The organism is Dysgonomonas sp. UBA7630, from assembly GCF_002483985.1.
In the GTDB taxonomy this organism is placed as follows: Bacteria; Bacteroidota; Bacteroidia; order Bacteroidales; family Dysgonomonadaceae; genus Dysgonomonas.
The window spans coordinates 57,672-115,342 of sequence record NZ_DLIY01000012.1 but is presented as its reverse complement, the minus strand read 5'-3'; the positions used below and the strand labels follow the sequence as shown (position 1 = coordinate 115,342).

The 57,671-nt window shown below is 34.4% G+C and carries 49 protein-coding genes and 3 pseudogenes (2 of these 52 cut by a window edge); 28 read left to right on the top strand and 24 right to left on the bottom strand.

Annotated elements, in window-relative coordinates:
* The 17 genes and pseudogenes from B3P17_RS04475 to B3P17_RS04395 form a co-directional block, all read right to left on the bottom strand.
* Window positions 1-574: the 5' portion of a hypothetical protein gene (locus B3P17_RS04475; protein WP_291103787.1), read on the bottom strand. Its footprint begins 380 nt before the window's first position; only the first 574 of its 954 coding nucleotides appear in the window; the start codon lies at window positions 572-574; its stop codon lies beyond the left edge, outside the window.
* Window positions 575-640: 66 nt separating this feature from the next.
* Window positions 641-1,336 carry a WbqC family protein gene (locus tag B3P17_RS04470; protein ID WP_291103784.1) on the bottom strand — a complete coding sequence of 232 codons (696 nt, stop codon included), beginning with the start codon at window positions 1,334-1,336 and terminating at the stop codon, window positions 641-643.
* Window positions 1,333-2,454, bottom strand: a complete 1,122-nt coding sequence (locus B3P17_RS04465; protein WP_291103781.1) for a DegT/DnrJ/EryC1/StrS family aminotransferase — start codon at window positions 2,452-2,454, stop codon at window positions 1,333-1,335. Before B3P17_RS04465 ends, B3P17_RS04470 begins: the two co-directional genes overlap by 4 nt.
* Before the next feature lie 6 nt (window positions 2,455-2,460).
* Window positions 2,461-3,315, bottom strand: coding sequence for a glycosyltransferase (locus B3P17_RS04460; RefSeq protein WP_291103778.1), 855 nt, complete (start codon window positions 3,313-3,315; stop codon window positions 2,461-2,463).
* Window positions 3,316-3,380: 65 nt separating this feature from the next.
* A complete protein-coding gene (locus B3P17_RS04455; protein ID WP_291103775.1) occupies window positions 3,381-4,226 on the bottom strand; it encodes a glycosyltransferase family 2 protein in 846 nt (281 codons plus the stop codon).
* A 10-nt stretch (window positions 4,227-4,236) separates the two neighbouring features.
* A complete protein-coding gene (locus B3P17_RS04450; RefSeq protein ID WP_291103772.1) occupies window positions 4,237-5,025 on the bottom strand; it encodes a glycosyltransferase family 2 protein in 789 nt (262 codons plus the stop codon).
* Entirely contained in the window at window positions 5,022-5,927 is a 906-nt protein-coding gene (locus tag B3P17_RS04445) for a glycosyltransferase family 2 protein (protein WP_291103769.1), read from the bottom strand. The genes B3P17_RS04450 and B3P17_RS04445 overlap by 4 nt, the downstream gene beginning before the upstream one ends.
* A 2-nt stretch (window positions 5,928-5,929) precedes the next feature.
* Window positions 5,930-6,820 carry a glycosyltransferase gene (locus B3P17_RS04440; protein ID WP_291103766.1) on the bottom strand — a complete coding sequence of 297 codons (891 nt, stop codon included), beginning with the start codon at window positions 6,818-6,820 and terminating at the stop codon, window positions 5,930-5,932.
* Between the two features lie 16 nt (window positions 6,821-6,836).
* Window positions 6,837-7,685, bottom strand: a complete 849-nt coding sequence (locus B3P17_RS04435) for a glycosyltransferase family 2 protein (protein WP_291103764.1) — start codon at window positions 7,683-7,685, stop codon at window positions 6,837-6,839.
* Complete coding sequence (locus B3P17_RS04430) at window positions 7,682-8,629, bottom strand: glycosyltransferase family 2 protein (RefSeq protein WP_291103762.1); 948 nt, start codon at window positions 8,627-8,629, stop codon at window positions 7,682-7,684. The genes B3P17_RS04435 and B3P17_RS04430 overlap by 4 nt, the downstream gene beginning before the upstream one ends.
* Window positions 8,626-9,504 (bottom strand): alpha-1,2-fucosyltransferase, encoded by an 879-nt coding sequence (locus tag B3P17_RS04425; protein WP_291103760.1) that lies wholly within the window; start codon window positions 9,502-9,504, stop codon window positions 8,626-8,628. The genes B3P17_RS04430 and B3P17_RS04425 overlap by 4 nt, the downstream gene beginning before the upstream one ends.
* Before the next feature lie 31 nt (window positions 9,505-9,535).
* Window positions 9,536-10,801, bottom strand: coding sequence for an ABC transporter ATP-binding protein (locus B3P17_RS04420; protein ID WP_291103757.1), 1,266 nt, complete (start codon window positions 10,799-10,801; stop codon window positions 9,536-9,538).
* Window positions 10,802-10,813: 12 nt separating this feature from the next.
* Entirely contained in the window at window positions 10,814-11,608 is a 795-nt protein-coding gene (locus B3P17_RS04415) for a glycosyltransferase (protein WP_291103754.1), read from the bottom strand.
* A gap of 13 nt (window positions 11,609-11,621) precedes the next feature.
* Window positions 11,622-12,425, bottom strand: a complete 804-nt coding sequence (locus B3P17_RS04410; RefSeq protein ID WP_291103752.1) for a hypothetical protein — start codon at window positions 12,423-12,425, stop codon at window positions 11,622-11,624.
* A gap of 13 nt (window positions 12,426-12,438) precedes the next feature.
* On the bottom strand, window positions 12,439-13,299 hold the full coding sequence (locus tag B3P17_RS04405; RefSeq protein ID WP_291103749.1) for an ABC transporter permease: 861 nt from the start codon (window positions 13,297-13,299) through the stop codon (window positions 12,439-12,441).
* Between the two features lie 161 nt (window positions 13,300-13,460).
* Window positions 13,461-13,682, bottom strand: coding sequence for a hypothetical protein (locus B3P17_RS04400; protein WP_006843518.1), 222 nt, complete (start codon window positions 13,680-13,682; stop codon window positions 13,461-13,463).
* A 178-nt stretch (window positions 13,683-13,860) separates the two neighbouring features.
* Window positions 13,861-15,529, bottom strand: a pseudogene (locus B3P17_RS04395) (AMP-binding protein).
* A 190-nt stretch (window positions 15,530-15,719) separates the two neighbouring features.
* Here B3P17_RS04395 and mtaB point away from each other — a divergent pair.
* The 4 genes and pseudogenes from mtaB (at window position 15,720) to B3P17_RS04375 (ending at window position 19,689) form a co-directional block, all read left to right on the top strand.
* Window positions 15,720-17,035 (top strand): annotated as a pseudogene (gene mtaB, locus B3P17_RS04390) (tRNA (N(6)-L-threonylcarbamoyladenosine(37)-C(2))-methylthiotransferase MtaB).
* Between the two features lie 2 nt (window positions 17,036-17,037).
* The gene (locus B3P17_RS04385; protein ID WP_291103746.1) at window positions 17,038-17,952 is read left to right on the top strand and encodes a lysophospholipid acyltransferase family protein; all 915 of its coding nucleotides are present in this window, start codon (window positions 17,038-17,040) and stop codon (window positions 17,950-17,952) included.
* Window positions 17,949-18,977, top strand: coding sequence for a glycosyltransferase family 2 protein (locus B3P17_RS04380; RefSeq protein ID WP_291103743.1), 1,029 nt, complete (start codon window positions 17,949-17,951; stop codon window positions 18,975-18,977). Before B3P17_RS04385 ends, B3P17_RS04380 begins: the two co-directional genes overlap by 4 nt.
* 88 nt (window positions 18,978-19,065) lie before the next feature.
* The gene (locus B3P17_RS04375; protein ID WP_291103740.1) at window positions 19,066-19,689 is read left to right on the top strand and encodes a DUF4294 domain-containing protein; all 624 of its coding nucleotides are present in this window, start codon (window positions 19,066-19,068) and stop codon (window positions 19,687-19,689) included.
* A gap of 85 nt (window positions 19,690-19,774) precedes the next feature.
* Here the strand turns inward: B3P17_RS04375 and B3P17_RS04370 are convergent, their stop codons facing one another.
* On the bottom strand, window positions 19,775-21,424 hold the full coding sequence (locus B3P17_RS04370) for an alkaline phosphatase (protein ID WP_291103737.1): 1,650 nt from the start codon (window positions 21,422-21,424) through the stop codon (window positions 19,775-19,777).
* Between the two features lie 519 nt (window positions 21,425-21,943).
* Here B3P17_RS04370 and surE point away from each other — a divergent pair.
* A complete protein-coding gene (gene surE, locus B3P17_RS04365) occupies window positions 21,944-22,717 on the top strand; it encodes a 5'/3'-nucleotidase SurE (protein ID WP_291103734.1) in 774 nt (257 codons plus the stop codon).
* A 26-nt stretch (window positions 22,718-22,743) separates the two neighbouring features.
* Complete coding sequence (gene lpxB / locus B3P17_RS04360; protein WP_291103731.1) at window positions 22,744-23,886, top strand: lipid-A-disaccharide synthase; 1,143 nt, start codon at window positions 22,744-22,746, stop codon at window positions 23,884-23,886.
* A gap of 17 nt (window positions 23,887-23,903) precedes the next feature.
* Here the strand turns inward: lpxB and B3P17_RS04355 are convergent, their stop codons facing one another.
* The 3 genes from B3P17_RS04355 to B3P17_RS04345 form a co-directional block, all read right to left on the bottom strand.
* The gene (locus B3P17_RS04355) at window positions 23,904-24,866 is read right to left on the bottom strand and encodes an alpha/beta hydrolase (protein ID WP_291103729.1); all 963 of its coding nucleotides are present in this window, start codon (window positions 24,864-24,866) and stop codon (window positions 23,904-23,906) included.
* A gap of 12 nt (window positions 24,867-24,878) precedes the next feature.
* Window positions 24,879-25,349, bottom strand: coding sequence for a hypothetical protein (locus B3P17_RS04350; protein ID WP_291103726.1), 471 nt, complete (start codon window positions 25,347-25,349; stop codon window positions 24,879-24,881).
* Window positions 25,350-25,493: 144 nt separating this feature from the next.
* Window positions 25,494-25,757, bottom strand: coding sequence for a DUF2089 family protein (locus tag B3P17_RS04345; protein ID WP_006843507.1), 264 nt, complete (start codon window positions 25,755-25,757; stop codon window positions 25,494-25,496).
* A gap of 182 nt (window positions 25,758-25,939) precedes the next feature.
* Here B3P17_RS04345 and B3P17_RS04340 point away from each other — a divergent pair, with 182 nt between their 5' ends.
* From B3P17_RS04340 to B3P17_RS04250, 19 genes are all read left to right on the top strand, one after another.
* Window positions 25,940-27,013 (top strand): glycosyltransferase family 4 protein, encoded by a 1,074-nt coding sequence (locus B3P17_RS04340; RefSeq protein WP_291103721.1) that lies wholly within the window; start codon window positions 25,940-25,942, stop codon window positions 27,011-27,013.
* Window positions 27,014-27,405: 392 nt separating this feature from the next.
* Window positions 27,406-28,236: a polysaccharide biosynthesis/export family protein gene (locus B3P17_RS04335; protein ID WP_336622844.1), complete on the top strand. Its 831-nt coding sequence runs from the start codon at window positions 27,406-27,408 to the stop codon at window positions 28,234-28,236.
* 5 nt (window positions 28,237-28,241) lie between these two features.
* Complete coding sequence (locus tag B3P17_RS04330; protein ID WP_291103716.1) at window positions 28,242-28,826, top strand: Wzz/FepE/Etk N-terminal domain-containing protein; 585 nt, start codon at window positions 28,242-28,244, stop codon at window positions 28,824-28,826.
* Window positions 28,768-30,582 carry a GumC family protein gene (locus B3P17_RS04325; RefSeq protein ID WP_422653388.1) on the top strand — a complete coding sequence of 605 codons (1,815 nt, stop codon included), beginning with the start codon at window positions 28,768-28,770 and terminating at the stop codon, window positions 30,580-30,582. Before B3P17_RS04330 ends, B3P17_RS04325 begins: the two co-directional genes overlap by 59 nt.
* Entirely contained in the window at window positions 30,539-31,549 is a 1,011-nt protein-coding gene (locus B3P17_RS04320; RefSeq protein ID WP_291103710.1) for an SDR family oxidoreductase, read from the top strand. The genes B3P17_RS04325 and B3P17_RS04320 overlap by 44 nt, the downstream gene beginning before the upstream one ends.
* 5 nt (window positions 31,550-31,554) lie before the next feature.
* Window positions 31,555-32,820 carry a nucleotide sugar dehydrogenase gene (locus B3P17_RS04315; protein WP_291103707.1) on the top strand — a complete coding sequence of 422 codons (1,266 nt, stop codon included), beginning with the start codon at window positions 31,555-31,557 and terminating at the stop codon, window positions 32,818-32,820.
* Window positions 32,817-33,869: an ATP-grasp domain-containing protein gene (locus B3P17_RS04310; protein ID WP_291103704.1), complete on the top strand. Its 1,053-nt coding sequence runs from the start codon at window positions 32,817-32,819 to the stop codon at window positions 33,867-33,869. The genes B3P17_RS04315 and B3P17_RS04310 overlap by 4 nt, the downstream gene beginning before the upstream one ends.
* A gap of 1 nt (window position 33,870) precedes the next feature.
* Window positions 33,871-34,947: a CapA family protein gene (locus B3P17_RS04305; RefSeq protein WP_291103701.1), complete on the top strand. Its 1,077-nt coding sequence runs from the start codon at window positions 33,871-33,873 to the stop codon at window positions 34,945-34,947.
* Window positions 34,948-34,952: 5 nt separating this feature from the next.
* A complete protein-coding gene (locus B3P17_RS04300) occupies window positions 34,953-36,176 on the top strand; it encodes a glycosyltransferase (RefSeq protein ID WP_291103698.1) in 1,224 nt (407 codons plus the stop codon).
* A gap of 24 nt (window positions 36,177-36,200) precedes the next feature.
* Window positions 36,201-37,553 carry a lipopolysaccharide biosynthesis protein gene (locus B3P17_RS04295; protein WP_291103695.1) on the top strand — a complete coding sequence of 451 codons (1,353 nt, stop codon included), beginning with the start codon at window positions 36,201-36,203 and terminating at the stop codon, window positions 37,551-37,553.
* 1,177 nt (window positions 37,554-38,730) lie between these two features.
* The gene (locus B3P17_RS04290; protein ID WP_291103692.1) at window positions 38,731-39,927 is read left to right on the top strand and encodes a glycosyltransferase; all 1,197 of its coding nucleotides are present in this window, start codon (window positions 38,731-38,733) and stop codon (window positions 39,925-39,927) included.
* Between the two features lie 6 nt (window positions 39,928-39,933).
* Complete coding sequence (locus B3P17_RS04285) at window positions 39,934-40,950, top strand: nucleoside-diphosphate sugar epimerase/dehydratase (protein ID WP_006843495.1); 1,017 nt, start codon at window positions 39,934-39,936, stop codon at window positions 40,948-40,950.
* A complete protein-coding gene (locus B3P17_RS04280; RefSeq protein ID WP_291103688.1) occupies window positions 40,947-42,065 on the top strand; it encodes a capsular polysaccharide biosynthesis protein CapF in 1,119 nt (372 codons plus the stop codon). The genes B3P17_RS04285 and B3P17_RS04280 overlap by 4 nt, the downstream gene beginning before the upstream one ends.
* 24 nt (window positions 42,066-42,089) lie before the next feature.
* Window positions 42,090-43,223 (top strand): non-hydrolyzing UDP-N-acetylglucosamine 2-epimerase, encoded by a 1,134-nt coding sequence (wecB, locus tag B3P17_RS04275; RefSeq protein ID WP_006843493.1) that lies wholly within the window; start codon window positions 42,090-42,092, stop codon window positions 43,221-43,223.
* Window positions 43,224-43,374: 151 nt separating this feature from the next.
* Complete coding sequence (locus B3P17_RS04270) at window positions 43,375-44,499, top strand: glycosyltransferase family 4 protein (protein WP_291103685.1); 1,125 nt, start codon at window positions 43,375-43,377, stop codon at window positions 44,497-44,499.
* Window positions 44,496-45,446, top strand: a complete 951-nt coding sequence (locus B3P17_RS04265) for an NAD-dependent epimerase/dehydratase family protein (RefSeq protein WP_291103683.1) — start codon at window positions 44,496-44,498, stop codon at window positions 45,444-45,446. Before B3P17_RS04270 ends, B3P17_RS04265 begins: the two co-directional genes overlap by 4 nt.
* Before the next feature lie 3 nt (window positions 45,447-45,449).
* On the top strand, window positions 45,450-46,367 hold the full coding sequence (locus B3P17_RS04260; RefSeq protein WP_349681153.1) for a glycosyltransferase family 4 protein: 918 nt from the start codon (window positions 45,450-45,452) through the stop codon (window positions 46,365-46,367).
* Window positions 46,352-46,774: a hypothetical protein gene (locus B3P17_RS04255; RefSeq protein ID WP_006843489.1), complete on the top strand. Its 423-nt coding sequence runs from the start codon at window positions 46,352-46,354 to the stop codon at window positions 46,772-46,774. Before B3P17_RS04260 ends, B3P17_RS04255 begins: the two co-directional genes overlap by 16 nt.
* Window positions 46,775-46,789: 15 nt before the next feature.
* Complete coding sequence (locus B3P17_RS04250; protein WP_291103678.1) at window positions 46,790-48,745, top strand: polysaccharide biosynthesis protein; 1,956 nt, start codon at window positions 46,790-46,792, stop codon at window positions 48,743-48,745.
* A 62-nt stretch (window positions 48,746-48,807) separates the two neighbouring features.
* On the opposite strand, the gene B3P17_RS04245 is transcribed toward B3P17_RS04250, so the two are convergent.
* From B3P17_RS04245 to B3P17_RS04235, 3 genes are all read right to left on the bottom strand, one after another.
* Complete coding sequence (locus B3P17_RS04245; RefSeq protein ID WP_291104017.1) at window positions 48,808-50,127, bottom strand: TolC family protein; 1,320 nt, start codon at window positions 50,125-50,127, stop codon at window positions 48,808-48,810.
* A 114-nt stretch (window positions 50,128-50,241) separates the two neighbouring features.
* Window positions 50,242-53,277: an efflux RND transporter permease subunit gene (locus B3P17_RS04240; RefSeq protein WP_291103675.1), complete on the bottom strand. Its 3,036-nt coding sequence runs from the start codon at window positions 53,275-53,277 to the stop codon at window positions 50,242-50,244.
* Between the two features lie 67 nt (window positions 53,278-53,344).
* Entirely contained in the window at window positions 53,345-54,445 is a 1,101-nt protein-coding gene (locus B3P17_RS04235; protein WP_252638743.1) for an efflux RND transporter periplasmic adaptor subunit, read from the bottom strand.
* 386 nt (window positions 54,446-54,831) lie between these two features.
* Here B3P17_RS04235 and B3P17_RS04230 point away from each other — a divergent pair, with 386 nt between their 5' ends.
* The 3 genes and pseudogenes from B3P17_RS04230 to B3P17_RS04220 all read left to right on the top strand — a co-directional run.
* Window positions 54,832-56,040, top strand: coding sequence for a hexokinase (locus B3P17_RS04230; protein WP_252638749.1), 1,209 nt, complete (start codon window positions 54,832-54,834; stop codon window positions 56,038-56,040).
* Between the two features lie 141 nt (window positions 56,041-56,181).
* Window positions 56,182-57,186 (top strand): quinolinate synthase NadA, encoded by a 1,005-nt coding sequence (nadA, locus tag B3P17_RS04225; protein ID WP_252638755.1) that lies wholly within the window; start codon window positions 56,182-56,184, stop codon window positions 57,184-57,186.
* Between the two features lie 86 nt (window positions 57,187-57,272).
* Window positions 57,273-57,671: pseudogene (locus tag B3P17_RS04220) on the top strand (L-aspartate oxidase) (it continues 1,256 nt past the right edge of the window).

Here is a 57,671-nt window from a genome sequence, read left to right as displayed (position 1 = left end):
CGAGGCTTGCGCAGTAGTCAAGATAATCTTGATAGGCTGCACTGGCATTACCGTATTCGATCCGCTTCATCAAATGTGTCATATGTGGAATAGAGAAGTCTTGCTCAAGCTCTTCATGCAAAAAAGTATCTGTATAGAGATAAGCACCATCGGGGAGACCAAAAAATTTACGTGGAGAATATATTGTGTCGATACCTTCGTAAGGTTTCGAAAAGAAAGCATGCGTATTATCAACTATCAATTGTTTTCCAAACTTTTTAACAAGCTGCAAAACAGTGCAACACTTTATGCCATAAGTGTCGGAATAAAAAAACACCTCATCTTCTCTTAATTCTTTATCGAAAATAGGATTAAGCCGGAAATCTACAGAATAGAATTCAGATTCGATCCCTAGTTTTTTTATAGGTTCCCAGATAACTTCAGAGTTCAAGTAAGGAATATATATCTTTTTATATTTTTTTGCTCTTAGTATATATTCAAGGCAGTTTCGAGCGGTATTTAGCTGTAATGCTCCTTTATGATAATGTTCCCCTTTACGAAGTTGAAGTTCGAAGTATCCTCCTATTTCTTGCATATCTTTAATATTTTCTATGAAGAGTATTATTTGCGATTAAAAAGCCTTTTGCTTCTTTCAAAAATGTTAGATTAATTTGTACTCATTTAGCATATCTCGTATTTCTGCCAAGCTATTGAACATCATGACGTCTATAATTGACAGCCAAGGGATAAAATCATTGTTGAATTGTTTATAAGCAACAAGATTGGACGATAAGAAACGGAGGCTTACTCCCTCTTTCTCGAAGTCCTTTGGATGGTACAGTTCTTGTCCGCCAATTGCATTATAATAATCTTTTGCTCCTAGAGTCTTACATATAGCTATAACTCTATCTTGTCCCGCAAGAGTTTGATCTACATCAATTGTTGATGAAATAATAATTTCAGTATGAATATTCAGATATTTACAAACCTCTTTGATTGAATTATAAATATATAAGAAAAGATTTTTCTCTTCGTAGTTGATAATATCCTCCACAATTGGTATCACCTGCTCAAAATAAGGAGCCTTGCGATATGGTTCTCTTATCTGATTTATTAATTTTTTCTTATCGAAAGAATCGGCTACAGAGCGATCTTTTATATCCAGATAATCGGAATCTTTTTCTACCGATATTGAAATTAGCGTATCCTTGTTGTTTTGTAGGATGCGATTACGGTTGATCCATCCTTTTTTTGTATATTTTGCATTATCGTATATTACATACTTATCTACGGCATTCAGTAGCTGAAAATAGCCAATGTATGGCATAAAATAAGGCTGCATTATTCCTAAAATCATTTTTCCCAAGGTTTATTTTTAATTAGCTCGCATATTTTTTTTACTTCTTCAAACTCCAAATCTGCATACATCGGTAAGCATACAATTTCTTTAGACACTTGTGCTGCAACGGGGAGGTTGCTCACGCTGGCAGAAGGAAGTCCTCTATATGTCGGGAAATCACTTATAAGAGGATAGAAATAACGGCGTCCGAATATATCATACTCCTGTAACTTGAAGTACAGATCATCACGATTCATGCCATACCCAGCTGTATTTACTCGTATTGGATAATAAGGGTAAGTATGCTCTACTCCTTCGCCAACAGTCATATAAGTGATACCTTTTACATCTTTCAGCAGGTTGTCGTATAGTTTAGCCAGTTCCAAGCGTTTAGCAATATAATTGTCTACATGTTTTAATTGAAGAGAGCCATAAGCTGCTTGCAATTCATTCATCTTCGCATTGATACCCGGTTCAATAACAGTCGTTTCGTTCCTGAATCCGAAATTTTTTAATAAATCGATACGCTGTTTAGTCTTTTCATCCTGACAAACAATTGCTCCTCCTTCTATTGTATTGTACACCTTTGTTGCATGGAAACTGAGAATAGATAAATCCCCCCAATTCATTACCGACTGTCCATCCTTTTTAACGGCAAAAGCATGAGCTGCATCATATATTACACGTAGCCCGTAGGTGTCTGCTATGCGTTGTATTTCTTCTACATTGCACGGATTGCCATAGACATGCACCGGCATGATGGCGGTTGTCTTTGGTGTAATAGCAGCTTCTATCTTTTCGGGATCTATGTTATAGTTCTTGCTATCTATGTCTACAAATGCAGGCTTGATGTTGTTCCACCACAATGAGTGTGTTGTTGCAACAAAGCTGAATGGAGTGGTTATAACCTCACCAGTGATACGTAAAGCCTGCAATGCTGTTATTAATGCCAGTGTTCCGTTGGCGAATACAGAGATATGCTTAACGCCAAGATAGTCTGCCAATTCTTTTTCGAACTGTTCATGAAACGGACCGTTGTTTGTCAACCATTTATTATCCCATATTTTTTGAAGATAGGGAATAAATTCATCCAAAGGTGGAATCGCCGGTTGGGTAACCATTATTTTTTTGTTCATAATCTTTTACCTAATAAGTTTATTGTATAAGTTTTTAATCCATAAAGGAGTAAAGTTCTTTAGTCTGCCTCTGAAAGATTTATCTCCGTAAAGCAAAATTTCGAGTCTCCGTTTATGTTTTGTGAAGGTTTCTGTATAGTTATAGTTCAAATACTTATCGTATTCATTAATCAGCTCGATAACCTTAGCGCACTGGTCTTTTTCGTCCATTCGCGACCATTGTCCGTTATCATGTATCCTATATGCCGAAGTTACTTCTTTGAGATATACCAAGGGAGCAAATTGTCCCATATACATCCCTAGCATCCAATCGGCTATTTCCATATCAAACAGTTTTGGGTCTAATTGCTGTATATATTTTCCTCTGAATACGCAACAAGACAGGTTTCCTATGCGGTTGCCCAATGCCAACAGATCGGTAGTGATCAGCTCATAGTCTGTATCAAGAGTCCAGTCAAATATCTCTTCTCTGTCTTGATCTTCAAACAGGCGTATGTGCCTGTTGTAACTCATCGAGGTGTTTGGTATCTTCTCCAGATGGTTTATATGATTCTCTAGATGAGATGCCTTCACCCAATAATCGTCACCTTCCATGATGGCAACATAGTCTCCTGTACATGCCGCAAAAGCTTGTTGGTAATTGCGTATATATCCTAGATTTTGCGTTTTATGTAAATATTGGAAGGCAAATTTCGTTTTCGACTCATACTCTTTTATAATCTCTACTGTATTGTCGGTAGAGCAATCGTCGGCAACAATAATCTCCACATCGTGAGATGTTTCCTGCATCAGAATACTCTCCAATGCCGGACGGATATAATTGCTGTGATTGTATGTGATGAGTATGATATTTATCTTCATATTTTGTAAAACTCTGTTCTTACATTCGAATATTGTCCAATGGTCTTTTCTCTGTAAAAATACAGTTATGAAAAGAGTTTTCTGAATACTTTTTGTACAAAACGGAATGGTTTGTATATCATTCTACCCAATTTGTATTCTGGGGTATGATAATGCCAGTAAAGTTCTTTATTGTATGTTTCTGCTTTAATCCGATCTCTTACAGGATTCAAATACTCAAGAAACAAAGGTATATGATTCTTAAACATTTGTAAAAGCATTGCATCATTTTTCTCTGTTTCACGGAATATACGCATCGATCGTGAAACTTCTTTTATCCTATAATAATAGTGAAAGTCATTAAGTTTTATAACCCTATCATTCGGTTTGATCAACGAAAGGTAAAAATCCCAGTCCTCTATACCGTCAAACATATTCGGATTGTAGCCTCCGGCTTCAAGAAAGTCAGATTTTCGGAATATTGCTGAATTGTAGATTTGATTCTCCGTTAGCATTTTTTCAAATACAAAATCAGGATTTATCTTTTTTTCATTTACATCTCCAAACAATATTGTATCACTATATATTAGTTTTATCTCAGGGTCTTTTGTAAATGCCTTTATTGCCTCGCTAAAATAATGAGGGCCTAACTTATCGTCTCCATCCAAAGGAACTATATATTCTCCAATAGCTTGAACAACTCCATAGTTTCTGGTATCACAAACCCCGCTGTTTTCTTTCCAAAAATATTTGAACCGCTTGTCTTTTTCTATCCATTGCTTTGCAACATCTTCCGTATTGTCAGGAGAGCCATCATTTATCATAATACACTCCCAATGAGGATAATCCTGATCGAGAAGTGATTGTAGTGCTTCAGGCATATATTTAGCCTGATTATAGCACGGCATGATAACGGATATGATAGGGTTCATAATATAAAGTTTATAGTTTAAGCCATTTTAGTAAATCTAGCTTCTTTAAGTACCTTACACTTATTGATGTTTTTAATTTATATAGCTCTTGTCTTTTATCCATCCAGTCTTTATATAAGGTATTATAGATAGGATAAGAGTGAGCTATATGGTCGTTGCGTTCATTGAAAAGCAATTGCTTGTTTGAAGCATTTGAACTGATACCATCGATATAGAAAGTAGAAAAACAACCATTAATATGTCTGTATGTACAATTCAGTAGACATACTGCGTCCATAAAGAAAGCCCAGTCTGAAGTTATCTTTTTTTCTTCCGAATAATATCCATATTTTACCAAAAGTTCTTTTTTTATAAAAGAAGCTGTGTGAGGTAGCGTGTCTTCTGCAAAATATTTAAAATCAGGATTGCTGGGATATTGTTTTATATAGCTTGTCTTTGATAAACTATCAGCAATTTCCATATCAAAATATACGATATCTTCCCCTGTGATTTGGGATATAATCGATTGTAAATCACAATCCTCTTTTATTACATCTCCACTGTTTACGAACAATATATATTGCCCTGTTGCTTGCCTGATCCCTTTATTCATACCACTATATATGCCAGAGTCAGATTCGCTGATCCAAAAGTTTATTTTGCTTTCGTATTTTTTTATAACATCAACACTTCCGTCGGTAGAGTTCCCATCAATAACAATATATTCAATATCATACAGATCATTAGAGATAACGCTGTTAATCGTTTTCTCTAACCCTGCGGCATTGTTATAGTTAATTGTTACAATAGATACTTTCATCTTGTTATAAGTCTCGATATTAATCTTTTGAGTTCGTAATAAGCAACCATCGGGCGTTCCTTTATAAACATTGATAAAATAGCTTTGTTTACAGAATTCGAGTATGAAAACTTTAATTTATATGATTGCCATTTGTAATACCAGTTCTTGCTATATTCTTTCCCTAACTTCAAATGTAGTCTTTTTGCTATAATTTCGGAAACTTTATAACCCTCTAATATTCCCAGTCCTCTGTCTTCGGATTTGTTTGATACATTTACCGAATGTGTTCTAAAATAATTTAGATACTCTTTTACTTCAGACACCGTAACTTCTCCCTCACCCAAGAAGCTGCTCCATAATAACCAGTCACCACAGTATTTGAAATTTATAATATTATTCCACCGATTTGCGGCGATAGCATCTTTCTTGAAAACCACCATACTGGCATTACAAATAGGATTGCTATATAACAAATAGTTCTCAGTGAACTGATTGATATCCATCGAGTAATCGGGTAGGATAGCGAGTTGCTCCATTACTCTATTGCCACCTTTGTCAACGATTGTTGTGAGAGAAAAACAGAGTGCTGAATTATATTTAGAAATAGAATCCATCGTTTTTTCAAGAAACGTAAGCTCTGCATAATCGTCACTTTCCGCAATCCAGATATATTCACCCTTGGCTAAGTCGATTCCTTTCTTCCACTGTTTGAATGTAGAACCCGAATTAGTCTCGTTATATACAATATGCGATATATGAGAATTATTCCTATATTCTTCAATTACATCTTTACTATTGTCCGGTGAACAATCATCCAAGATTATCAGCTCAAAGTCCTGGTATGTCTGATTTAGTATTGATTCAATACGTTGTTTCAGATATGGAGCATGATTGTAATTGGGAAGAATAACTGATACCATTTTTAATCGTTTTTATTTATAACTCTTCTGAGTACAGCAGACCAAGTGTATGTGTGTAATTTTATCCATTTTCTTAATCCTATAAGCTGCAATAATTTAAAGGAATATAATAAATCCAATATTTTCCATAAGTGAGTTCTACTTTTAACTGCTTCGGACAAAATATAACAAAATGCGTGAAATTCATTGTTCGCTATTTCCTCCTTTGATATTGAATTATATGATAAAGGCAGAAGGCTCTTCCATTTCTTATGAAACTTGAATGTCTCGGCGATCCAATCTTTAGAATAGCTCCCATATGAGAAATGCTCAATATCAATTTTGTATGAAATTAAAACTTGATACTTTTGGCTTACTTGTAACGAAAAATCTATATCATAGCAATGGTATCCTTTGAAGATACTCTCATCAAAATGAAATTCCTCTGCTATTTTTTTTGTGGTACAAAACCAGCAACCATCTACTACAAGTGCATTGTCTGATGTTTTTTTTTGAGGGTTATAATATACTTTATTTACATTCTTGTCTGTAGAAACTTGGGTTATATTTATCCTTCTGGATATGCTCTCGAATGAAAAAAACCATCCTGTCGGCACCCACGGCTTATAACCTTCTCCTGCGATGCCTATTATCCCGGTATCTGTGTTTTCTGTAAACTGATCAACGATGATTTTACCCCAATTCGGAGTGTTTATTTTTATATCATCATGGCTAAAACATAGATATGGGTATTTTGCTTTTGATATTCCTTTGTTATACGCTTCACATAGTCCCATGATGCCCGTATTTTCGATGGCAATTACTTCATAATCAACTCCGATTGTTTGTTTTATATTTTCGGAGAAGGTTTTAAAGTTATTCGGTTTATATGTAGAAACTATAATGGAAATCATCTGCTTGTATATCTTCTTACTTTAGCTTTTTATAAAAACTATAGAGTTTATTTATCATCTTTATGAGGTAATTATTTTCATATCGGGTCAGCCTGTTTTTTAGACCTTCATTTGCTCTTCGAAGATTATCGTTAGAATCTAGAACAGACTGAAATGTTCCAAAATTCTCTATGTATTTATCTATATGCTTTTTGAAGACATATACAGTTGTTTCTTTTATTATATCCTGATTTTTCATAAAAGATTCAATCATAGATATGTTTTTAATTCGGTAGTAAAACCCTGTATAATTGAGTCTATGTACACTTTTCTTTGTAGTACCCAACAAATTGATCCAAAGCTCCCAATCTTCCCATCCATGCTTCATATTGATATCATACCCTCCGCATTTTATCCAATCTTCTTTTTTATAAAAAGCAGAGCAGTATATAATGTTGCTTCTTAGCAGAGTCTTATAATCATAGGGCATAAGATCCCAATTACCATTCTTATCTCCAAAGAAAACAGCATTAGCATAAATGAGCCCTACATCTGGCTCAGCAATCATTTTATTGTATGCTAGTTCTAAATATCTATTACCGATTTTATCGTCAGCATCAAGCGGTAAGATCCATTCACCCTCAGCTTTACTGATTCCTGCATTGCGAGCAGAGCATAACCCTCCATTCGCTTTCTTTAGATATTTTATGCGGTTATCTTTAGCTGCCCATTCCAGGGCGACCTCTTCTGTATTGTCGGGAGAACCGTCATCAACGATGATACATTCCCAGTCGGAGTATGTTTGCTCAACAATAGACTGTAAGCAGTCGGGAAGATACTGCGCCTGATTGTAGCAAGGTACTATAATAGATATCTTCGTCATCATTGTTGATAATTATTTAAAAGCATGCCTAACAGTCTTTTCGAAAGATTGAAAGGTAGCAGATTTTGTATATAATACCAAAAATAAATACGATTACAGTTTATATTTAGACTATTCAAAACCTCTTTGTTAAATACTTGAGAAAGTTCATTTTTATTCGTCGCCAGGTTCAATATTTTAGATAACCAATACACTATTTGTTTTTTATATTTACTCTTTAAATTAGGATATTCGGTAAAAAAGCGTGAAAACATTTTTATTACGTTAATATCCATATTATTGGTAGCAGTTGTAGAGTTGCTGTGTATTCTGTATAAAGATAGTTTTAAATCAGTTCCTCTGATTATATGATTATTCGCCAGAAGATTTAGCCATAATTCATAATCTTCTGTTCCTCCTTTGTTTTCTTCTCTAAAACAATTTACATTCAATATGCTTTCTCTTGTTACTATAGCCGTTAGGATTGGAATTCTGTTTTCATATAAGAAAGCATTTAGTCCTTCATCTCCGTGATATGTTTTAGCCACGATATTTATATTGGGTAAATTCTCGTAGTCTGATAGCTGAGTAGAATTGTTAAAAATATAAGCATCGGTAAATAACACATCTTGTTCTCCATTGTAGAATTCCTTTAATGATAGCTCTAACTTTTGGGGAAGCCAAAGGTCATCGGCATCCAGAAATGCAATAATATCTCCTTTGCTATTTTTTATACCTGTATTTCGGGCTTTAGCTTGTCGCGCATTTTCCTGAAAAAAATAGTGTATTCTGGAGTCTTGATTTATATAACTATGAACAACGTTTCTAGTATTATCCGTCGAACCATCATCAACGATAATTAGCTCCCAATTGGCATATGTTTGTCCAATAACAGATTCTATCGATTCTGAAATAAAGTTCTCGGCATTATACGCCGGCATTATAATAGAAACTAACGTATTGATCATATTATAACCCAATCAGAGGGTATTATATTATTTATATTATATTTGGATTCGTTATTAAACCACTTTGCCGGAGCATATGTTATTCCGTTCCTTTCAGATAGCCATGCTCCCCACCAGCTAAAACTGCTATTAGCAATAATATGATGTTTACAGGCTTGCATCAATGCCATATCTTTCCAGCTGTTTTTGCCTATATTCCAATCTACAATTTGCATATTGGGCAAGAAAGACAAACTCTTACTTGCATATTCAGGATCGTCCGAAAATATAAAGAATGATAACTGCTCATTTGCTTCTTCTTCTATTCTTTTTATAGCGTTTTGATAATATTCTAAACTTAAAACACCATGATATGTATTTGCATTTTTCAAATGAACATAGTCTCCTCGCCTTATATGAATGCTTACCGAATTATTATTTATTATCGTCTTTTTGAGGGCTTCATTTTTTGTATCTAATTCAGGAAATTCAAAATCTTTAATTAAATCGAATCGGATATGTTTAAAATAGCTTTCGGACTGAAAAAAACCATCGAGATATACATTTTTTATCCCGAATGGAATTTCTACTATTTCATTCTCAAGCTGGGATGTTTTGTGAAAGTTTATATTTGCTATTTTTCTAATAGATTTATACTTCACTCTATTTGAAAACAAAAATTTTTCTTGCAAACTGTTTAGTTTTTTTCCTCTCAAATGAGGAAAGATTGATAATTCAAAGTCACGAGCTGTAAAACAATCTGTAGAAACATTATTCATCCTTAAAAAGGAAAGATCAAGATAAATATCTTTCTTTTTATTAATTTCCAACATGCGTGCTACCGCATACTGAAACATCTGATTACCTAATCCTCCTTGTAATTTTACAATTTTCATATTCTCTTTGAACCAAAAATAATCACAGCTATTATCTTTTCTGGATATTAATATTAAATTGATTTATTAATAATCCGGTTGTTCCATCTACCTTTATCAGATTTTCATTAATGTTCTTCGGGATAAGCATAACATCGAATTGTAAAGAAGAATCATCATAAAATAAGCTCTCATTTCCTCTTGATATGCCGATTACAATTTTGTATGTGCCTCTTTGTAAGAAAAGTTGATCACACAAAAACTCTATTTCGTATTCACCTTTGCTTTGACTCTGAGGAGCAGACCAAGTGGTATTAATGGGGATATCTAAAGCTGTACAGAGTCCGCAAGCAAAAACGATATTTCTAATTCCATCATCTTTTACTTTATATTTTAGACGTACTTTCCATTTTTCTCCCGTTAGTATTTCATTGGCTACTTCATTCTTCTCATTTGTTATATATGCCGACTCTATAATCAGGTTTTCCTCAATTTGTTTATTGAAGTTAACCTCACTTACATTTTTACCCTCAGTTATATATGTATCTAAAATAGTATTAACACTTCCGGATTTATACAGAGTTCCATCTCTTAGGAGAATTGCTTTTGTACATAGCTTTTTTACTGTATCCAGGTTATGACTCACAAACAGCACTGTGCGTCCCTCTCCTTTCGACACATCTTGCATCTTGCCGATTGCTTTTTTTTGAAATTCGGCATCACCGACCGCCAAAACTTCATCCACAACGAGTATTTCGGGTTCCAAATGTGCTGCAATTGCAAAGCCAAGTCGAACTGTCATACCCGAAGAGTAACGTTTAACGGGAGTATCTATATATTTTTCTACGCCCGCAAAATCTACAATTTCGTCCAGTTTTCTCTTTATTTCGGCTTTGGTCATTCCCATAATTGAGCCGTTCATGAAGATGTTTTCACGACCGGTCATCTCCGGATGGAATCCTGTACCTACTTCCAGCAATGAGGCTATTCGTCCTTTGGCTCTAATCGTACCGGTAGAAGGAGATGTTACTCTCGATAATATCTTAAGCAAGGTTGATTTTCCTGCACCGTTTTTACCGATTATGCCTAACACTTCTCCTTGTTTTACATCAAAAGTTATATCTTTAAGTGCCCAGATATATTTGCTGCTAGCCTTTGATGAACGGTCATTTACTTCTCCTATTTTCAGATAGGGGTCATCCTTGCCCCTTACAACATGCCACCAGCGGTTTAGATCGTGTGCTATAGTTCCTGTACCCACTAATCCTAAACGATATTGCTTAGATATATTTTCAAATTTTATTGCAATGTCTGACATATTCAGATTTGTTTATTTCTGTTGTTTTTGATATTTATATAATCTTATCTCCGCACATGTATCGTACCATGCCCAGAAAAAAGATAATAATAATCCATAAAGTCCGTCTTTATACCCCTTCATTTTGAAATAACAAGAGTAGAAAGCTCTAAATGGACGTTTTAAGATGCCTTTTCTTGAAGCAACAAATCCCATGAGATTTCTTGATTCAGCTTCCATTTTCAAGTATCTTAAATGTTTTTCCCGTAATTGAGAAAAGCTGATCATCCAATAATGATGATCTATATTTTTTCCATTGTATGCAATCCAAAATGGTTCATAAGGTGGAAGTACTGTTCTGCCCGCATGTACTACTCCTGTCATTTTACATCTGTCTTTGTGAAACAATAGCATACGGGAATGAATACCTCCCCAGCGAGTTCCTTTCAATAGATGCTTTTTGTAATAATATATACAAGGAACGAGTATAGCTCCAATATTATCAGGGATTCCTTTTTCAAAAAGTGCTATTATATCTTTATATAGCTCAAAGCTAATTCGTTCATCGGGATCTATTATAAGTATCCAATCATTTTTTTCCGATTTGTAATACTCTGCAACAATAGCTTCGCCTAGCGGTACCCTCTCGTGCTCTATGATTTCATTACTATATTGCTTCGCTATTTCTATCGAATTATCATTAGAGCCTTGATCTACATATTTAATATTCTCGCAAAAAGAAATTGATTTCAGGCAATCCTCCAGAATGTATCCTTCATTGTATCCTGTAACAATAGCACTGACTGATATTTTTCTTCTATTTTGCATCTTATTAGCCTTATTATCTATATAATAGTTTCCACAATCTCCGATATATACCACCTAATTCTCTTTTGTGTTTCAAATGAATCTTACTTTGATATACTATATCTCGTTTTGCCAGTAGCGGAAATTTAGTCATTATAGTCCAATCTATGGAATATGTTTCGTCTGTAGATAAGGTAGTTATATTATATTTTTTTCCTAAAATGGAAAATAAACTTTGGTCATGTCTATTATCTACAAAATTGTCGAAATTTTTACTTCTCGAAGGCTCATCTGTAACTAAACTAAAATCGATATTATATGCCTCTTGCCACTTTTTGACAAAAGAGAGCGATATATCGTTCTTTTTTATAAAAATATGTCCACCTTCTATTTGGGTAGTATCTGTGTAAAATTTATCACTAGCAACACCAAAGTAGTTGAAGATATCCATTTTCGTTAATTTGCTTTCCAAGTGTTCAGGACTTCTAAAAGCCAATATACCGGTCGGAGCTTTATCTACTATATCAACATACTCTAATAAACGTTCTTTTCCTCTTACATTTAAGTGAGAGCCTGCATCCATATAGAGTAATATGTCTCCTACATCCATCTTTTCTAATGTTTGGGAAATAATTTGCGGTTTCCAACACCAAAAACCGAATCCTCTTGAATATGGAATTAATTGTTTCTTAAATTGCTTCTTGAAATCTTTACTTAAGTCCGATTCTGTATAGAAGTATATCTCATCAAACATATTCATTTCCTCAGCCTGTTTTCGCAACCTGAGAAAACTCTTGGATATTGCTTTATTTGCGAAAGAACATAGGTATATTCTCATAGGTTATAATATATCACACTACATCAATAAAACTGCGTTCTACTTTGTTAAATACCCATGAACCGAGAATGATGACTATTATTGTAACAACAAAACTATAGCTGAGCCAAAACCAATCAACTGTACCTGCTCCCATAATACCGTACCTTAATGCTTCTACGATAGATGTTAATGGGTTCAGCTGTATGATCCACATATATTCTTCATATTTTTCTTTCATTACCGAGAGCGGATATATTATTGGTGTTGCATACATCCACAATCCGGTTACAAAACCAAACAGAATAGCCATGTCTCTGTATTTTGTTGTAACAGAAGATATTAATATGCCAAAACCTAGCCCTAATCCGGCCAGCATTAAAACCAATAACGGAAAGAATAATATATATATATTAGGTTTGATATCTGTGCCATTATATACAAAATAAAAGTATACGGCAAGGAATAGCCCTAGTTGGATTATTAATCGTACTAAATTGGAAATAACACTTGATATCGGAACTACTAATCGAGGAAAGTATACTTTGCTGAACACTCCGGCGTTACCGATGAAGGTTCCTGAGGCTTTTCCCATACAGTCAGAAAAGTATCCCGCACATAATATTCCAGATAGGTAGAACAATGGCTGAGGTAGTCCATCCGTTGGTATTTGGGCTATATTTCCAAATACAAACATATACATTATTGTAGTAAATAGTGGTTGAATGATGAACCATAGAGGGCCGAGTACAGTTTGTTTGTATATAGTTACAACATCGCGGCGAACGTACATTTGTAATAAGTCACGATATTGCCAGACTTCTTTTATATTAAGGGAAAAATTGCTTCCGCGCGGTTTGATTTCTATATCCCAATGTTCTTTTTCAGTTTCCATTTAGATATTATATTGTTTCTATATTTGTTTGTGCGATTTTGAGTGTGCAAAGATAGTTATTTTTAATATTAAAGATCGTTAAATAAAAAATAACTATAATAAAAAAACCCGTATGAGTGTATTACCTCATACAGGTTTCATAAATCTTAACTGTCGCTGGATTATTTTTTTACAGCAGTAGCTACAGAGTCAGCAGCAGCTTGAGCAGCAGCAGCGATTGAGTCAGCTTGAGCTTTAGCAGCAGCTTCAGCAGCTACTTGAGCTTCAACAGCAGCTAAAGAGTCAGCTTTAGCCTTAGCAGCAGCTTCTTCAGCAGCTTTGTTATTACATGATGCGAAAGAGATTGCGATAGCAGCAACAGCAAATAAAACTAATTTTTTCATTTTCTTTTCTATTAAAACTTAAACGGTAAATGTATTTGAGTTATAATTTCTGATAACACGATGCAAATATATACATATTTCTTTACATGTTGTACAGCACAATTATATTTTTTTTAGTGTTTTTTTTATTTTTTTTCTGAGGGGGGGCCTTTTTTATTATTAAATATGCTATAACTGTTTAGTTATCATATAGATATCTTTTTATGCTTTTTTTAGGAGTTTTTTCAAATTCACTCGGATAAATTTGTAGCGCCGATATATTTTCGTATGCTGCAAGCATCTTATTCAGGTTTTGCCTGTTTTGTTCCATTATTGCCGGCAACATTTCGTGATCTACATGGGCGGCATCCATAGTTTCATAATCAGGATGAGCTAATGCAACCAATTTACCATTTCGCTCTACGACGAGGCTTTCCAATACGAACGGCATATTGTTAAGCTTAGATTCTATTTCTTCCGGGAATATATTCTGTCCATTAGGGCCTAGCAACATCGTTTTGCTGCGTCCTCTTATGAAAATGGTGTTATTTCTATCTATAGTTCCCAAATCTCCTGTTTTCAACCAGCCATCTTCAGTAAAGGCTGCTTTTGTCGCTTCTTCATTTTTGTAATAACCCTTCATTACATTTTCTCCCCTTACCTGTATCTCTCCTACAATATTATAAGGGTCTTGCGAGTCTATACGGACTTCCATAATATTGTCTAATATTCGACCGCAAGATGTGGGTATAAAATCGTAATGATGTTCGTATGAAATTAAAGGAGCACATTCAGTCATACCATAACCAACCGTAAATGGAAATTTGATTTTGTGAAGAAAGGCTTCCACTTCTCCATTTAGAGCTGCACCACCAATGATCACTTCATGAAAATTACCTCCTAAAGCATCTATCAAGCCTTTTCTTATTTTTGCATAGATTTGATCCTTTACAATCGGAATTTTCAAGGCCATTTTTATTGCAGGCTTCTCTATTTTAGGTAAAATTGCTTTTTTGTATATTTTTTCAATAACAAGAGGTACTGTTATGATAAGGTGTGGTTTTATTTCGGCAAAGGCCTCTGTCAATATTTTGGGCGAAGGAGCTCTTCCTAGTAGTGTCGTGTGCGAGCCTTCGGTCAAGGAATACAAAAATTCAAACGCACAGCCGTAAGCATGCGCCAGTGGAAGAAAAGAAACGATATCTTGTCCTCTGAATAGTAATTTCAGATATTGAGCATGAGTTATATTTCCGGCAAGGTTATTGGCTGTAAGCATAACCCCTTTGCTAAAGCCTGTTGTTCCCGAAGTATAATTAATGAGTACTACTTCCGAGTTGTCTACTTTGGCATAATTGATGTCATCACGAGTGTAACCATTGGGGTACTTCTCNNTTCATTTTTTTGTATAATTCTTCTACCGCCAGGGAAAGTTTTTCTCCTTTTCCTTCGTGCAAGCAAGTAAGCTTGAAATCATTAATAGAGAATACTCCTCTTACTCCCGGTATATGATCTTCATCCAGAGAGTCCCATATATTATTGGCTGTGAATAATAATTTTGATTCAGAGTGATTGATTATATGCTGTATATTGTCTGCATGGAAATCCTGTAGAATAGGTACAATGGTAGCACCATAAGTGATAACGGCAAGGTAAGTAACACACCAAGGAATATTATTTTTGCCAATAAGAGCAACTTTATCTCCTTTTGCTATTTGAGCATCATCCAGTAATATGTGTATTCTAGCTATTTCACGAGCCAGATCTTTATAATACAATGTTTTTTTTTCAGAATAGTCAGACAAGCCCTTCAAGTCCCAATTGTTTCTAAAACTGTCTTCATATAAGGTTATTAGATTCTTGTCAATCATGATTTGTTGCTCATTTTTATAAATTTTGTGCAAAAATAGAGACTATCATCATAATCTACAACTATTTTATATGTAAAGTTTCACGTAATTGTGTAATTTTGTACTCTTTTTGTATGACAATAATTAATAAATTGCTTGTAGAACAAAGTTATTTATTTCAATATTATTAAATTAGGTTCTGTAATATACAATGATAGATAATTCAATTTTTGAGAATAAAAAAGCAGCCTATCTTACATTGGGCTGTAAATTAAACTTTGCAGAGACATCAGCTATCGGGCGACAACTATCCCAAGTTGGTGTTCGTCGATCCAGAGATGGGGAAGTTGCAGATATATGTGTTATAAATACCTGCTCCGTAACCGAATTTGCAGATAAGAAATGTCGTCAGGCAGTACGTAAGATGATCAAAGAAAACCCCGGTGCTTATGTTATAGTAACAGGATGCTACGCTCAGCTTAAACCCGAAGATATTGCGGGTATAAAAGGTGTGGATATTGTACTGGGATCGGAGCAGAAGCTCGATGTAGTAGCTTATCTTGATGAACTAAAGAAAAAAGATAAAGGAGTAGTACATACTTCTAAAACGAATAAAATAAAGTCATTTGTTCCATCGTGTTCACAGGATGATCGTACTCGCTATTTTCTGAAAGTGCAGGATGGCTGTGATTATTTTTGTTCTTTTTGTACAATACCTTTTGCCAGAGGACGCAGCCGCAATGGTTCGATAGAAAGTATGGTAAAGCAGGCAAAAGAGGTTGCTGAAAAAGGAGGAAAGGAGATTGTTCTAACAGGTGTAAATATCGGAGACTTTGGTAGAACCACCGGCGAAACTTTTTTTGACTTAGTCAAAGCTTTAGATGAAGTGGAGGGTATTGAGCGTTATCGGATTTCATCCATAGAGCCGAATTTGCTTACCGATGAGATTATACAATTTGTAGCTCAATCAAAACGTTTTGCGCCTCATTTTCATATTCCTTTACAGTCGGGCTCCGATGCTGTGCTTAAATTGATGCGTCGCCGCTACGATACTGCATTATTCAGACATAAAGTAGAAAAGATTAAATCCGTAATGCCTGATGCATTTATCGGAGTTGATGTTATTGTTGGTACAAGAGGCGAGACCGATGAATATTTTGAAGATGCAAAAGCTTTCTTAGAAAGTCTTGATTTTTCACAATTGCATGTTTTTACATATTCGGAACGTCCGAATACGCAGGCCTTGAAAATAGATCACGAAGTAGATCCTAAGACTAAGCATGCACGTTGTAAGGCTCTACTTGATCTATCAGACGAAAAATTGCACGCATTCTATCGGTCGCAGCAAGGTACAAAGCGAAAAGTGTTATTTGAGCNNAGCATACTCAACATGATAGCGTTATGTATGGTTTTACTGAGAATTATATAAAAGTAGAAACTCAGTATCATGCACATAAAGCGAATGAAATAAAAATGATAACTTTGGGTGATTTTAATTCCGTAAAAACAGCTCTTACCGAGATCTGAAGATGAATAAGATACTATATTATATATTGTATATCTGGATGTATTTGCATGCGCTGTTACCATTCAGAGCATTATATATTTTATCTGATTTCCTCTATTTTCTAGTGTATAAACTTATTGGTTACAGGTTGAAAGTTGTGCGCGTCAACCTAAAGAATAGTTTCCCCGACAAAACCGATAAGGAGTTACGTATTATTGAGGAAGAGTTTTACCATCATTTCTGCGATTACTTTGTAGAAACACTAAAACTATTGCATATCTCAGACGAAGAGATGCAAAAGCGAATGGTTTTTGAGAAGGTGGATATAGTGAAAGATTTGATGAAAGATGGAAATTCTGTATTAATGTTCTTAGGGCATTATGGCAATTGGGAGTGGGTACCATCAATCACGATGTCGTTTCGCAATAAAGAGGATCAAAATAAGCTTTTAGGACAAATCTATAGGCCTTTGAAAAATAAAGCTGTCGATGATTTGTTTCTCAAGATACGTAGCCGATTTGGTTCTTTGGGAATAGCTAAGAATGAAACATTGCGTGTTATTGTAAAGCTTCGTAAGGCAAAACAACAAATATTGATAGGCTTCATGGCCGATCAGACGCCGTCTTTTCATAACATACATTATTGGTCAACTTTTATGAATCAAGAATCTGCTGTTTTTACAGGAGTTGAACGTATTGCAAAACAAACCGGATTTGCTGTTGTTTACCTTGATATGGAGAAGGTGAAAAGAGGACATTATAAGGCAACTGTAAAGTTGATTTCGGATAAACCCCTGACTGAACCAGAATTCTATATAACAGAAACTTATATACGAGAGATGGAAAAAACCATTTTGCGTAATCCTGCTTATTGGTTATGGACTCACAAGCGATGGAAAATGACTCGGAAGGAAGTTGAATTAGCACAACATAAATGAAAAAAATAGCAATTGTTATTCTTAACTGGAACGGGAAAAAGTTACTAGAAGAGTTTCTTCCTACAGTTGTACGGTATTCATCTTTTCCTGATGTCGAAATTGTTGTGGCTGATAATGGTTCCACAGATGATTCTTTATCTTTCTTAGAGACAGCATATCCTCAAATATCATTAATAAGATTACCTGAAAACTATGGTTTTGCAGGGGGATATAACACTGCATTGAAAGATGTAAGTGCCGAATATTTTGTTATTCTCAATTCTGATGTTGAAGTAACCGAAAACTGGTTAAAGACAACTATATCCTATCTGGATCAAAATACAGATGTTGCTGCCGTCCAGCCTAAAATATTGGCTCAACGAAACAAAGCTAGTTTTGAATATGCAGGAGCTGCGGGTGGATTCTTAGACAAGTATGGTTATCCATTTTGCAGGGGGCGTATTTTTCAGAAAATAGAAGAAGATCAGCATCAGTATGACACGCCGATAGATATCTTATGGGCTACGGGAGCTTGTCTCATTATACGTTCTACAGACTTCTTTGAGGTAGGAGGGTTCGACTCTTCTTTTTTTGCACACATGGAAGAGATTGATCTCTGTTGGAGGTTGAACTCAAGAGGCAGGCGTATTGTTTGCTTACCTTCTTCCGTTGTGTATCATGTGGGAGCTGCTACCTTGAAAAAGGAAAATCCCAGAAAAACATTTCTCAATTTCAGGAATAACCTTATAATGCTTTATAAAAATCTGCCTCAGGATAACTTGAAGAAAGTGATGACTATACGGCTTATATTGGATTATATCGCGGCGTTCCAATTTGCTGTCACAGGAAAGTATGCTAACGCAAAAGAGGTTGTTAGAGCCCATAAAGACTTTTATAATAACAGGAAGATGTATCGGTCTGCAAGAAACGAAAACCTTGAAAAAATGATTGTTGAATACCCTGCAACTATCTACCCGAGAAGTATCCTTGCTGCTTATTATCTCAGGGGAATAAAGTTATTCTCAAATTTGAAGTTTGGACGTTAAGCTCTTCAACTGCAATTAAGTTTGATATTTCTTATCTGAATTTTCTTTTTTCTTGTATATTTGGACTGTATTTATACTGCGTAACCCAATGAGAAAGATTGTATTTTCTTTTGTCTTGCTATTATTGGTTTCTGTGGCTCTCAAGTCACAGGAAAAGCAAGATACGTATATAGATATGGCAGTTATCTATCATGGGGATACGATTGCTATTATGAACCTCAAGCCGGTTTATATATATGCTCCATTAAAATTTAAGAATAACAAGCAAAGACAGGAATACTCAAAACTAGTAAGGGATGTCCGTATTGCATACCCTTATGCAAGGATGATTACAGCTGCTATTGTTGAAACTTATGAATATATGCAATCCTTGCCCAATGATAAAGCAAGAGATAAGTATATGAACGATGTGCAGAAATATATGATGGAGGAATACAAACCCAAGATGAAGAAAATGACCAAGAATCAGGGTAAGGTTTTAGTGAAGCTTATCGATCGTCAATGTAATACCTCGTCATATAATATTGTAAAAGCCTTGGTTGGTAGTTTCAAAGCCGGTGTATATAATGCTTTTGCCGGATTGTTTGGCAATAGTCTGAAAACAGAATATGATCCTGAAGGTAGAGATGCCGAAATAGAAGCCATCGTTACTCAGTTGGAACAAGGTACATTGGATTATTATTATTCCATCAATTATCATGGATATAAATAATTGATAACTATTAGATTACATAAATAAAACAGCGACAAGCCATTCTGAGTTTGTCGCTGTTTTGTATATAGGGAAAACTATCTTCTTATAGCTTGTTAACTAGGCTCTTAGGAACATAAAATGTGTCGTTCTTGTCTATGTATACAGTCACTGTACTCAACGAGATTGGCTGATTGTTGAGATAAACTACCGACTTGAACGCAGGTATAGTCAAGGTCATATTCCCTTTCTTTACTTTTAATACAGGGAAATCAGTAGACTTATCGATGCTATACTCTAATCCTTTGAAAACTTCTGTGTGCTTAGCAAACACTTCTTCTGTCATATCTTTCAAAGATGTTTTGAGCCCTATAGCGTCAGATAGATATTGGTTTATTTCTACATTCGTATTCATACCTATAGGCAGATCACCATCAGGATGATAGGCTGCGAGAAATACTTCTTCGCCGGTATGTCCTCCCGTTGTGAAACCGAAATATGTATGTTGATTCATTATGTTGATAATACTCGAACCCATATTCACGCTGTTGCTTACTTTCATATAGTCAGCTTCTTGATAGTTTTTAGAGCTGAGAAGTAAGTTCAACTCATCATCGTTCAAATCTATATTCGTATATTCTTTAAAAATGCTTTTAAAGTCTTCCGGTTTTGATTTCAATAAGATACGCTCCAAACCTTCTCCTGTTTTTTTGTATTGCGATACATTTTTGAATAGTTGATCGATGGTTGCTTTATCATAGCTTTTCAGGTCTCTACGACCAATTGTGAATCCGCTATTTCCATGATCGGGAAGAACTATTACAGTTGTTTCTCCATTCTTGCGGGCAAAATCCATAACAGTAGCAACTGCTTTGTCGAATGCTAAATATTCTGTAATACAGCCTACTGCATCATTTCCGTGAGCAGACCAGTCTACTTTACTGCCTTCTACCATCAGGAAAAATCCGTTTTCGTTCTGAGAAAGCCTGTCGAGCGCTTTTTTAGTCATTTCATTCAGTGACGGAACTAAAGTAGAGTCTCTGTCGATGTCGTAAGGTAGCTCTCTTTCTCCGAATAATGCCCATACTTTATCTTTTCCATTAAAGTTACGGAAAGCTTTTAAATCATCCTGAATAAGTCTGGTTCCCGTGTTTTTGAAATGTTGTTTAATGTCGTCAGTAAGTATAGAATTACCACCTCCAAACATGACATCTAAATTTTGATACGCCATTTGTGATGCGATATATTCATATTTGCCTCTGGCATAATAGTGTGCAGAGCAGTCTGCAGGTGTTGCATGCGGGAATTCCACCGTAACAACCAATCCTGTAGCTTTGTTTTGTTGATGTTTAGCCGCTTCCAATATTGTAGCTAATGGTTGGTAAGCTTTTGCCGGATCTACAGGTACTAAGTCATTTTGAGGATCGGCAACAGGATAGATCGATACATTACCTGTCTGTTGAGGCATACCCGTCATGTAACAAGATGTTGTAGGGGCTGAGTCTCCAATAGGTGCATTTGAAGAAAATGTTTTTACGGTGCCGCATAGATAAGGGTCGATAGCTAAATTGTTGCTTCCAAGCTTGTTGTAAATCTGATACCAACGTGCGGCAGAAACTACACCAATCGATGTCCCGTCAGGTATCATCACAATAACATTTTTGGTAGGTCTGACATGCTTGCGGTACTGCTGTTGGGCATATATCGCGGTCGAAAAAATCAGCAGAAGCAATAAGACCGTACTTGTTTTTCTCATGTTGGGAATATTTTGAATGATTAATAAATTGAAAAAGTATACCAAAGTTACAAAATATGTTTGCATCGCAAAGATGCTGGATAATAATTTAAAGCCATTTCAAACCTTTTGTAAATAACACAAAAAAGAGTTTGTTTTTTAATGGCTATAATTCATTTAAGTCACGCTTTTTATCGTACATGGGTGTTACTTTTTTATGGTTTTGTATATTGTTGTACATCATGTGTTTAGATGTTTAGTGTTGTTAAAAAGTAACAAAAGTAACAGTCGCTATGCTCTTTTTTAATGTCACTTTTACTTCTTTCAGATCACTATAATGTCTTATATAAGATAAATCTGCAATATAAGATTACAAACAGTTATTTGTTGATAAATGTGACTGTTCGGAGTCGTTCCTTTCGTCGATTTCTTTTTACAAAGGAAATAAATACGCTCTAAAAATATTGATGTATCTTTGTTTCTTAACTGAAATTTAATTTTTAGTTCTTAGTTTTGTTTTTTAATGATAAATAAAGATAGATGGAGAATAAGAAGCCTCTGATACTGATTACGAATGACGATGGTTATCAGGCTAAAGGTATAGAAGCATTGATAGATAGCGTAAAAGATTTAGGAGATATTATAGTTGTAGCACCCGATGGACCTCGTTCGGGAATGTCGAGTGCAATAACATCATTACAGCCATTACGGGTATATTTGATAAGTGAAAGCCAGAATATTAAAGTCTATGCCACAACAGGAACACCTGTGGACTGTGTAAAGTGCGGCATAAGTGAACTGGCTGAACGCAGACCTGATATTGTTCTTTCGGGTGTAAATCATGGCTCGAATGCAGCGGTAGCTGTCCTTTATTCGGGAACAATGGGAGCAGCAATAGAAGGAGCGGTATTTAAAATACCATCTATTGGATTTTCGTTGCTTGATCATAGTCACAATGCTGATTTTACTTACTCAAAAAAATATATTCACTCTATTACCAAGCAAGTATTGGAAGATGGGCTGCCTAGTGGAACATGTTTGAATGTGAATATTCCGAAAGGAGACGATATAAAAGGAATCCGTGTTTGTCGTCAGACATCCGGACAATGGGTGAATGAATTTATGCAGTCGAAAGATGGTGCAGATAAAGATATATATTGGTTGACAGGAAACTTTGAGAATGATGAGCCTAGTGATGAAATGACAGATGAATGGGCTTTGGCTAACAGGTATGTATCGGTTGTACCCGTGAAGGTGGATATGACAAATCATGATCTTATTGCCTCAATAAAGTCTTGGGAAGCCATTCTTTAATTTTCTATCGATAAAATTACAACACAATGAAATATTTTTTGGTGGCAGGAGAGGCTTCGGGAGATTTGCATGGGTCTAACTTGATGGCAGCACTCAAAGCGCAGGATGCAGAAGCTGAATTTTGCTTTCTGGGGGGCGATCTTATGTTGGCTCAGGGAGGGCGACTCGTAAAGCATTATCGCGAAATGGCTTTTATGGGATTTATTCCTGTACTTCTCAATCTGAGGACTATTCTTCGTAATATGAAGATGTGTCAAAAGGAGATTATGGAGTTTAAGCCCGATGTGTTGATATTGATCGATTATCCCGGATTTAATCTGAAAGTTGCCAAATACATTAAAACGCATACCAACATTCCTGTATATTATTATATCTCCCCAAAAGTATGGGCTTGGAAAGAATATAGGGTGAAATCGTTTAAGAAATATGTTGACGAAATGCTTTCTATCCTTCCTTTTGAAGTCGATTTCTATAAGAAGCATGACTATCGTATCGATTATGTGGGGAATCCTGTGGTAGATGCTGTAGCCAATTTTAGAGAAGAGAATAAGAATGACGTTAAAGATAAATTTATAGCGGAAAACAACTTAGATAATAAACCTATTATAGCTTTACTTGCCGGAAGCCGCCAACAAGAGATAAAAGATAATCTGCCCGCTATGCTCGAAGCCATCAAGGGCTTTAGGGGTTATCAAGCTGTGATAGCCGGAGCACCCGGTATAGATCCTGATTATTACAAAGAATATATAGGTAGTAATTCTTGTAAAATTGTATTTGGTCAAACTTACAGACTTTTGCAGTATGCCGATGTGGCATTGGTGACGTCCGGCACGGCGACATTAGAAACAGCTTTATTCAAAGTTCCGCAGGTTGTCTGTTACAAAACGCCTATTCCTCATATAGTTTATTGGGCATTCAAGAATATACTTTATACAAAATATATTTCGTTGGTGAATCTGATAGCCGATAGGGTAGTGGTACAAGAGCTTTTTGCCAAATTTTTCTCTGTAGATACAATTAGGGAGGAAGTTAATAAACTTTTGAATGACAACACCTATCGTGAAACGATGTTAGCCGACTATGATGAAGTCATAAGAATATTGGGTGAGTCTGGAGCGTCGCAAAGAGCTGCAGATATTATTATAAAAAAACTGAAGAGAGGAAAGTGATTCCTCTCTTTCGCTTTCTAATTTTTTATAAAGTTTATTATAACTTTTCCTATTTCTTTGTTTAGCGGAATACTTTTGTTGCTGTATGTTGGCGTTTGTTCTGTCATGTCGCTACTTTTGCAGTCTTTCAATACATGGTTCATATTCTCTATAACAACCTTTTTGGCTTTAGGATTGGCTACTGACAAGAGATTTGCCTGTTCTGTGGGTACTTGTATATCTGTTGTTCCTTGTATAATTAAAGTTGGAATGGTAAGTTTTGCGATCTCTTCCTGAGGATTGTATTTCATTACTGATATCATATATGGTTGTACGCTTGGGCGAAATAGTGCATTGAGTGTTGGAGGAACATTCGAGATCGTTTCACCTTGTTTTAATTTATCTAAATAAGAGAATATCAGATCTTTTGTAGCTTCGGGCTGTCCCGCCAATTGCTTTTCTAATTGTTCTTTGAGTATTACATCAAAAGGTACACCCATTCCTGCTATAGAAATGTATTTTGTAACTTTTGGATTGTTTTCTGCGGCAATCATCCCAATCAACGAACCTTCGCTATGCCCTATAATTATTATGTCAGAAAACCGCTTGTCTTTCGATAATAAATCTATCCATCCTTTTACATCTTCAATATAATTCTCAAATCGGATATCCGATTCATCTTTCATTGCAGACTTGCTCGCTGCTATACCTCTTTTGTCGAAGCAGAGTGTAGCTATTTCACTGTAGAATAATTCATCAGACAATATTTTATATGCATCGTTTTGAGTAAGTTGACTATTTCCATTGCGGTCTGTTGGTCCCGAACCTGCTATAATAATTGCTATTGGTACAGGAGTTTTACTATTCGGAGATTTTAAAGACCCGAATATATCGCCTGTTTCCGTTTTTAATATAATAGGTTCTTCACTTACGATTAATTGTGCTGATATATTTAGGGATAAGAGTAATAATAAAATAAATGATAGTTTTTTGCGATTCATAGCGATCTATTTTTAGTGTAAATAAGGTATGATGATAAAAATAAGTACTTTAACTAATATTTCGGATATAATAAGAGCTGCAGCAAAAGAAATTCCTCCAATAACTCCTTTTGTATTACCCGAAACGGAATAAGCATTGTATTTAAGTACAATGGACCAAGCTAATATTACAATAGACAGTAGAGAGGCTATAACTAATATTCCAATATTATCTTTAAGTATAGAAAATATTTCATTTGTATTTGCTGCATTTATGTTTCCAAAATCTAAATGAACAGCGGGTATTAAGCCTACTAGCCCAAACAAAATATGGGGTACTTGTGATAAAGACATTGTGCCTGCAATATCAATAATACGGACAGAAGATTTCGACACAATGCGAGCCGCAATATAGAAAATCACAGTCATAGAAATGAAGGTGATAATCTGATAAGCTATGTGCACTGCATAATATTGAGGCTGATTTGGTGGCGCATATTGCATCCCGATCACTCCATTGAAANNAAATGAGTATTTCCCAGATACCCTAAAACAGATAACAATAACATCACAATCAGTCCTAGTATAAGAGCTTTTGTACCGGCAATGTATTGAAAGGGCTTAAATAACCAACTTGCCACAGAAGATTTACTTTTCATATTCTTTTAGTTTATCAATTATATCGTCTAATAAATTTCTCACGGTAGGGTAGCTCAATTTTAAATCTTTAGCCATCTCTTTTAAACTTCCACTATTTTTTACAAATTTGAGAATAAAGTCTTGTTCTTCTACAGACAGACGGGCTAGTATGGGGAGAGCATAGAGACCGTGTACTTCTGTGGCACAATTTTCACAAACAAGGCTTTTCACTTTTAATTGTGTTTTACAACTTGGACAATTACATGGTAACATATTTAGTGTATTTTTTTTACAAATGTAATATTTAATTTAATAATGTTTAATTAATGATTAATAAAATTTATTTAAAGTTTAATTATATATCGGTTGTCTTGTTTTTCGATTTTCTAAATAAGAGTTTTATAATGACAAAAGAATTGGTAAACTCATTATATTTGTAAAGAAAAGATGAAGAAATGAGGAATAATATAAAGATCAATTTTATACTACCATTCAAACCTCGTCGCCCGGCAGGTGGATTTAGGGTTATGTACGAATATGCAAATCGCCTGGCTTATATGGGCTATCAAGTTCATCTAACATTTCCTATTAAAACAAAGTATATGAAGTACCGCTTACCATGCTTGGTCCGCAGTATTTTATCTAAAATAGAACGTTTTGATAGTAATAAATGGTTCGAATTTGATTCGGATATTACGATGTCTTATGTAAAAGAAGTAAGGGATAAGTACGTCGTTGATGCTGATATTGTTATTGCTACTTGGTGGTCTACTGTGTTAGATATGGGAACACTATCTCCAGAAAAAGGTAAAAAAATCAACCTTATACAAGGCTATGAAAATTGGGAAGGACATGAAGATTTGCTCTATTCTTCTTATAACTTGAAAGATACGATTAATATCGTTGTTGCTTCTTATTTAAAAAAAATAGTAGCTAAGCATACGAATAATAGAGTAGAATTGATTGAAAATGGAGTTGACAATAATGTATATTACATTAAGGAAAGAATAGAGAATAGAGAGATTGCAACCGTTGCTATGATGTATTCTGTTCAAGAAATAAAAGGTTCTAAATATGGGTTGGAAGCACTACATCTTGTAAAAGAGCAGATTCCCGAGCTTAAGGTTGATTTATTCGGCATTTATCCCTCACCTGAAGATTTGCCCGACTGGATTCATTATCATAGAGATCCGGATGATTTGTGTTCAATCTATAATCGTAACTCTATATTTATATCCAATAGCTTTACTGAAGGGTTTGGTCTGGTATCTGTAGAATCTATGTTTTGTGGATGTGCCCTTATTTGCACCGATATAGAAGGGCATAAGGAGTATGCGGTTGAAGGAGAAACGGCATTGTTAGTACAACCAGGTGATGTGAAAAATATGGCTGATAAAATTTGCTATTTGATTAAGGATAATGAATATCGTATAGACTTGGCTAAAAGAGGACATGAATATGTGCTTCGTTTTAGTTGGGATAATGCTATAGAAAAAATGGAAACCATTATTGGAAGTATGTTAGACTAAAATTTTAATAGTGAGTGATTAACGTGAATAAATGTTGTTTTTCTCAAGGTTTGAGTCTTAAATCCTTATTATGATCGTGGGTATTGATATTGTTAAAGTTTTGTAAATAAAGGTTAATTTGATAAGGCTTTCTAAGGATTTGTTTTCTTTTTTGTAAAATTTTACAGCATTTTTTTGATTAATACCCGAATTCTTAAATACTAGATACCATAACACTTTCAAGATTTTTTATAGTTTGATATCTTCTTTTTTTCAGGCTTTTTCCTTTTTATTTATTTAATGTTGATTCCATTTCTTAAAAAGTTATTATTTTTTCTTTAGTCAAAAAAGATAAAAAATAAATTATCTTTGGCAGGAAATCTCTTTTATAAAACATTATTTATTTTAACACAATGAAACCAAAAAGGAGTTTGCTCAGAATTCTTCACTCATTAATAGTTTTTTTCTTAGTCGTTTTTTTAGGTTCATGTTCGGGTTATAAACAATTACCCTATTTAAAGAACGCAGAGACAGTTTCACCTGAAGTTTTATCAAGCGTGGCTGCGATTCATGAAGCGAAAATTATGCCTAATGATATAATTACCATTACGGTCAATTCTAATATACCTGGTGCTGCAACAGATTTCAACCTGCCGATGGTACCTACTAATCTAACCTCTCCAATACAGACAACGGTAGTATATGCAAATACAACGGGTAGTTTACAAAACTATTTGGTAGATAAAGACGGGCAAATAAACTTTCCAATATTAGGGCAATTAAGTATTGGTGGAATGACATCTAAAGAGGCCCAAGATTACATTGTTTCGTTAATTTATCCACGATATATAGCTGAAAAACCGGTTGTAAATGTTCGGTTCATAAATTTTGGAGTATCTGTTCTTGGCGAAGTAGCCAGACCCGGGGTATATACTACACCGAATGGTCAAATGACAATTTTAGATGCTTTGGCTGCAGCCGGAGATATGACAATATACGGACGTAGAGATAATGTGCTGTTGCTCAGAATACAAGAAAATGGAGAGATTGCGATGCATCGAATTGATATGCAAGATAAGAATTTAGTGCTTAATAAAGATCTCTTTTATTTACAACAAAATGACAAGTTATATGTTGAAACTAATAAAGCAAAAGGAAATAATTCTCGATTTGGAACCTTTGAATCGATTAGTTTATCCGCATTATCAATCGTAATCTCAGTAATTGCTATCATAACCCGCTAAATTAAATGGAAACCAATAAAAACTGGAAAGATACAAGTGCCTCAACTTCTGTAACTGATATCATATTTGATTATTTACGCTACTGGAAATGGTTTATTCTATCAGTAGCTGTATTTTTGATTATTGGAGTCGCAATCATTCTTGTTACTCAAAAGCAGTATAAATCATCACTTTCTATATTGCTGAACGAGGATAAAGGAACAAGTAAAGGAAATGCAGCCGCAGAGTTTGACTTAGAAGCTCTTGGTTTACTTTCAACAACAAACAATATAGAAAATGAAGTTGCAATTTTATCTTCTCCCGATTTGATGCGTTCTGTTGTAGATACATTGAATTTGCAAACTGTATATTATATTACGCAGAGACTAAGAAAGGTTGAGTTATACAATCAAACACCTTTTCATGTCACATTAGAACCTGTAGATAAAAAAGGAATAGGAAATATTCAATTCTATATACAGAAAAATGGAACGGGATATGAAATTAGCGGGACATATGAAGATCTATTTGCTTCAGAGGAGAAAAAAATAAATGAAAAATATGAGTCTCTTCCGANNAATAAAGTTAGACGATGCCGCTATCAAAATTGAATTGACAGGTAAAAAGGTAACTGAACATGAAAAATACTATGTTCAGATTAATGATATATACTCTACTGTTTCTGCTCTAAATGGCGCATTATCAGTTTCGCCAACAAGTAAAACGTCTTCGGTCCTTAATATCGGGTTGATTGGTAATAATACTGCCAAGGGTGCTGCTATTCTTAGAGAACTTGTGAAGCAGTATAATGAAATGAACGTAAACATAAAGAATGAGATAGCATACAATACTGCAATCTTTATTAATGATAGATTGAAAGAAATATCGGTAGAACTAGGAGATGCAGAAGAGAATGTTGTTGATTTTAAACAAAAGAATCAAATAACAGATCTGAGCACAGAAGCACAGCTGTTTGTACAACAAACAGGTGAAAATGAACAAAAATTATTGGAGGTAGAAACCCAACTCAATGTGATATCTTTAATAGAGCGTTTTGTGCAAAATCCTGCAAATAAATTTTCAGTGATACCTAATATTGGAATTGCTGATCTCGGTTTGGCTCAAATAATAAATGATTATAACAATAAACTACTTGTTTCAGAAGTTCAGTTAAAAGGGCTGGGTGAAGAAAATCCTACACGCATAAGACTGACTGATGATATAAACAATATGCGTAGTAGCATATCCAACTCTCTAAAAAATGTCAAGCAGACTTACAATATATCGAAACAAGATTTATTGAAGCAATCATCTTCGACAAAATCCAGAGTGTTGTCAGTCCCTCAACAGGAAAGAGGACTCATAGAAAAAGTAAGGGAGCAACGGATTAAAGAGAACTTATTTTTATTCCTGATGCAAAAACGAGAAGAGACTAATTTGTCTATTGCTTCAACAGCTAATAAGGCTCGTATAATAGTTTCCCCTCAAGAAGACATTACACCAATAGCCCCTAAGTCCAATATCATTCTTCTTTCGGTATTAATACTCGGTTTTTTATGTCCGATTGTAATTATATATCTAATCAACCTATTCAAAGTTCAGATCAGAAGTAGAAGTGAACTTGAAAGATTGTCGGAAGTACCTATTATCGGACAGATAGGGAAAAATGAGGTTAAGGATCAGGTCGTAATCAGATCAAATCAAAGTTCTGGTATCGCAGAGATGTTCCGGTCGTTAAGAAATAACTTAAACTTTATACTTAAGCATAAGTCAAATCAAACAATATTAGTGACTTCTACTGCTTCCGGTGAAGGAAAAACCTTTATAAGCGTCAACTTGTCGATGAGCTTTGCTCTATCGGGTAAAAAAGTCTTAATAGTAGGTGGGGATATAAGAAATCCGAAACTCAGAAATTATGTTCAAGTATCAAGAAACAAAGGTTTGAGTGATTACCTAGTGAGTGATGATTCTTGGCGAAACTATGTTAATGATTCGGGCCTAAATGATAACTTGAAAGTGATGGTGGCCGGAACTATTCCACCTAATCCGAATGAGTTATTAATGGAACCACGCTTAAAAGAATTTATGCTCCAAGCAAGAGAAGAATTTGATTTTGTAATATTTGATACTGCTCCGGTAGGATTAGTCTCGGATACATATCTAATTGATGAGTATGTTGATGTTACATTGTACATCGTTAGAGAAAATGTAACACCTAGAGCTGCTGTAGACTTCATGAATATGCAAAAAAGTGAAGGTAAATTAATAAATATGTATCTGGTCCTCAATGATTCATATTTAGATAGTAGTTACAGATATGGATATGGAAAAGAATATGGATATGATTCAAAGTCAAAAACTCGATAATTCAAGAATTCTTATTACCGGAGGAGCCGGCTTTATAGGTTCTAACCTTTGCGAAGAGTTATTAAAGTACAACTGTGAGGTTATCTGTTTTGATAATTTTTCTACAGGTAAAATGGAAAATATATTACCATTCTTTGATAAAAAAAACTTCCGGTTAATAGTAGGGGATATTCGCAATTATGATGATTGTTTAAATGCAATACAAGGCGTTGATTACATTCTTCATGAAGCGGCTTTAGGCTCTGTTCCCCGTTCTATAAAAGATCCGACAACAAGTAACGAAGTGAATGTTTCGGGCTTCTTGAATATGCTATTCGCAGCGAAAGAGGTTGGCGTTAAACGGTTCGTTTACGCTGCAAGCTCTTCCACATACGGAGATTCTGCCTCATTGCCCAAAGTAGAAGATGTTATCGGGAAACCGTTATCTCCATACGCAATAACGAAGTATGTTAATGAGCTTTATGCTGATGTGTTTTCTCGTACATACGGAATAGAATGTATTGGCCTCAGATATTTTAACGTGTTTGGAAAGCGTCAGGACTCTAATGGGGCGTATGCTGCCGTTATACCTTTATTTGTTAAGAAGTTAATCAACCACGAATCGCCTGTAATTAATGGGGACGGTGAGTATTCAAGGGATTTCACTTATGTAAAGAATGTAATACAGATGAACTTGCTGGCTCTGACTACATCTAATCCCGCTGCATTAAATACAATATATAATACAGCTTTTGGAGAAAGAACAACTCTAAATCAATTGGTAAAATATCTAAAAGAATATCTGAGTGAGTATGATTCTCAGATTGCAAAGGTGGATATTATACATGGCCCAAATAGAGTTGGAGATATCCCGCATTCATTAGCAAGCATAGATAAAGCAAAAGCTTTGTTAGATTACAATCCGGAATATAGTATGAAAGACGGATTGAAAGAGGCTGTAGAATGGTATTGGAGTAATTTAAAATAACACAAATGAACAAAATAAAAATAGCAATTATTGGCCTAGGGTATGTAGGCTTACCTTTAGCTAGGCTTTTTGCCACAAAATATCCGGTAGTTGGTTTTGATATTAATAAGGCACGTATAAAGGAATTAATGTCTGGTGTTGATCATACCTTAGAGGTAGATGCTGATATTTTACAGTCTGTTTTGAAAAACGAAAACAGTGGCAATATTGGATTGTTTTGTTCTTGTAACTTAGAGGATATTAGTGACTGTAATTATTATATAGTAACTGTTCCAACACCTGTAGATAAAAACAATAGACCCGATTTGACCCCTTTATATAGAGCGAGTGAAACTGTCGGAAAGGTTATAGATAAAGGAGATATCGTTATATATGAGTCAACAGTTTACCCCGGAGCTACAGAAGAAGATTGTATTCCTGTTGTAGAAAAGATTTCAGGACTAAAGTATAATATTGATTTTTTTGCCGGTTACTCTCCTGAAAGAATAAATCCGGGAGATAAAGAACATACTGTCGAAAAAATTAAGAAAGTAACATCCGGTTCTACTCCTGACGTCGGAGAAAAAGTAAATACCCTTTATTCCTCAGTTATTAAAGCAGGAACGCATTTGGCTCCAACTATAAAAGTGGCAGAAGCTGCAAAAGTTATTGAAAACTCGCAACGGGATATAAATATTGCATTTGTAAATGAATTAAAGAAAATATTCGATAGAATGAATATTGACACTAATGCAGTATTACAAGCTGCCGGAACGAAATGGAATTTTCTTCCATTTAAACCCGGGCTGGTTGGAGGACACTGTATCGGTGTAGATCCATACTATCTGGCTCAAAAAGCGCAGGAATATGGCTATCACCCCGAAATAATACTTGCTGGTCGTCGCCTGAATGACAGTATGGGCGAGTACGTTGCTAGTGAGGTTGTCAAGAAGATGATTAAACAAGGTATACAAATAAAGGGTTCTAATATACTAGTTTTAGGAATTACATTTAAGGAAAATTGTCCCGATGTTCGTAATACAAAGGTTGTAGATGTTATTCGTGAACTAAAAGAATATAATACGAATGTAACAATTTATGATCCTTGGGCTAATCCGGAAGAGGTAGAGCATGAATATGGGTTAGAGATAGAAACCAAACTACCTAACGGTAAATTTGATGCTGTAGTATTGGCGGTGAGTCATAAGGAATTTGATACAGTTAATTTTAGATCTTTATTAAAGAGCAATGGAATAATATCAGGATTAAATAGTGGTATAAACTATATATGAAAAATAGAAAAGTTCGTGTAGCAATTCATTATAATGAATCAATTTTTAAGCATAGTACCTCATGGCATTTTGCTTGGATAAATTATTGCGAAGCAAATAATATTGATTATAGCATTGTAGACTGTTATAAGTATGATATTCTTGAAACACTTAAGAATTACGATTGTCTGGTATGGCATTTTAGTCATTATTCATTGCAAGATATGCTTTTTGCTAGAAGTATCTTAATGAGTGCAGAGAATATGGGTTTAAAAGTGTTTCCGGATGTTCCTACTGCTTGGCATTTTGATGATAAAATAGCAGAGACATATTTGTTGGATTCGATTCAAGCTCCGACACCTAAAGCTTATATGTTTTATACATTAAAAGATTTTGTAACATGGCTTGATAATGATTCTAAATTTCCAATAGTAGCAAAGTTAAGATGTGGTTCCGGCTCTAATAATGTTAAGCTCTTGAAAAACAGAACCGATGCATATGATTATGGCAAAAAAATATTTGGAAAAGGACTAGTCTCAACACCTAGTATCTTATACAAGGGAAGCTCACAACTTAAATCAGCAAAAAGTTGGGCAACTATCAAAGCTAGAATAAAAAGGATACCCGACTTTATCGAATCTTTCTCAAAGGCGAGGCGATTGCCACGGCAACAAGGGTATGTATATTTACAAGAATTTATTCCCAATGCAGGCTTTGATTTAAAAATTGTTGTTATCGGTGATAAATTAAGTTTTATAGCTAGAAATATTAGAGAAGGAGAATTTCGTGCATCAGGCAGCGGCTCATTTTATTTTGATAGATCTTTAGTAACAAAAGACATAATTGATTCTGCATTTAGTGTTTCTGATAGATTGAGATTTCAATGTATGGGATATGATTATGTTATTGACGACAGAGATAATATAGGGAAGATTATAGAAATGAGTTATGGCTTTTCACATACAACATTATTACAGGCTGGGGGCTATTGGGATAGAAGTGGAGAATGGCATGATGAACCACTGAATGCCCCCGAAGAAATATTGAAGCATCTAATTGAAGTTGAATAATATGAAAATAGCTTTTTTAGGGGATATCGCTTTTGTTGGAAGATTTGATTTGCAACAAAACTCACATGTATATGAAAATTTGAAAGAGATTGCTGGATTTTTAAATACATTTGATTACGTAGTTGCGAACCTAGAGTCTCCTATTACTGATATTTCTGCCGCAGACTCTTATAAGGCGATTCATCTTAAGACATCTTCCTTAAGCGTAGACTTATTAAACTATCTGAATATAAAAATTGTAAACCTTTCGAATAATCATATTTTTGATTATGGTGTTGCGGGCTTCGAAGATACAATCAACTTGCTAGATAAAAATAATATAGAATATTTTGGTGTAGACGATAAAGAGCTTATCCTTGAATTTGAAAACAATAAAATAGCTTTTAACGGTTACTGCTGCTATTCGGCAAATGGAATTCGTTATAAAGAAGAAAGTAAATCGCCATATATAACTCCAATAAATATTGAGAGTGTTGAAAACAGATTAAAAGCGAATGAGAAAAACGGATATTTAAGTGTTTTAAGTTTCCATTGGGGAATTGAAAATGTCAATTATCCTGCATATGAACATATTCAATTCGCAAGGAGCTTAGCAGAAAAGCATAAATTCATATTATATGGACACCATCCGCATGTAGCTCAAGGTGTAGAAAAGATTAATGATTCAATAATTTCATATAGTTTAGGAAATTTTGTTTTTGATGAAGTCTTGTCTACAAGCATAAAAGGCTTAAAAAATAAAATGGATGATAATAATCGAACTTCGTTTATACTATCTCTAGAGATAAATGATAATAAAATAGAAGATCTTAGCCTTATCCATATTTTTGAGGAGGACGGAAGAATATCCATAAAGGGTAACCCTCTATTTGAAACATATTGCGAGACTCTTTATCTATCCAAAGACGAGTATCAAAACTTAAGAAAAGAAAAGCTTGGAGAATACCTGCTAAATAATAATATAAAACACGATTTTAGTTGGTTTATCAAACGATTAAACAGAAATTTTATAGAGGCATATTTGAGAGGGAGGCGTAATGCATCTATTTATAATAAGATGTTTAATAAATATAAATGAATCAGATGGATAAGAAAGGAGAAATAGTCTATATAGGTAATTTTTTATATCCGGATGGTAATGCAGCAGCACATCGTGTTTTATCTAATGGACGCTTATTTAGGTTACTTGGTTATAAGACTACTTTTATTGGATTAGATAAAAATACAAAGAATACTGACAGCCTAAAAAAGACGCAAATCATTTATGATGACTTTGAAGGTTATAGCATTCCCTATCCCAATGGAATAAAAGGATGGTTATCTTATAAAACACAATTTAGGAAAGTTAAATGTTTTTTGGAGCAAGTTGACAATCTTAAAATTGTTGTGATGTACGGTGCTCCTACCATCTCTCTCTTTTGTACATTGTTAAGACGATGGTGTAAAGAAAATGATATAATATTACTTACCGATGCTGTTGATTGGTTGTCGGCATCAGTGGGTAGTATCCCTTACAGAATTATAAAATATATAGATACTGTATATCAGAAGGCATATATAAATTCTCACGTAGACGGAGTTATATGTGTAAGCAAATATCTGAATAACTATTATTCTCAGAAAGGATGTAAAACAGTGATCATTCCACCTCTGACAGATTGTAACAGATTCGAAAGGTGTGATAATACTCAATCCAAGGCTTCATTAGTATATGTTGGTATGCCATTCGCTTTGAATGAGAAGAAAGTATCACCTAAAGATTTTAAAGACAGGCTCGATAAAGTAATAGAATGTCTATACGAACTATCAGAAGTAGGTTCTGATTTTGAGTTTAATATATATGGATTGACTAGAGAGCAATATTTATCAGTAATGAGTAGCCACCGTCAACTGCTTGATAAACTAGAAGGTAAAATAGTATTTAATGGCTCTGTTTCTCACGATCTGGCTATGAAGAAAATAGCAGAAGCTGATTTCAGTATTTTTTTTAGAGATATAAATAAAGGAACTACAGCCGGTTTCCCAACTAAATTTTCGGAAAGTATTAGCTGTGGAACTCCCGTTATTACAACCAACACAAGTGATATAAAGGATTATCTATTGGAAGGAGAAAATGGCTATTTTGTCGACATAGATGATACGCAAAAGATGATACAGAAGATGAGTTATATTTTAACTCTATCAAAAGAGCATATTAATAACATGAAAGATAATGCTTTTAAATCCAGGCCATTTGATTATAGAAATTATGAAGAATCTATTAACGATTTTATTGATGGAATATTTTCAAAAAGCAAAAAAATATAAGATATAGCATTTTATATAAAAGAAATGTATCTACTAAAGAAATTATTCAACGGAGATAAACGTACCGTACTTTATAGAAAGAATACTGTAATAGTATTGGTTTGTCAGGCTATAAATATAATAGTTAACTTCTTATTGGTTTCAGTTGTCCTTAACTATTTAGGAGTTGAAGAATACGGAATATGGATTATCTTAACGACAATTGTTTCATGGTTTACTTTTTTTGATATAGGATTAGGTCATGGATTAAGAAATAGGTATGCAGAAGAAAAGGTAAAAAGGAATGAGGAGAATATTAAAATGTACGTTAGTTCTACATTTTACATGCTTTTAGTTATTAGTGGAATAATTTTTTTCCTTTCATTAATTCTAATACTGAATATTAACTGTTCGAGCGCAATAGGTGCCCCATCAGATTTAGAGAGTAAGCTAAAAGTAATTCTTTTGTTTATGGTCGGTTGTTTTTGTATCCGGTTTGTTGCAAATATAGCACTAATTCTTCAAATATCGGAGCAAAGACCAGGTACCAGTTATATTGCGATAGCCATCGGTAATCTATTATCTTTAATCTCTGTTTTTATTATAACCAAGATAACATTACCTTCAATTTTATACATTGGGATCGGATTATCTATATCTCCTATTATTCCCGTATTAATTATTTTTATTTATCTTTTCTCTACTTCTTACAAAAAAATAAGGCCTTCAATTAAGCATGTCTCATTTAAAAGTGCTTATGATATAATAAATTTAGGGTTGAAATTTTTTGTAATACAATTAACAGGTTTAGTACTTTATCAATCTAATAATATTATAATCTCTCATATATGTGGTTTAAATGAGGTAACAGAATATAATATTAGTTACAAGTTATTATGGGTTCTAGTTATTATCTACAATGCTATATTAACTCCATTTTGGTCGGCATCAACAGAAGCTTATATTAAAAAAGATATCGTTTGGATAAGGAATACAATTCGCATGCTAAATAAGATATTGATTGCTTTGATTGTAGTTGGTGTCATTATAGTTATATCTTCACCAATAATATACAAAATCTGGTTAAATGACAAAATTCAACCGAATTACTTATTATTAATATGTACTTTAATATATTTCTCATTTTATATGAGGCATTCGACATATCGAATGTTTATAAATGGAGTCGGGAAGATTAGATTGCAGTTTTATATAACTCTTATTCAGAGTCTTATGCATGTTCCGTTGGCTATATTCTTGGGGAAGTTAATGGGAGTAATTGGAGTTGTTATAGTTATGGCAATATGGACTATAATTAATTCGATATGGGAGCCTATTCAATTTAAGAAAATCATTACAGCGAACAATATTCAAACTAATAATATTTGGTATAAATAATGTATGGAATTAAAAGGATTAGCATTTGTTTTTTTTATAATTAATTTATTCCTATTTGCGTTTTATCCAACTTCAGCTTTAGAACTATCTAATGTTGACGGCACTATTCTTAATTATACTATTTTGTTATTTATTGTGGTATGGTTAATTATAAGTTATGCAAAATTGGATAAATCCATATGGATTTTATCTCTAGTCGTAATCTGTTATATGATAATTATAACAATAATGAGTATGTTTTATAATCCCTATGCACGTCCATCTATTGCTCGGTTGGCTCCGGTTATATTGTGTCTTATATTATTGTGTTGTAAAATTAACTTAAGTGTTTCTTTTTCTAAAGCAAGCTTGCTATTAGATATATTTATGTTTTTCTGTATTTTATGGAACATTCTAATAATATCAGGGAATGAATTTATTTATACATTCACTGTTGATTATTATTCACAATTATATCAAGATGCAACCTCCAATATGTTTTTAAAGAAAAGACCAATTATGTCTTTCTCAATATACACTTTTGCATCCTATTTCTATTTTTTGTTTTTTTTACTATCATATGTAACATACAAAGAGCTCAAGTCTAAAAAGCACATAATTTACTGTTTTATACTTTTTGTGTTTAATATATTACTTGCATCCAATACAACATTGGTGTTTTCTGTATTAATGGCTATAATGCTTCTAAAGTTATTTGATAAGCTTCATGTGAGACTTGTTTTAATAGTCCTTATTGCAATAATAATCGTGTATATATTATCATTTACAGATATATATAGTTATTATATAGAAAGCTTGACAAGTGATGCTAATGGCTTTCGTGGACGCTATTTATCTACAGGAACGCTAAGTCGAAATCTAGAATATGTATCTTCTTCTTTTTTTATTGGATTTACAATTATAGATAATCTATCTCTTACTTATACTGATTCTGGATATATGCTTTACTATTCAATGGGAGGGTTATTTTTTACAATCTGTATGTACTACTTGTTTTATAAGTTTTTGAAAAATAATGTGAAATATCAATATAAGATGCTTTTTTTTATTACTATGATGTTCGAAGTTGCATTACCAGTACTAATATATTCGAAGTTTATTTATGCAATGATTTTTTATGTTATTTATCTTAATTCTTTATATGCAAAACAAAATAATTTATTAGAATCAACTACATATGAAAGAGCAAACTTTATTTCTAGGCGGGATGTTTCCCGATAAATTATTAGATGATATCATTCTTAATAGTAAGGGTAATATCCAAAATGCGGCAGATGCATTGCAAAAATCTTTTATTAAAGGGTTAAGCGTATTTTATCCAGATATGTACATCATAAATATGCCGTTTGTAGGTGCATATCCCATTCGATACAAAAAAATGTTTGTGAAATCCAGTTCTTTAGATCAAGGGAAAAGTATAGGTTATTGCAATATATTATATTTCAAACATTTTTTCATCAAAAAAGCAGTTAGAAAAGCTGTTTTAGAATGGGTGAAATTAGCGACAGGTAAAAAAATAGTGTTTATTTATTCATTGAATGATCCATTCTTGGACGTTCTTTCAGAAATAAAACCGCAATATCCAGATCTTCATATATGTCAAATAGTTCCAGATCTTATTGACGGCATGATTGTGCCTAAGGGATTTTTATATAAAATTCATCATGATAGAACTATTCGAAAATTTGAGTCAATTTATAAATATATAGATTCTTATGTTTTGTTGAGCGAACATATGAAAGATAGGTTACCTATAGGCACTTTGCCATATACAGTTGTTGAGGGGATATTTAATGCATATGACGATGATTTTGAGGTTCATGAGAAGCTAAATGATAAAATCGTTTTATATACAGGATCGTTAGCAAAAAGATATGGCATAATGAACTTAATAGAAGCTTTCAAACTATTGAAAGAAGAGAATATATATTTATATATCTGTGGGCGAGGAGATAGTGAAGCAGACATTATTGAGGCAAGTGCAGACAACCCTCGTATAGTGTATAAAGGTGTACTTAAAAGAAAAGAAGTTTTAGAGTTACAGAAAAAAGTCACCTTATTAGTGAATCCCCGTAATGCCGAAGGTGAATATACAAAATATTCATTCCCATCTAAAACGATGGAGTATATGGCATCGGATGTTCCTACTTTGTTATATAAGTTACCGGGTATTCCTGATGAGTATTACAACTATTGTTACTCATTAGAAGATGATTCAGTAGCAACACTTTCGGAAGCAATTAAAACGATTTGCTATACGGATAAACATGTGTTGGAAGAGAAAGGGAGAACAGCTCGGGATTTTATTATAAGGCAAAAAAGTCCTGAAAAACAGTGCTCTAAAATTGTAAATATGCTAAAATTAATAAAATAAAATATTATGTCATTGTTTAGAGATAAAACACTCCTTATAACAGGAGGTACTGGATCCTTTGGAAATGCTGTATTAAAAAGATTTCTAGATTCAGATATAAAAGAGATTCGTATTTTCTCTCGTGATGAAAAGAAACAGGACGATATGCGTCATGCATTACGTAATTCGAAAGTTAAATTTTATATAGGTAGTGTTCGAGACAAACGTAGTGTAGATAACGCTATGCGTGGGGTAGATTATATATTTCATGCAGCAGCATTAAAACAGGTTCCTTCATGCGAATTTTTTCCAATTGAAGCTGTAAATACAAATGTACTAGGTACACAGAATGTGCTGGATTCGGCAGTTGAGTTTGGCGTAAAAAATGTAGTGGTTTTATCTACTGATAAAGCAGCCTATCCGATCAATGCTATGGGAATAAGTAAAGCAATGATGGAAAAAGTTGCTATAGCAAAAGCGCGTACACTGGAAGGAACAAATACTATAATTTCGTGCACCCGTTATGGAAACGTAATGGCTAGTAGAGGATCTGTTATTCCTTTGTTTATTGAGCAGATTAAGGAGGGTAATGATTTAACGTTGACTGACCCTAATATGACACGTTTTATGATGACTTTAGATGATGCTGTAGACCTGGTTCTTTATGCATTCGAGCATGGTCAAAACGGAGATTTGTTTGTTCAAAAGGCTCCTGCGGCCACAATTGGTATATTAGCCCAAGCTATTATTGAATTAGCCGGATCGAACTCTAAAATAAAAGTTATAGGAACGCGTCATGGCGAGAAGCTTTATGAGACGTTGGTTACGCGTGAAGAGATGGCCAAATCTGAAGATATGGGAAATTATTTTAGAATTCCTGCCGATAACAGAGATTTGAATTATGATAAGTATTTTGTGGAAGGACAACAGAAAATATCATCTATCGAAGATTATCATTCTCACAATACGGATAGACTAGACATCGAAGGAATGAAAAAGCTTTTACAGAAGTTGGATATAATTAATGAAATTACAAAAAAATGAAGATACTCGTTACCGGATCGAGAGGTTTTGTTGGTAAGAACCTTGTATCCGAACTTCGCAACAGAAACTACACAGAAATATTTGAATTCGATATTGATACAGATCAAAGTCTTTTGGATAAATATGCAAGAGAGACCGAGTTTGTGTTTCATCTGGCAGGAGTGAATAGACCTGAAAATTCTGAAGAATTTATGGCTGGAAATTTCGGCTTTACATCACTATTGCTCGATTCTTTGAAAAAGAATAATAACAAAGCTCCTATTCTGATTACATCTTCTATACAGGCACTATTAGACAATCCTTATGGAAAGAGTAAAAAAGCCGGTGAAGATTTGATTTTTAATTATAGCTTGCAAAATCAAGTTCCTGTTTATGTATATCGTCTACCCAATGTTTTCGGTAAGTGGTGCAGACCAAATTATAATAGTGCTGTAGCTACCTTTTGCAATAACATTGCCAATGACTTGCCGGTTCAAGTAAATGACCCAAATGTAGAAATGTCTTTGGTTTATATTGATGATGTTATTAAATCATTTATAGATAAATTGAGTGATAGTGACAAGAAGAAAAATATAGCTGAAAAAATAGAACAAGTAGATATTGTTCATTCTATAAAATTAGGCGAAATTGTAGATTTACTTTATCAATTTAAGGAGAGTCGTCAGACTTTACACGTTCCTAATCTAAATAATCCGTTTGAGAAAAAGTTGTATTCTACATATTTAAGCTATCTCCCAAAAGACAAATTTAGCTACCCATTGAAAATGAATATTGATGATAGAGGGTCTTTTACTGAGTTCTTGAAATCGAATGACAGAGGACAAGTCTCTATAAATATATCCAAGCCGGGTATTGTAAAAGGAAATCATTGGCATCATACTAAAAATGAAAAGTTTTTGGTTGTAAGTGGAAGGGGAGTTATACGTTTTCGTAAGATAGACTCTGATGAAGTGATAGAATATTTTGTGTCAGGTGACAAATTAGAGGTATTAGATATTCCGGTCGGATATACACATAATATTGAAAATTTGGGTGACTCGGACATGGTTACAGTGATGTGGGTGAATGAAATTTTTGATAGCGAACATCCGGATACTTTTTTCTTGAAAGTTTAATTTTTAATTTAAATGAATTTGATTATGAAAAAATTAAGAGTGATGACTGTTGTAGGAACTCGACCTGAAATTATTCGCCTTGCTTGTGTCTTAAAAAAATTAGATCAGTCAAATGCAATCGATCATATATTAGTGCATACAGGTCAGAATTACGACTATGAGCTAAATGAAGTCTTTTTTGAAGATTTAGAACTTCGTAAACCAGATTATTTTCTCAATGCGGCAGGTAAAAATGCTACGGAAACAGCTGGTTTGATACTTATAAATATTGATTCTGTATTAGAAGAAGTAAAGCCAGATGCATTTCTTGTGCTAGGTGATACAAACTCTTGCCTATGCGCAATTGCTGCAAAAAAACGACGTATACCGATCTTTCATATGGAAGCCGGTAATCGTTGTTTTGATCAACGTGTTCCGGAAGAAACAAACCGAAAAATTGTTGATCATACAGCTGATATTAATTTGACGTATAGTGATATTGCAAGGGAGTATTTACTTGCTGAGGGGTTACGTCCTGACCGGATAATTAAGACCGGTAGTCCGATGTTTGAAGTATTGAATGACTATATGCCCAAGGTTGAAAAGTCTCAGATATTAGAAAAGTTAGATCTAAAAAAGAATAATTATTTTGTTGTATCAGCTCATAGGGAAGAGAATATTGCATCTGAAGAGAAGTTCTTTAATTTGGTGGAAATCCTTAACTCTATAGCCGAAAAATACAATATGCCTATTGTTGTTTCAACTCATCCCCGTACACGTAAGATGATAGAAAAGCATGGAATAGAATTTCATCAAAATGTAAAATTGATGAAACCTATGGGCTTGAGTGATTATTTAGCTTTACAAATTAATTCGTATGCCGTTCTTTCCGATAGTGGTACTATCAGTGAGGAATCTTCAATATTAAATTTTAAAGCTCTGAATATTCGGGAAGCTCATGAAAGGCCTGAAGCAATGGAGGAAGCATCGGTAATGATGGTTGGGTTGAATCCGGAGCGTGTATATCAGGGGTTGATTCAGTTGGAGTCCCAGAATGTTGGAGAAATACGCAATTTCCGTCCTGTATCTGATTACAGTATGCCTAACGTTAGTGACAAAGTGGTTCGTATAATTTTGTCGTATACCGATTATATTAAACGTGTCGTTTGGAGTGAATAAATTCTTTTGAGTAACGAAATGAATAATTAAGCTACAATCCAATTAATTATTTCTGATTTATACTGTAAAATAATATCAATAAAGTTGTTTTATTTATTGGATTATAAAGTTTCTAATTGAAGTTTGAACAACTTATTTAATAGCTTAGTTTATGAATAAAGCTCTTTTTATAGTAGTAAACGTTGACTGGTTCTTCTTGTCTCATCGATTACCCATAGCCTTAGCTGCAAAAGAAAAAGGCTATAGAGTAACTATTGTTTCTAAAGATACAGGAAAGAAAGAAGAGATAGAGGCCCTAGGACTAAGGTTTATAAATGTTGATTTTGAGCGCTCTGGAGCAAATCCTTTACATGAATTTAGATGTATAAAGATCTTATATAAAATATACAAGTCAGAAAAGCCTGATATTATTCATCACGTTACTCTTAAAGCTAGTTTGTTGGGATGTTTGGCTGCAAAGTTATCTGGAATAAAAAGAGTAGTAAATGCAATAAGTGGGTTCGGTTATAATTTTACGGATGAGAGAACGGGTATCAAACAGAGAATTATTAGAACGATGATGAATATGGCTTTTAAAAGTAAAAAATTTCATTTTATATTTCAAAATCCCGATGATACAAATCAGTTTATGAAATTTAATTTTGTATCAGAAAATCAAATTCACTTAATAAAAGGCTCTGGTGTTGATTTAAACAAATTTACTTATGAAAAACCCATAGCCAAAGAAAAAGTACAAGTAATTCTTCCGGCAAGAATGTTATATGATAAAGGAATTAACGAATTCATTCAAGCTGCCAAAAAGATTAAGGATAAGGTTGTGGATAAAGCCGAATTTGTGTTAGTTGGAGACTGTGATACTATAAACTTATCGGGTATTAAGGAAGAAGATATTAAAAGAGAAATTGATGTTCCATTTTTGAAATGGATTGGATTTAAAAAAGATATATTTTCAGTTATAAAAAATTCAGACATTGTAGTACTACCGTCTTATAGAGAAGGCCTACCTAAATCTTTAATCGAAGCTTGCGCTGTTGGGCGACCAATTGTAACAACAAATGTAGAAGGTTGTCGAGAATGTGTTATTGAAGGATATAATGGATACTTAGTTCCGGCAAAAAATATTGATACTCTATCTGAAAAAATGGAAGATCTCATTAATAATTCTGAAAAGAGAATAAAGATGGGGCTCAATGGGAGAATTTTAGCAGAGAAAAACTTTTCTATAGATTTTGTTATTCGTGAACATCTCCGGATTTATAAAGATTTAGAATCATGAAAAAAATATTAATAACAGGCGCATATGGGTTTGTCGGGACCAATCTAGCTTTATATCTAAAAGATAAGTATGAACTATGGGCTTTGGATGTTACCGAAGTGGAAGAAGGCTTGTATAGTAGATTTTATACATGGAGTCAATTGGACAAAATTCCATTTGATGATATTGATACAATAATTCATCTTGCGGGAAAAGCTCATGATACAAAAAATAAAGCAGAAATCCAATCCTACTTTTCAGTGAATACAGGGTTGACACAAAAAATATTTGATAAGTTTATAGTATCGGATTCTAGATCATTTATTTTTTTTAGTTCTGTTAAAGCTGCAGCAGATTTTGTTGAGGGTGAAAAACTTACAGAGGATGTTGTGACTAAACCGGTAGGACCATACGGAGAAAGCAAGATAAAAGCAGAGGAATATATTCAATCAAAAGAGTGGGGAGATAAAAGAGTATATATATTTCGTCCTTGTATGATACATGGGCCTGGGAATAAAGGCAATTTAAATCTGTTGTATAATGTTATAAATAAGGGATTTCCTTATCCTCTGGGCAAGTTTGACAATAAACGATCTTTTACTTCAATAGACAATCTGTGTTATATTATTGATAAAATAATATTCATGTTACCAACAGTCCCATCTGGCATTTATAATATTTCAGATGACAATCCTATATCGACCAATGAATTAATATTACTTATTTGTGAAGCATTAGATAAAAAAGCTAAGATATGGAATATACCTCTAGGACTGATAAAATTCTGTGTGAAAGTCGGAGATGTTTTACATTTACCTCTAAACAGTTTTAGATTAAATAAATTAACGGAAACTTATATTGTAGACAATTCTAAACTAAAAGAATCTTTAGATATAAAACAATTACCGATATCCACATCAGCGGGGATTCTAAAAACAATTAAGTCTTTTAATCTGCATTCAAACTGAACCATGATATATCTTGCTTGTTATATATTATCTACTATATTTATCCTGATTTACTTTAAAGTGGCCGATAAATATAATATTGTAGATAGACCTAATGAAAGAAGTTCTCATAAGGAGCTTACAATGAGGGGTGGTGGAATTATAGTCTGGTTCGTAGCATTATTCTATTTTCTGATAAATATAGATTCATCTCTTAATTTTTTTATAGGTATCACTCTTATTGGTTTTGTGAGTTTTATTGATGATATTAGAACTTTACCGAGTAGAGTTAGAGCATTTGTTCAATTATTCTCGGTTGGTGTTATTTTTTATGATTTAAATATTTTTTCTATTTATCCTTGGTGGATTATTTTAATTGCATTCATTATTTCTATAGGCATTATAAATGCATATAATTTTATGGATGGGATAAATGGAATAACAGGACTATACTCATGTGTTGTTTTTGCTTCATTTTTATATACGAATAATTGTGTAATTACTTTTGTTAACAATGACTTACTTATTTTTCCTATTATAGCATGTTCTATTTTTCTCTTTTTTAATTATAGAAAAAAGGCAAAATGTTTTGCTGGAGATATAGTCTNNGTTTGCAGAACGAGTAGTATAGTATGGGTTATGTTTTTATCTGTGTATGGGGTTGACTCTATTTGTACGATCTTACATAGGTTATATCTAAAACAGAATATCTTTAAACCTCATCGTATACATTATTATCAGATATTGAGTAATGAGCAAAAATTAGACCATCGTTTAGTATCTATGGCATATGCAATTGTTCAGACTTTTACATCCTTAGTTATAATATATACATACGTGTATGCGAATCAATATATAAATATTGTATCTATAATTATAATTATTACTTTAATTTCAATTTATTCAACTAAATTTATTTTAATAAAATGCCACCATTCATAATACAAGGGAGTAATCATAAAGATAATAGAGGAATTATATCTTTTGTTAATGACTTTTCTTTTGATAATATTGTTCGCTTCTATATTATTGAAAATTCAGAGGAAAACGAATTAAGAGCATGGCAGGGGCATAAACTAGATACAAAGTATTTCTATTGTATTAAAGGTGCATTTCAGGTATCATATGTAAAAATAGATAATTGGGAAAAACCTTCTTCTTCTTTAATCGTGGAAAGTATGATTTTAGATGAAACTGACAGTAAAATACTATGTATCCCTTTAGGATATGCAAATGCTATAAAATCATTAACCGTAGGATCAAAGCTTCTATCCTTCTCAACACTTCCTTTAAGTATGGTTAAAGATGACGATTTTAGATACGACAAAAACTTTTGGATAATCAAGTAATATGTAAAATAACTCATGATAAACAACACTACACGAAAAATATATAAGAGATTCTTAGAGAATCGTCTGCTAAGCAGGTGGTTCGTCTTGTTCATAGATTTGGCAATAGTCACTTTTGCGACTATCATATCATATATCCTAACACTTCAGATATACAAAAATATTCATATAGTATATCATCCTGTATTCTTTGAATATCTGGCTATAACCCTATTGTTTAATGCATTATGTTTTAGAATATTCAAAACATATAAAGGAATTGTTCGTTATTCTACAATTCATGAATTTCAAAAGATACTTACATCCTTGTTATTTGCTGATATACTTATATTTCTTACATTATATAAAGTTATAGGTCCATCCGGAAGCGTTGCTGTTGCATATTGTAGTACTCTCTTTTTAGTTTCATTGGTTGGTTTGTACGGGTTTCGCATAATTGTCGTTTATACTTATCAGACATTAACTCGACGGTTTGGTAACAACCCTTCTATACCTGTATTTGTGTGGGGATTAAATGAAGATAACATTGTCCTTGCACAGCTGTTGAGTACCGGAAACAATAGGTTCAGGATTATCGGTTTTCTTACAACTGATCCTGACTCAAAATTAAAGAAACTGACAGACGTACCAGTTCTTACTATTCAGAAGTCTGAAGATTTTTTAAAATACAAGATAAAAGATGTATTGTTTACCAAAGAAGATGAACTAAAGACTGAAGCTAATTATGTTGAAAAAATATTAAGCTTAAATATTCGTATCTATATAAGTAAACAAATGAATATAGACAGTTTATCTCAACTGTCAGATATTAGTCGGAGTATTCGTCCCGTTCAGATTGAAGATTTGCTTGGTCGTCCCGAAATAAATATCAGCTTGAATGTAATAGCTGAAAATGTTCAAGGGAAAAATATTTTGGTGACAGGTGCTGCAGGTTCAATCGGAAGTGAAATAGTCAAGCAATTAGCTCAATTTTCTCCAGCTTCTATTATTTGTCTCGATCAGGCTGAAACGCCATTGAATGATTTGGATATTGAATTAAAGAAACTGTATCCCTGCTTGAACTTTACTACCATTATCGGAGATGTCCGTAACCATACAATTATCAACTTTGTGTTCGATAAATATAAACCTAATATCGTTTACCATGCGGCTGCTTATAAGCATGTACCAATGATGGAAAGATATCCCTGTGAAGCTATAATTACAAACGTATTAGGTACAAAGATATTAGTTGATTTGGCTATTAAATATGATGTTGAGATGTTTATTATGGTCTCAACAGATAAGGCTGTAAACCCTACCAATATTATGGGGGCTACTAAACGTATTGCAGAGATATATGTTCAGTCTTGTGCAACCGATATGAAGAAAAATAAATCTCACACTAAGTTTGTAACTACTCGCTTTGGTAACGTATTAGGTAGTAATGGTTCTGTTATTCCGTTATTTAGGAAGCAAATAGAAAAAGGAGGGCCGATAACGGTAACTGACCCTGAAATAACCCGTTATTTTATGACAATTCCAGAGGCATGTCGTCTCGTTTTGGAAGCTTCGGTCATCGGTAAGTCCGGCTATATTTATGTCTTTGATATGGGACAACCGGTGAGAATATATGACCTGGCAAAGAAAATGATAGAATTGGCAGGTCTAGTTCCTGAAAGAGATATTGAAATTCAATTTTCAGGATTAAGGCCCGGAGAGAAGCTGTATGAGGAGTTATTGAATGACTCTGAAATAACAGAACAGACTTCGCACAAAAAGATTATGATGGCCAAAGTAAGAGAATACCATTTTCAGGATATCTTACCTCAAATAGAGCAGTTAATTTTAGTCGCCCAGACAAATGATAAATACAAACTCGTACGACAGATGAAAGTCCTTGTACCGGAATTTATTAGCAATAATTCAGAATTTGAACAACTTGATCAAAATAATATAGATACTACTAGTAATTCTCAAATTTGGGTATAAAAGAAATACCTGTATTTATTTTTACAAAACAGACAACAGAATACGACAGATGCTCATTTTATTTACTCCGAATATGAAATTACTTGCCCACTAATTTGCATAAGCGATATCTCACATAATTTTGTATTATATTCAGCCTGAACAAGTCTTTCTTCGGCCTCTAATAGACTGTTTTGTGCCTCTCGTAGTTCTATACCTGATAGGTCTCCAAGTTTGTAGCGTTCGATTGCTATTTCATGGTTTTCTTTTGCTGTCTGTACATTCTCTTTTTCAAGATTTGTCAGATCTATATTATTTCTATAAGCCATCCACATATTCGAAAAATCGGCTTTTAGAGAGAGTATCGTTTGTTCGTACTGGAGTTCTTTGTTTTCAACTTCTATACGGGCATTCTTTTGTTTTCTTTTTCTATTGAAGCCATCAAATAGGTTGAACCCTAGAGTTAATCCATAGGTTAAGCCCAAATTGTTTTGATTATCTATAGTCCCCGTATTGTAAATGTTTTTTGTATAACCATAGCCTGCATTAAGTTTCAAATACGGATAGTTCTCACTCTGAGCTGTTTTTAAATCAAGCAAACTAAGATTCTTATTTTTATTTGATAACAAAAGGAAAGTATTCGAAGATAGCGTTTTTTGCCAAATATCATCTTTATTTATAAACTGATTGAATTCAATAATAGAGTCGGTAGTAACAATGAGCTGCTCGATATTGTCAGCAGCCATCATTTGGTTAAGTGATATGCGAGATGTGTATAGTACTTCATATTGTTTAATCAACCGAGAGCTGTCACTGTTGAAGTCTACTTTTGCTTGCTGAAGATCGAGCCGAGAGCCTGCTCCGATTTCGTATCTGGCCTCAACAATTCGTAATCTTTCCTTGGATAACTTAACGGCTGATTTTAAGTTTTTTAATCGGATATTCTGCTGGATGTAATTGTAATATTCTGAAGTTAACCCCGATACGAAGTTCTCTATCGTTAAGCGGGTATTCAGTTCCCCCATCTTTTGCAGCTCTTTTAAGCGTTGGTGATTCGTTTGGATATTGAAACCATCAAAAACTGTCCAATTCAGGTTGACGCCTGCATTCAATAATTGATTGTGAATGCCGTTATTCTTATTTTTCTCTCCATTTGCCAAATTCTGTGTTGTATTGTTTACCGAACCCGAATAACCAGTTGTGAGATCTACAGACGGAAGGTATCCTGCATTTCCCACTGTGAGATTATTGTCCGATATTTCCTGATTATTGCGCATAATGCGAATGTCATAGTTCTTTTGCAATCCAGTTTCGATACATCTTTTGAGATCGAATACAACCTGACAGTCTGATACGCCCGGTACAGCTACTGCCAGAGCAATAATTAATATATATTTTTTCATCATCAAAATTCTTCTTAGTCAAAAGGTGACAAAAGTAACAGCTTTCATCTCTTTTTTATTTGTTACCTTTTGTGCTGGTATATAGTTGTTATATTATAGATAAATTCATATTTACTAAATCCTATCTTTCTTCTTACTTCTGTCGGTAGATATATATAAATACATAGCCGGTACAATGAATATCGTTAATAGAGTAGAAATCATCATTCCTCCAATTACAGCCACCCCCATAGCCATACGTCCATTGGCTCCTTCGGCACTGGCAAATATTAGAGGTAACAATCCCAACACCGTAGAGAAGCTCGTCATAAGGATCGGGCGCAGGCGTTGTACTGCGGCTCCTTGTATGGCTTCAAGTTTGCTCATTCCGGCTTCTTGACGCTGATTTGCAAACTCCACAATAAGAATACCATTTTTAGCAACCAGCCCGATAAGCATAATAATTCCTATCTGGCTGAATATATTCATCGTTATATCTTTGATATACATAAACAAAAGAGCTCCGGCAATTGCAAGGGGTACTGTAAGCATAATAACAAACGGGTCTTTGAAACTTTCGAACTGTGCGGCAAGGATCAAAAAGATCAGTAATATAGCAAGTATAAATGCAAACATCAAACTGGAAGAGCTTTCGCTAAAATCCTTTGAATCTCCCGCCAATGCTGTTCGGAATGTATCATCAAGGGTTTCTTTCGCTATACGATCCATTTCTTCCAACCCGGCGCCGATTGTTACTCCCGGAGATAATCCTGCGGATACTGTTGCAGACTTAAATCTGTTATACCTGTATAGCTGGGGAGGGGCAACACTTTCTTCTAAGCGCACAAGATTATCCATCTGGATCATATTCCCTCCTAAGTTTTTAAGATAAATAGATTTCAGATCGAGAGGAGTATTTCTTTGTTGACGATTAATTTCTCCTAATATCTGATATTGTTTCCCATTCATATAAAAATAGCCCATACGTTGCCCACTCAGTGCATACTGTAACGTTTGCCCTATATCCCTGGTACTTACTCTTAGTATGGCGGCTTTATCCCTGTCTATGATAATACGGGTTTCAGGTTTCGTGAATTTAAGATTTACATCAGCCATCTGAAACATTGGGCTCTCTTGTACTTTTCTCATAAATAGAGGGATGAATTCCTCTAACTTTTCAAGGTTGGTAGCTTGCAATACATATTGTATAGGCATACTCGATCGCCTTCCTCCAAAGGTAGATTGTTGTTGTACAAACGCACGGGCTTCCGTTTCTTTCCTTACGGCCTTTGTCAGTTCGCTGGCAATTTCCATTTGGCTTCTTCCTCTATCTTTAATATTTGGCAACGTAAGATTTACCATTCCGCCTCCTGTCCACGCACGCATTGTATTAATGAGGCGTTCGGGTGCAACGGAATCAGCTATCACTCCAATCTTTTCTGTATAATTTCGATTAAATTCATAAGTAGAGCCTTCTGGTCCGCTGGTTCTTATTGTTATCTGTGAGCGGTCTTCCAATGGTGCCATTTCGGAAGGGATAGCACTGACCAAATAACCTATTCCTGCGAGTGTAAGGATTATGATAGGCCATATTATTATCTTATGTTTAAGGAAGTGTTGCAAACCATTGTCGTAAGCTTTGGTCAACCATTGAAAGAAAGGATCTGTTTTACGGTAAAACCATCCCGCCTGATCTTTTTTCTTCAATAACTTGGTAGCAAGCATTGGTGTAAATGTAAGAGCTACAAATGCTGAAATAAGGACAGCTCCGGCAATTACAATACTAAATTCACGGAACAAACGTCCTGTCATCCCTTCAAGAAAGACAATAGGGAAAAATACCGCAACCACAGACACAGTTGTTGAGATGACGGCGAAGAATATTTCTTTAGAACCCTCTATTCCAGCTTGCTTGGGAGTCATCCCTCCCTCAATTTTCAGATAGATGTTCTCGGTGACCACAATAGCATCATCGACTACCAATCCCACAGCCAGAACTACGGCCAACATGGATAAGACATTGATCGAGAATCCGGCAACATACATCACAAAGAAAGCCCCCACAAGTGATACGGGAATAACAACGCAAGGAACCAATGTCACACGCCAGTCGCGAAGGAAAAGGAATATTATGATAACAACCAATGCAAAAGCTATATACACGGTTTCTTCCACTTCTGCTATCGAAGCCCTTATAAATTTAGTATTGTCGAAGGCAACATCAATTTTGACATCCTCCGGTAAGTCTTTCTTTAGTTGTTCGAGACGAACCATCGCTTCATCAGAAATCTCAATCTGATTGGCTCCCGGTTGTGGAATAATAACAGTACTTACAGCAGGAACACCATTTCGACGCATAATACTCTTATAGTTTTCTGTACCCAGCTCCGCTGTACCTACGTCTCTAAACCTTACAACATTATAATTGTCTTCTTTGATAATCATATTGTTGAATTCTTCGGGAGTTTGCATCAATCCTAATGTTCGTATAGAAAGCTCAAGATTATCGCCTTCTATGCTGCCGGAGGGCAATTCCACATTTTCTTTATCTACGGCACTTTTTACATCCATAGGGGTAATGCCATACGACGCCATTTTTACCGGATCGAGCCATAGTCGCATCGAATAGCGGTTTTGTCCCCAGATTTCCACTGCACTTACATTGGGTATGGTTTGTAACCGCTCTTTTACTGTCAACTCCGCTATTTCACTTAGTTCGAGCAAAGAACGCTTTTCGCTTTGTATACTTATTTGTATAATCGGGTTGGCATCGGCATCAGCCTTAGATACAGTAGGAGGGTCGCAGTCGCGAGGCAGATAACGTTGTGCCCGTGAGACTTTATCCCGCACATCATTTGCTGCTGTTTCGAGGTCTACAGATAATTCAAATTCCACTGTTATACGACATGAACCCTGACTACTGCTACTTGTCAAAGACCTGATGCCGGGTATCCCATTTATATTTTGCTCTAGTGGTTCTGTGATCTGATTCTCTATGATTTCAGCATTTGCCCCGGGATAACTCACGTCTACCGAAATAATGGGGTTATCTATGTTGGGATATTCGCGCACCCCTAAATATGTATATCCGATCAATCCTAAAAGGAATATAATCAATACAAATACAGTGGCTAATACCGGGCGCTTTATACTTAATTCAGATATAGTCATCTTTTAGAGGTTTTGGATGTTTAGAAATCTACGATCTTAAATATCCGAAGCTATTATATAAATTGTTTTACTGATTGTTTTCTATAAAATTATCGATAATAACAGGCAAACCGTCACGCAATTGCATGACACCCGTTACTAAAAGAGTATCGCCAACATTTAATCCGTTTAATACCTGAACGGATGAGGCTGTACGCATACCTTTCTTTAGTACTATCTGGTGGGCTACGCCGTCCTTATATACGTATGCAATATCACGTCCCATTTCTGCTATCGTAGATAAACTAGGGATGACTAAAGTATTCTTTATCTCCTGCAATTTTATCTCAACATTCGTAGAGAGACCCGGCTTTAATCTTCCTCCGGGATTGGCATACAAAGCTCTGGCTTTTAGAGTAAGCGTTTGTCTATCGAGGTTAGACTCTACGGCATAAACTGTAGCCTGGTATTTGTTTAGATCATTATCGAATGTAAAAGTAAGAGGCGTTCCGGGCTTTACATTATTTACTTCTGACTCATTTACCGAAAACTCTATTTTTAATGGAATTATTTTGGTTAGCCTAGATATTATTATAGAAGGTGAAGCATATGTTCCTTCACTCACTTGTCTCAAACCTATGATACCATCGAATGGAGCACGCAGTTCTGTTTGGGCAATCCTTGTTTTCACTAACTCAATATCAGCCTTCAATTTTTCCAACTCTGTATTGACAGATTCATAAGCTTCCTGACTTACGGCGTCTTTTGCCAATAATGCCTTTTGGCGGTAAACCCTGTCTTCGGCTAAAGGTATTTGTGTTTGTAATTTCTTCAACTCAGCTTGTAGTGGTTTATCGTTTACTTTGGCTAAAAGCTGGCCTTTTTTTACATTCGAACCCTCTTTGAAGTGTATTTCTGTTATCATCCCCGAGGTCTCGAATGATAGATCTACTTCTTCATCAGGGATCAAAACCCCTTTTACTCTGATGGTATTATCAAGATTACCGTATTTTAAGATCTGGGCATTAACATTTAGTACCGTGCGGTTGCCTGTAACTTTATTACCCGGAGGAGTTGGTGAAGGATCGGCATTCGTCGTTAAAAAATCTTTGATCTTTGGATAAAAAGCCATTCCGGCAATAAATAAAATAATAACAATCAGAAGTCCTATTTTTGTTTTTTTGTTCATAGTAAATATTCTATTTTGGGCTTATAATACAAGTTTCCAAGAGTACGATTTAAAATAGATGGAAAGGTTTAATTCATCGGATGTATTTTAATTTTTGTTTGCATTACTAAACAAAAATTAAATAAGATGTCTTCTTCCCTTCATTTTTCTTTCCCCTTATTGTTTATTCGTAATGTTTTTTTAAGTTTTGTGTAGATCTATTTTGTAAATATAATATTAAAAATAGAAGTGTTGCAGGATTATAAAATGTCTTTAAAAAGTGATGTTCTGGAATGTCCTAAAAATAGTTATTTATTCAGATTCATTGCCTGTGTAATGACTCAATATTCAAATGAGATAGTTATATTTGTAGAGTTTAAAAAATAACCTATACATAAAGATACCTTATGAAGAAAGATATTTTTCATCTTAAATCGAAACAACTAAAAGAAATAGCCCAGTCGCTCCAACACAAGGTAGAGGTTGGTCTGAGTAAAGAGAATGCCGAAATACAGTGTATTCCTACTTACATTATACCTAAAACAACCAGTGTGAACGGTAAGGCTACTGTTTTAGATTTAGGGGGAACGAACTATCGGGTTGCTGTAGTTGATTTTGTTGATGGTAAACCAACAATTCATCCTGAAAATGGATGGAAGAAGGATTTATCTGTTATGAAAACTCCGGGCTTTACCGAAGAAGATTTGTTTAAAGAACAAGCCGATCCAATAGGTGAAATCAAGCGTGATCAAGAAACTCCTATAGGATATTGTTTTTCTTATCCGGCTGAATCTCTGCAAAACGGAGATGCCAAGCTTCTTAGATGGACAAAAGGTGTTGACATCAAAGAAATGGTAGGAAAACCGGTAGGACAGCCATTGGTAGATTATCTGAATGAACGCAATGATGTAAAATTCAATGGTGTAAAAGTGATAAATGATACAGTAGCAAGCTTATTTGCGGGACTTACAGATTCCAGCTATGACGCTTATATCGGGCTGATTGTTGGAACAGGTACAAATATGGCTACTTTTATCAATGCTGATAAGATAAAGAAACTAAATCCTGATTACAAACTAAGCGGGTTGATTCCTGTAAACTTAGAGTCAGGTAACTTTAACCCTCCTCATCTAACAGCTATCGATGATAAGGTAGATGCTTGCTCTGATGCAAAGGGTGCTCAACGTTTCGAAAAAGCTGTATCGGGTATGTATTTGGGAGAAATCCTTAAATCAGTTTTCCCATGCGATGAGTTTGAACAACGATTTGATGCACAGAAGCTGACTAATATCATGAATTATCCTGATATTCATAAGAAAAGATATGTAGAGATTGCTCGTTCAATATACGAAAGATCAGCGAAATTAGTTGCTGCATCTATCGCCGGATTAGTTTTGGTTCTTGTATCACATGATCCTTCTATCAAGAAAATAAGATTGGTTGCCGAAGGTAGCTTATTCTGGAGTGAATACAGAAAAGGTAAAAACTATAAAGATATGGTAATGTCTGAGTTACAAAAACTTCTTGCAGAGTTTAATCATGCAGATGTTCATGTACATGTAGCTCAAATGGACAATGCAAATCTTATAGGTTCCGCTATAGCTGCTTTGTCGTAAACTAAAGATATAATAGCAAGTAGGGGTTTGGATGTTTCCAAATCCCTTTTTTCTTATAATCAATATCGGTTAAGTCACTTTTTATAAGTATTTTTGCCCTGCAAATAACTATTTGTCGTTTTATTTTATCTGGACTATTATATGACTATGTTAGAAAAAGCAGTTGCCGCACTCCCTATAAAAGGATATCTGAATATGGAAATACCGAAAGGTATAAATCTGGTAGAAGAGATTAATAAAATGCGAAAAGAAAAGAATGCTATCATTCTTGCGCATTATTACCAGACAGGCGATATTCAGGATATAGCCGATTTTTTGGGTGACAGTTTGCAACTGGCACGTGCCGCCGAAAAAACGGATGCAGATCTAATCGTATTCTGCGGAGTGCACTTTATGGCCGAAACGGCTAAGATTTTGAATCCGACCAAGAAGGTAGTTCTTCCTGATTTATTGGCTGGTTGCTCTTTGGCAGACTCTGCGTCAGGAGAGGGGATTCGTGAAATGAAGAAGAAATATCCGAATGCCATCGTTGTGAGTTATATCAATTGTGATTCTACCGTTAAGGCTGAGAGTGATATAATTGTTACGTCATCCAATGCCGAGCACATCATAAACTCTTTGCCGGAAGATCAAGAGATTATATTTGCCCCTGATAAAAATCTGGGTAGATATATCAATCAAGTGACAGGACGAAATATGATACTTTGGGACGGTGCTTGTATTGTGCATGAAGCATTCTCTCTGGAACGGATTGCACAGCAGATGTTGGAACATCCGAAGGCTAAACTTATAGCTCACCCCGAAGCTCAAAAACCGGTTTTGCAGGTAGCTCATTATATTGGCTCTACAGCCAACTTACTCAACTATGTAGTGAATGATAGCAGTCAGGAATTTATTGTGGCTACAGAGGAAGGTATATTGCATGAAATGAGAAAACGTGCACCGCACAAAACACTAATTCCTGCTCTGACGATTGATGATAAATGCAATTGTAGCGAGTGTCATTTTATGAAATTAAATACAATGGAGAAATTGTATTTGTGTATGAAGTATGAGCAGCCGGAGATATTAATGGATCAAGAAATCCGACTAAAAGCATTGAAGCCTATAAATAGAATGTTGGAAATGTCTAAGGCTATTAAATAAACAAATAACAAAAAGTGATGATTTATGAATTGTGAGCACATAATGTTGTGTGTTTGTAATCCGTAATTTATAATTCATAACAAAGAATGATATATACTGATGTTTTGGTGATAGGTTCAGGAATATCCGGCCTGTCGTATGCTTTAAAAATAGCGCAACAGAGACCCGATACTAGGATAACAATTATCACAAAATCAGACGATGAAGAGTCGAGTACCAAGTATGCGCAAGGAGGGGTTGCTGTTGTAACCAATTTCGAAAAAGACAGTTTTGATAAGCATATTGAGGATACTCTACGAGCGGGAGATGGCTTATGTAAACGTGAAGTGGTAGAGATTGTAGTGAAAGAAGGCCCTGAGCGTATCCGCGAAATGGTGGAGTGGGGTGCTAATTTCGATAAAGACGAGTTTCAAAGTTATGACCTGGGGCGTGAAGGCGGACATACCGAAAACAGGGTAGTGCACCATAAGGATAGNNACGTTATA

What these genes read in the sequence shown, in the direction of transcription:
- B3P17_RS04250 (WP_291103678.1), top strand. Translation starts at nt 46,790, where the DNA reads ATGATAAACAACACTACACGAAAAATATATAAGAGATTCTTAGAGAAT.
- B3P17_RS04435 (WP_291103764.1), bottom strand. Translation starts at nt 7,685, where the DNA reads ATGATGACGAAGATATCTATTATAGTACCTTGCTACAATCAGGCGCAG.
- B3P17_RS04400 (WP_006843518.1), bottom strand. Translation starts at nt 13,682, where the DNA reads ATGAAAAAATTAGTTTTATTTGCTGTTGCTGCTATCGCAATCTCTTTC.
- B3P17_RS04405 (WP_291103749.1), bottom strand. Translation starts at nt 13,299, where the DNA reads ATGGAAACTGAAAAAGAACATTGGGATATAGAAATCAAACCGCGCGGA.
- B3P17_RS04430 (WP_291103762.1), bottom strand. Translation starts at nt 8,629, where the DNA reads ATGATCAATACGTTAGTTTCTATTATAATGCCGGCGTATAATGCCGAG.
- B3P17_RS04420 (WP_291103757.1), bottom strand. Translation starts at nt 10,801, where the DNA reads ATGTCAGACATTGCAATAAAATTTGAAAATATATCTAAGCAATATCGT.
- B3P17_RS04335 (WP_336622844.1), top strand. Translation starts at nt 27,406, where the DNA reads ATGAAACCAAAAAGGAGTTTGCTCAGAATTCTTCACTCATTAATAGTT.
- B3P17_RS04320 (WP_291103710.1), top strand. Translation starts at nt 30,539, where the DNA reads ATGGAAAAGAATATGGATATGATTCAAAGTCAAAAACTCGATAATTCA.
- B3P17_RS04300 (WP_291103698.1), top strand. Translation starts at nt 34,953, where the DNA reads ATGGATAAGAAAGGAGAAATAGTCTATATAGGTAATTTTTTATATCCG.
- B3P17_RS04375 (WP_291103740.1), top strand. Translation starts at nt 19,066, where the DNA reads ATGAGAAAGATTGTATTTTCTTTTGTCTTGCTATTATTGGTTTCTGTG.
- B3P17_RS04450 (WP_291103772.1), bottom strand. Translation starts at nt 5,025, where the DNA reads ATGAAAGTATCTATTGTAACAATTAACTATAACAATGCCGCAGGGTTA.
- B3P17_RS04290 (WP_291103692.1), top strand. Translation starts at nt 38,731, where the DNA reads ATGAAAGAGCAAACTTTATTTCTAGGCGGGATGTTTCCCGATAAATTA.
- B3P17_RS04285 (WP_006843495.1), top strand. Translation starts at nt 39,934, where the DNA reads ATGTCATTGTTTAGAGATAAAACACTCCTTATAACAGGAGGTACTGGA.
- B3P17_RS04380 (WP_291103743.1), top strand. Translation starts at nt 17,949, where the DNA reads ATGAAAAAAATAGCAATTGTTATTCTTAACTGGAACGGGAAAAAGTTA.
- wecB (WP_006843493.1), top strand. Translation starts at nt 42,090, where the DNA reads ATGAAAAAATTAAGAGTGATGACTGTTGTAGGAACTCGACCTGAAATT.
- B3P17_RS04425 (WP_291103760.1), bottom strand. Translation starts at nt 9,504, where the DNA reads ATGAAAATTGTAAAATTACAAGGAGGATTAGGTAATCAGATGTTTCAG.
- B3P17_RS04230 (WP_252638749.1), top strand. Translation starts at nt 54,832, where the DNA reads ATGAAGAAAGATATTTTTCATCTTAAATCGAAACAACTAAAAGAAATA.
- surE (WP_291103734.1), top strand. Translation starts at nt 21,944, where the DNA reads ATGGAGAATAAGAAGCCTCTGATACTGATTACGAATGACGATGGTTAT.
- B3P17_RS04385 (WP_291103746.1), top strand. Translation starts at nt 17,038, where the DNA reads ATGAATAAGATACTATATTATATATTGTATATCTGGATGTATTTGCAT.
- B3P17_RS04410 (WP_291103752.1), bottom strand. Translation starts at nt 12,425, where the DNA reads ATGAGAATATACCTATGTTCTTTCGCAAATAAAGCAATATCCAAGAGT.
- B3P17_RS04240 (WP_291103675.1), bottom strand. Translation starts at nt 53,277, where the DNA reads ATGACTATATCTGAATTAAGTATAAAGCGCCCGGTATTAGCCACTGTA.
- B3P17_RS04440 (WP_291103766.1), bottom strand. Translation starts at nt 6,820, where the DNA reads ATGATTTCCATTATAGTTTCTACATATAAACCGAATAACTTTAAAACC.
- B3P17_RS04255 (WP_006843489.1), top strand. Translation starts at nt 46,352, where the DNA reads ATGCCACCATTCATAATACAAGGGAGTAATCATAAAGATAATAGAGGA.
- B3P17_RS04245 (WP_291104017.1), bottom strand. Translation starts at nt 50,127, where the DNA reads ATGAAAAAATATATATTAATTATTGCTCTGGCAGTAGCTGTACCGGGC.
- B3P17_RS04455 (WP_291103775.1), bottom strand. Translation starts at nt 4,226, where the DNA reads ATGAACCCTATCATATCCGTTATCATGCCGTGCTATAATCAGGCTAAA.
- B3P17_RS04265 (WP_291103683.1), top strand. Translation starts at nt 44,496, where the DNA reads ATGAAAAAAATATTAATAACAGGCGCATATGGGTTTGTCGGGACCAAT.
- B3P17_RS04280 (WP_291103688.1), top strand. Translation starts at nt 40,947, where the DNA reads ATGAAGATACTCGTTACCGGATCGAGAGGTTTTGTTGGTAAGAACCTT.
- B3P17_RS04305 (WP_291103701.1), top strand. Translation starts at nt 33,871, where the DNA reads ATGAAAATAGCTTTTTTAGGGGATATCGCTTTTGTTGGAAGATTTGAT.
- B3P17_RS04315 (WP_291103707.1), top strand. Translation starts at nt 31,555, where the DNA reads ATGAACAAAATAAAAATAGCAATTATTGGCCTAGGGTATGTAGGCTTA.
- nadA (WP_252638755.1), top strand. Translation starts at nt 56,182, where the DNA reads ATGACTATGTTAGAAAAAGCAGTTGCCGCACTCCCTATAAAAGGATAT.
- B3P17_RS04355 (WP_291103729.1), bottom strand. Translation starts at nt 24,866, where the DNA reads ATGAATCGCAAAAAACTATCATTTATTTTATTATTACTCTTATCCCTA.
- B3P17_RS04270 (WP_291103685.1), top strand. Translation starts at nt 43,375, where the DNA reads ATGAATAAAGCTCTTTTTATAGTAGTAAACGTTGACTGGTTCTTCTTG.
- B3P17_RS04415 (WP_291103754.1), bottom strand. Translation starts at nt 11,608, where the DNA reads ATGCAAAATAGAAGAAAAATATCAGTCAGTGCTATTGTTACAGGATAC.
- B3P17_RS04310 (WP_291103704.1), top strand. Translation starts at nt 32,817, where the DNA reads ATGAAAAATAGAAAAGTTCGTGTAGCAATTCATTATAATGAATCAATT.
- B3P17_RS04345 (WP_006843507.1), bottom strand. Translation starts at nt 25,757, where the DNA reads ATGTTACCATGTAATTGTCCAAGTTGTAAAACACAATTAAAAGTGAAA.
- lpxB (WP_291103731.1), top strand. Translation starts at nt 22,744, where the DNA reads ATGAAATATTTTTTGGTGGCAGGAGAGGCTTCGGGAGATTTGCATGGG.
- B3P17_RS04370 (WP_291103737.1), bottom strand. Translation starts at nt 21,424, where the DNA reads ATGAGAAAAACAAGTACGGTCTTATTGCTTCTGCTGATTTTTTCGACC.
- B3P17_RS04470 (WP_291103784.1), bottom strand. Translation starts at nt 1,336, where the DNA reads ATGATTTTAGGAATAATGCAGCCTTATTTTATGCCATACATTGGCTAT.
- B3P17_RS04235 (WP_252638743.1), bottom strand. Translation starts at nt 54,445, where the DNA reads ATGAACAAAAAAACAAAAATAGGACTTCTGATTGTTATTATTTTATTT.
- B3P17_RS04350 (WP_291103726.1), bottom strand. Translation starts at nt 25,349, where the DNA reads ATGCAATATGCGCCACCAAATCAGCCTCAATATTATGCAGTGCACATA.
- B3P17_RS04460 (WP_291103778.1), bottom strand. Translation starts at nt 3,315, where the DNA reads ATGAAGATAAATATCATACTCATCACATACAATCACAGCAATTATATC.
- B3P17_RS04445 (WP_291103769.1), bottom strand. Translation starts at nt 5,927, where the DNA reads ATGGTATCAGTTATTCTTCCCAATTACAATCATGCTCCATATCTGAAA.
- B3P17_RS04295 (WP_291103695.1), top strand. Translation starts at nt 36,201, where the DNA reads ATGTATCTACTAAAGAAATTATTCAACGGAGATAAACGTACCGTACTT.
- B3P17_RS04340 (WP_291103721.1), top strand. Translation starts at nt 25,940, where the DNA reads ATGAGGAATAATATAAAGATCAATTTTATACTACCATTCAAACCTCGT.
- B3P17_RS04465 (WP_291103781.1), bottom strand. Translation starts at nt 2,454, where the DNA reads ATGAACAAAAAAATAATGGTTACCCAACCGGCGATTCCACCTTTGGAT.